At 68.2% G+C, this 47169-nt stretch carries 34 protein-coding genes, 2 tRNA genes and 4 pseudogenes (1 of these 40 cut by a window edge); 21 read left to right on the top strand and 19 right to left on the bottom strand.

What is annotated here, in order from left to right:
- Window positions 1-1006 (top strand): annotated as a pseudogene (locus tag NI1_RS38615) (Fe-S oxidoreductase); the annotation flags it as partial.
- A gap of 194 nt (window positions 1007-1200) precedes the next feature.
- Window positions 1201-1962 (top strand): copper homeostasis protein CutC, encoded by a 762-nt coding sequence (locus tag NI1_RS36550; RefSeq protein ID WP_067830926.1) that lies wholly within the window; start codon window positions 1201-1203, stop codon window positions 1960-1962.
- 707 nt (window positions 1963-2669) lie between these two features.
- Here NI1_RS36550 and NI1_RS36545 read toward each other — a convergent pair.
- The 3 genes and pseudogenes from NI1_RS36545 to NI1_RS36535 form a co-directional block, all read right to left on the bottom strand.
- Window positions 2670-3932: pseudogene (locus tag NI1_RS36545) on the bottom strand (YibE/F family protein); the annotation flags it as partial.
- A gap of 494 nt (window positions 3933-4426) precedes the next feature.
- Entirely contained in the window at window positions 4427-5683 is a 1257-nt protein-coding gene (locus NI1_RS36540) for a pyridoxal phosphate-dependent aminotransferase (RefSeq protein WP_157535541.1), read from the bottom strand.
- Between the two features lie 28 nt (window positions 5684-5711).
- Window positions 5712-7130 carry a helix-turn-helix domain-containing protein gene (locus tag NI1_RS36535; protein WP_067830921.1) on the bottom strand — a complete coding sequence of 473 codons (1419 nt, stop codon included), beginning with the start codon at window positions 7128-7130 and terminating at the stop codon, window positions 5712-5714.
- A gap of 201 nt (window positions 7131-7331) precedes the next feature.
- On the opposite strand from NI1_RS36535, the gene NI1_RS36530 reads away from it, so the two are divergent.
- Entirely contained in the window at window positions 7332-7781 is a 450-nt protein-coding gene (locus NI1_RS36530) for a hypothetical protein (RefSeq protein ID WP_067830919.1), read from the top strand.
- An 85-nt stretch (window positions 7782-7866) separates the two neighbouring features.
- On the opposite strand, the gene NI1_RS36525 is transcribed toward NI1_RS36530, so the two are convergent.
- From NI1_RS36525 to ctaD, 3 genes are all read right to left on the bottom strand, one after another.
- Complete coding sequence (locus tag NI1_RS36525) at window positions 7867-9270, bottom strand: Hsp70 family protein (protein WP_067830917.1); 1404 nt, start codon at window positions 9268-9270, stop codon at window positions 7867-7869.
- 245 nt (window positions 9271-9515) lie between these two features.
- Window positions 9516-10094, bottom strand: a complete 579-nt coding sequence (dcd, locus tag NI1_RS36520) for a dCTP deaminase (protein WP_067830914.1) — start codon at window positions 10092-10094, stop codon at window positions 9516-9518.
- 59 nt (window positions 10095-10153) lie between these two features.
- Complete coding sequence (ctaD, locus tag NI1_RS36515) at window positions 10154-11899, bottom strand: aa3-type cytochrome oxidase subunit I (protein ID WP_067830911.1); 1746 nt, start codon at window positions 11897-11899, stop codon at window positions 10154-10156.
- A 223-nt stretch (window positions 11900-12122) separates the two neighbouring features.
- On the opposite strand from ctaD, the gene NI1_RS36510 reads away from it, so the two are divergent.
- Window positions 12123-12196 (top strand) — tRNA-Gly (locus NI1_RS36510).
- 37 nt (window positions 12197-12233) lie between these two features.
- On the opposite strand, the gene NI1_RS36505 is transcribed toward NI1_RS36510, so the two are convergent.
- From NI1_RS36505 to NI1_RS36495, 3 genes are read right to left on the bottom strand one after another with little or no spacing between them, the layout of a single operon-like run.
- Complete coding sequence (locus NI1_RS36505) at window positions 12234-12578, bottom strand: hypothetical protein (protein ID WP_067830905.1); 345 nt, start codon at window positions 12576-12578, stop codon at window positions 12234-12236.
- A gap of 48 nt (window positions 12579-12626) precedes the next feature.
- Window positions 12627-12923, bottom strand: coding sequence for a hypothetical protein (locus NI1_RS36500; RefSeq protein WP_067830904.1), 297 nt, complete (start codon window positions 12921-12923; stop codon window positions 12627-12629).
- Window positions 12910-13134: a hypothetical protein gene (locus tag NI1_RS36495; RefSeq protein WP_067830901.1), complete on the bottom strand. Its 225-nt coding sequence runs from the start codon at window positions 13132-13134 to the stop codon at window positions 12910-12912. The genes NI1_RS36500 and NI1_RS36495 overlap by 14 nt, the downstream gene beginning before the upstream one ends.
- Window positions 13135-13232: 98 nt before the next feature.
- Between NI1_RS36495 and NI1_RS36490 the strand changes: the two genes are divergently transcribed.
- From NI1_RS36490 to NI1_RS36475, 4 genes are all read left to right on the top strand, one after another.
- Window positions 13233-14015 carry an alpha/beta fold hydrolase gene (locus NI1_RS36490; protein ID WP_067830898.1) on the top strand — a complete coding sequence of 261 codons (783 nt, stop codon included), beginning with the start codon at window positions 13233-13235 and terminating at the stop codon, window positions 14013-14015.
- A gap of 3 nt (window positions 14016-14018) precedes the next feature.
- On the top strand, window positions 14019-14780 hold the full coding sequence (locus NI1_RS36485; protein WP_067830895.1) for a crotonase/enoyl-CoA hydratase family protein: 762 nt from the start codon (window positions 14019-14021) through the stop codon (window positions 14778-14780).
- Window positions 14781-14938: 158 nt separating this feature from the next.
- A complete protein-coding gene (locus NI1_RS36480) occupies window positions 14939-16048 on the top strand; it encodes a glycoside hydrolase family 183 protein (protein WP_067830891.1) in 1110 nt (369 codons plus the stop codon).
- A gap of 75 nt (window positions 16049-16123) precedes the next feature.
- Window positions 16124-16864, top strand: a complete 741-nt coding sequence (locus NI1_RS36475; RefSeq protein WP_067830888.1) for a class I SAM-dependent methyltransferase — start codon at window positions 16124-16126, stop codon at window positions 16862-16864.
- Here the strand turns inward: NI1_RS36475 and NI1_RS36470 are convergent.
- Complete coding sequence (locus tag NI1_RS36470; RefSeq protein ID WP_067830881.1) at window positions 16861-17463, bottom strand: alpha/beta hydrolase family protein; 603 nt, start codon at window positions 17461-17463, stop codon at window positions 16861-16863. The two genes, NI1_RS36475 and NI1_RS36470, sit on opposite strands and share 4 nt — an antisense overlap.
- A 290-nt stretch (window positions 17464-17753) precedes the next feature.
- Between NI1_RS36470 and NI1_RS36465 the strand changes: the two genes are divergently transcribed.
- Window positions 17754-19580, top strand: coding sequence for an acyl-CoA dehydrogenase (locus NI1_RS36465; protein ID WP_067830880.1), 1827 nt, complete (start codon window positions 17754-17756; stop codon window positions 19578-19580).
- A 206-nt stretch (window positions 19581-19786) separates the two neighbouring features.
- On the opposite strand, the gene NI1_RS36460 is transcribed toward NI1_RS36465, so the two are convergent.
- Both NI1_RS36460 and NI1_RS36455 read right to left on the bottom strand, forming a co-directional pair.
- A complete protein-coding gene (locus tag NI1_RS36460) occupies window positions 19787-20917 on the bottom strand; it encodes a GGDEF domain-containing protein (protein ID WP_084524251.1) in 1131 nt (376 codons plus the stop codon).
- A 370-nt stretch (window positions 20918-21287) separates the two neighbouring features.
- Entirely contained in the window at window positions 21288-23033 is a 1746-nt protein-coding gene (locus NI1_RS36455) for a VanW family protein (RefSeq protein WP_245663587.1), read from the bottom strand.
- A 470-nt stretch (window positions 23034-23503) separates the two neighbouring features.
- Here NI1_RS36455 and gnd point away from each other — a divergent pair, with 470 nt between their 5' ends.
- Complete coding sequence (gene gnd / locus NI1_RS36450; protein WP_067830959.1) at window positions 23504-24532, top strand: phosphogluconate dehydrogenase (NAD(+)-dependent, decarboxylating); 1029 nt, start codon at window positions 23504-23506, stop codon at window positions 24530-24532.
- Between the two features lie 9 nt (window positions 24533-24541).
- Here gnd and NI1_RS36445 read toward each other — a convergent pair whose 3' ends face one another.
- A complete protein-coding gene (locus tag NI1_RS36445) occupies window positions 24542-25864 on the bottom strand; it encodes a lipase family protein (protein WP_067830876.1) in 1323 nt (440 codons plus the stop codon).
- On the bottom strand, window positions 25864-27123 hold the full coding sequence (locus NI1_RS36440; RefSeq protein WP_067830873.1) for a hypothetical protein: 1260 nt from the start codon (window positions 27121-27123) through the stop codon (window positions 25864-25866). Before NI1_RS36440 ends, NI1_RS36445 begins: the two co-directional genes overlap by 1 nt.
- Before the next feature lie 348 nt (window positions 27124-27471).
- Between NI1_RS36440 and NI1_RS36435 the strand changes: the two genes are divergently transcribed.
- From NI1_RS36435 to NI1_RS36425, 3 genes are all read left to right on the top strand, one after another.
- Window positions 27472-28638: a glycoside hydrolase family 3 N-terminal domain-containing protein gene (locus NI1_RS36435; protein ID WP_067830956.1), complete on the top strand. Its 1167-nt coding sequence runs from the start codon at window positions 27472-27474 to the stop codon at window positions 28636-28638.
- Window positions 28639-28771: 133 nt separating this feature from the next.
- On the top strand, window positions 28772-29389 hold the full coding sequence (locus tag NI1_RS36430) for a TetR/AcrR family transcriptional regulator (RefSeq protein WP_067830870.1): 618 nt from the start codon (window positions 28772-28774) through the stop codon (window positions 29387-29389).
- Between the two features lie 99 nt (window positions 29390-29488).
- A complete protein-coding gene (locus NI1_RS36425; RefSeq protein ID WP_067830869.1) occupies window positions 29489-30844 on the top strand; it encodes a DUF5685 family protein in 1356 nt (451 codons plus the stop codon).
- A gap of 172 nt (window positions 30845-31016) precedes the next feature.
- Here the strand turns inward: NI1_RS36425 and NI1_RS36420 are convergent, their stop codons facing one another.
- Together NI1_RS36420 and NI1_RS36415 are read right to left on the bottom strand one after the other, a co-directional pair.
- Window positions 31017-31883, bottom strand: a complete 867-nt coding sequence (locus tag NI1_RS36420; RefSeq protein WP_084524250.1) for a MaoC family dehydratase — start codon at window positions 31881-31883, stop codon at window positions 31017-31019.
- Window positions 31883-33238, bottom strand: a complete 1356-nt coding sequence (locus NI1_RS36415) for a 3-oxoacyl-ACP reductase (protein ID WP_067830863.1) — start codon at window positions 33236-33238, stop codon at window positions 31883-31885. Before NI1_RS36415 ends, NI1_RS36420 begins: the two co-directional genes overlap by 1 nt.
- 228 nt (window positions 33239-33466) lie before the next feature.
- Between NI1_RS36415 and NI1_RS36410 the strand changes: the two genes are divergently transcribed.
- Window positions 33467-34789: an acetyl-CoA C-acetyltransferase gene (locus NI1_RS36410; protein WP_067830860.1), complete on the top strand. Its 1323-nt coding sequence runs from the start codon at window positions 33467-33469 to the stop codon at window positions 34787-34789.
- Between the two features lie 142 nt (window positions 34790-34931).
- Window positions 34932-35004 (top strand) — tRNA-Ala (locus NI1_RS36405).
- A gap of 82 nt (window positions 35005-35086) precedes the next feature.
- On the opposite strand, the pseudogene NI1_RS40215 reads toward NI1_RS36405, so the two are convergent.
- Together NI1_RS40215 and NI1_RS39730 are read right to left on the bottom strand one after the other, a co-directional pair.
- Window positions 35087-36448, bottom strand: a pseudogene (locus NI1_RS40215) (ADP-ribosylglycohydrolase family protein); the annotation flags it as partial.
- Complete coding sequence (locus tag NI1_RS39730) at window positions 36357-36803, bottom strand: hypothetical protein (RefSeq protein ID WP_157535538.1); 447 nt, start codon at window positions 36801-36803, stop codon at window positions 36357-36359. The gene NI1_RS39730 and the pseudogene NI1_RS40215, both read right to left, overlap by 92 nt.
- Window positions 36804-37048: 245 nt before the next feature.
- Here NI1_RS39730 and NI1_RS36390 point away from each other — a divergent pair, with 245 nt between their 5' ends.
- The 4 genes and pseudogenes from NI1_RS36390 to NI1_RS36380 all read left to right on the top strand — a co-directional run bounded on the left by NI1_RS36390 (window position 37049) and on the right by NI1_RS36380 (window position 43733).
- Window positions 37049-37534, top strand: a complete 486-nt coding sequence (locus tag NI1_RS36390; RefSeq protein WP_067830856.1) for a universal stress protein — start codon at window positions 37049-37051, stop codon at window positions 37532-37534.
- A 121-nt stretch (window positions 37535-37655) separates the two neighbouring features.
- Window positions 37656-38744: an isochorismate synthase gene (locus tag NI1_RS36385; RefSeq protein ID WP_067830854.1), complete on the top strand. Its 1089-nt coding sequence runs from the start codon at window positions 37656-37658 to the stop codon at window positions 38742-38744.
- Window positions 38745-39155: 411 nt separating this feature from the next.
- A complete protein-coding gene (locus NI1_RS37660; RefSeq protein WP_084524249.1) occupies window positions 39156-39326 on the top strand; it encodes a DUF2613 domain-containing protein in 171 nt (56 codons plus the stop codon).
- Window positions 39327-39330: 4 nt separating this feature from the next.
- A pseudogene (locus NI1_RS36380) lies at window positions 39331-43733 on the top strand (alpha-(1->3)-arabinofuranosyltransferase domain-containing protein).
- On the opposite strand, the gene NI1_RS36375 reads toward NI1_RS36380, so the two are convergent.
- Window positions 43634-44878 carry an acyltransferase family protein gene (locus NI1_RS36375; protein WP_084524248.1) on the bottom strand — a complete coding sequence of 415 codons (1245 nt, stop codon included), beginning with the start codon at window positions 44876-44878 and terminating at the stop codon, window positions 43634-43636. The pseudogene NI1_RS36380 and the gene NI1_RS36375 overlap by 100 nt on opposite strands.
- Before the next feature lie 189 nt (window positions 44879-45067).
- Here NI1_RS36375 and pgfA point away from each other — a divergent pair, with 189 nt between their 5' ends.
- Window positions 45068-46243: a cell envelope lipid trafficking protein PgfA gene (gene pgfA / locus NI1_RS36370; protein WP_067830853.1), complete on the top strand. Its 1176-nt coding sequence runs from the start codon at window positions 45068-45070 to the stop codon at window positions 46241-46243.
- Between the two features lie 114 nt (window positions 46244-46357).
- On the top strand, window positions 46358-47169 hold the 5' portion of the coding sequence (locus NI1_RS36365) for a polysaccharide biosynthesis protein (protein ID WP_067830850.1). It continues 610 nt past the right edge of the window; only the first 812 of its 1422 coding nucleotides appear in the window; it begins with the start codon at window positions 46358-46360; the stop codon falls past the right edge of the window.

Below are 47169 nucleotides of genomic sequence, written 5' to 3'. Positions count from 1 at the left end.
CACCGAGAACCTGAAGGTCATCCAGCAGCCGAAGATCGAAGAGCCCGAACCGGTTTCCGAGCCGGAGCCGGCCAAGGCCGAAGCCGCTGTCGCCGAGGCTCCGGCCCCGGCGGCCGAGCCGAAGGCCGCTCCGGCCGGTGGCGGTCTGGGCATGAAGGGTGGCTTGAAGCCGCCGGGTGGCGGCAAGGGCCTGGGTATGAAGGGCGGCCTGAAAGCCCCCGGTGCCAAGCCCGCTGCCGCGCCTGCGGAATCCGCTGCCGCCGCTCCGGCTGCCGCCGAAGCTCCGGCTGCCGCCGAAGCTCCGGCCGAAGGCACTCCGGCTCCGGCCAAGGGTCTGGCCATGAAGGGCGGGCTCAAGGCTCCCGGCGCCAAGCCGGGCGGCCTGGCCATGAAGGGCGGCTTGAAGACTCCGGGCGCGAAGGCTGCCCCGGCCGCCGAGCCCACCGCCGCCGAGCCCTCCACGGCTCCGGCCGAGGCCGCGTCCGAAGACACGGCTCCGGCGACCCCGGCCGCCAAGCCGGGCGGGCTCGCCATGAAGGGCGGACTCAAGGCCCCGGGCGCCAAGCCCGGCGGTCTCGCGATGAAGGGCGCCGGCAAGGCCCCGGGTGCCAAGGCCGCTCCGGCCGAGGCCGCCGCGGCTCCGGCGGAATCCGCGCCGGCGCCGGCCGCCGCCCCGGAAACCGCTGCGGCGCCCGCTGATTCGGCTCCGGCCGCATCGGCTCCGGCCGAAGCCAAGCCGACCATCGCGGCCAAGGGTCTGGCCATGAAGTCCGGTCTCAAGCGCCCCGGCCCGAAGGCTCCGGGCGCCAAGGCTCCGGCCACCGAAGCGCCGGCAACCGCAGCCCCCGCGGCCCCGGCCGCCGAGGCTCCCGCCGAGTCGGCTCCGGCCGCATCGGAGACCAACGGCACGTCGGAGGGCAACGGCAGCACCCCGCCGCCGCCCGCCGCCAAGCCGGGTGGCCTGGGCTTCAAGTCCAACGCCAAGTCCCCGGGGCGCAAGAGCTAGCCGGTCCCTCGGATCGAAAGATCGGAAAACCGAGTACGACGAAGGGCGGCGCTACCACCAGGTAGCGCCGCCCTTCTCGTTCGCCCGGAACGATGCGGATCTCCTGCACCGGCCGCCCGCCTCCCGACCTGGTCAGAGCGATTCCGCTAATCCCAGGCAAACGAAGTGCGGAAGTTTCGCCCATACTGCAAGGTATGACGGATGCGCAGCCGGTAAGGGTCGAGATCGCCGTGGAGAACCTCGCCGGGGTCCGGATCGCGGACGCAGCGGGGGCGACCCGCGTCGAACTCGGCACCGGGCTCTCCGGCGGCGGCCTCACCCCCTCCCCCGCGCTCATCGAGGCGGCCGTGGGCGCGGTCTCGAATACCGAGGTGCACGTGCTGATTCGGCCGCGCACCGGTGACTTCCGCTATTCGCCCGAGGAGGTCGCGCTGATCCGCTCGGATATCGAGTGGTCGCGACGGCTGGGCGCGCACGGCGTGGTCTTCGGCGTGCTGGACGCGGAGGGCAATGTGGATCGCGCCGCCAATACCGAACTGCTGGCCGCCGCCGAGGGCATGCAGGCCACCTTCCATCGGGCCTTCGATATCTGCACCGATCCTTACAGCGGCTTCGACACCCTGCTCGACCTCGGGTTCACCCGCCTGCTCACCTCCGGCCGGCAGCTGTCGGTGCTGGACGGCGCGCCCCTGATCGCGCGCCTGGTGAACCTGGCCGCGGGCCGCATCGACGTGATGGCCTGCGGGGGCCTGCGCGCCGACAATGCCCGCCGGGTCCTGGAATTGACCGGCGTGCGGGATCTGCATGCGGCCGTGCGACTTCCGGTCCCGGGACTGCCGCCGCAACCGGAGAACGAGGTGTCGTTCGCCGAATCGAGCGTGCCGAGCGGCTTCGATCATTTCGCCACCGATCCGACGGGTGTCGCGGCCTTGCTCGAGGCCGCCGCCGCGAGCTGAAGCCCACTCGAAATCGGTTACCCGCCAGTCGATGCCCCGGCGCGATATCGCTACTCGGGCCGGGAGTGCCTGCCGCGCGGCGGATCGGGCGGCGTCTCCGGCCAGTCGGCCGGGTCCTCCCACTCCGGCTCCCGCGGCCGCCCGGCTTCTTGCTGCCACTCTGATTCACCTTGCCACCCGGACGGTTCCGGCTGCCCCGGGTCGCCCTGCCAAGCGGACTGCTGCGGGTCGGCGCCGAACCAGTCCCGCTGCGGCTCTGCCGGTTGTCCCCAAGCACCTTCTGCCGCACCGGAATACGGCGCAGGGTAATCACCCGTCCGCGGCGGCAAAGGCATTTCACCGGTGCGCGGCTGGAACGGCATTCCGCCGGGGCGTGGTTGGCTGGGCGGCTCGCCGGTTTGCGGTTGGCTCGGCATCTCACCGGTGTGCGGCCGGAAGGGCGACTCACCGGAATACGGCTGGATCGGAACCTCACCCGTGTGCGGGGTGTAGGGGCTCGACTCGCCACGGGGGAGGTTGGGCTGCAAGGTGATTCGCGGGCCGGGCGGCGCGACGGTGGCGGTGCGGGGCACGGTGGGCGATTCCGGAGTGCCTCGGTCGGCCAGGCTCAGGTCCGTGTCGGTATCGGTTCCGGTCCCGCGGGTGGCGGGCCGGGCACCGGGACGGCCGCCGGTCGCGCGGGCACCGGTGCGCGCACCGGCCTTGGCGGCCGGGCGTTTCCGGGGGGCCGCGGGTGCGGGGCGGGAGCCGAAGGGCCGGGCCAGCATGACGGCGATGATGGTGGTCAGCGGCACCGACATGGCCAGAGCGATACCGCCGACCGCCGACCGCGCGATCTCGATGCCGACCGCGTCACCGGTGAGCACATCGCGAATGGACCGCCCGGCCACGCTGAACAGCAGCAGCAGCGGCAGCGCGCCACCCGCGTAGGCGAGCACCAGGGTGTACACCGTACTGGCGATGTGGTCGCGCCCGACGCGCATGGCAGCCGCGAAAATGCTTCGGCGCGTAGCCTTCTCGTCCAGCGCCGCCAGCTCGAACGCGGCCGACGCCTGCGTGATGGTCACGTCGTTGAGCACGCCCAGCGAACCGATGATGAAGCCCGCCAACAGCAATCCGGTAATGCTGACATGCTGGAGGTAGGTCGCGACATTGGTGTTCTGCTCCTCCGAGAGCCCCGTCAGATGCGTCATCTTCAAGGTCACCCAGGACAGCACCGCCGCCAGCACCATCGAGGTCAGGGTGCCGAGCAGGGCCGAGCTGGTGCGCAGATTCACCCCGTGCGCGAGGTACAACACCGCGTAGAGGATCAGCGCTCCCGACACCAGCGCGACCGGTATGGCCGGCTTGCCGTCCAGCAGCGCCGGCAGCAGGAAGACCACCAGCACGCCGAAGGCGAACACCAGCCCGAGCAGCGCCCGCAACCCGCGCCAGCGCGCCACCACGATGATCACCACCGCGAACACGATCGCGATGACGGTCAGCGGGAACCCGCGCGCGTAATCCTCGAACGAATACATCGGCGTCCCATTGGGATCCGCTTGCCGCACGATGCGGATCTTGTCGCCCTGGTGCAGCTCGGGCTGCCCCGGCCCCTTGGCGATCTCGAGCAGCGTCTTGTTGCCCTGGTGCGGCCCGGATTCGATGGCCACGATGCTGCGATCGCAGCTGTAGGAGTTGTTGCGCGGCGCCTGCGGTTCGTCCGGGAACACCTTCCCGATCGACGGGCTGCCGCACGCCCCGAAGTCCTCGCTGATCACCGTGCCCGCTTCGGTCTGCACCGCGCCACCGCCCGCGTTCTGCATCGGCAACGGGATATCGACATGCTGCGCACTCGGCCACAGCCACACCGCCCCGGCCAGCACGAGCACGCCGATGGCGACCAGCAACCCGACCACCACGCGCGCGGCGGTAGCGCCGATGGCGATGGGTCCGGAGTGGTCGTGGTGGTGATGATGGTGATCGCTCACCCGAACGAGCCTAAACGAAAACCGTTCCCTACTCCGCGCAGGTTCCCTACTCCGCGCAGGTCAGTGCACAAAGGTGACAACTGATTTCGCAAGGTTCCGGGTACCTCACCGGGTACGCCCAGAATTGTTTCGGCTCCCGACCGCCGGCACGCATCGCCGGCGGTGAACGGCTCTCTGCCGCGCACAGAAGTCGCGGAGAGGCGGGGAAGTTTGAGGGGCGGCGGAGAGCAGGGGGATGTCTCCGCCGCCCGGGGGCTGGCGGCCCAGGGGGGGTAGGCCACGCAACCCGGGGCTGGACGGACCAGGGGGGGTAGTCGGTCCAGCCGGGGCACTCTAGGTGCCGAGAACTACTGTACACAAAAGTGGGTTCTTTGCGCTAGCTAAGTCTCTAAAAACCCAACTTTTTCGTACTAGCGGTTTGTTTTAGCCATTGACACAAGGGGGACATCAAGTCCCCTGTACGGCAGGGTACAGGGGAAATACCCGAAAATCCCCTATTGCCGGTAGCTCGAGAGGAAGTTTCCGAAGCGCTCGATGGCCACCGAGAGGTCGCGCGCCCACGGCAGCGTCACGATCCGCAAGTGGTCGTGGTGCGGCCAGTTGAAGCCGGTCCCCTGCACCATCAGGATCTTCTCCTGGAGCAACAGGTCGAGCACGAGCTTCGAATCATCGCGGATCTCGTGAACCTCCGGATCCAGCCGCGGGAACGCGTACAGCGCACCCTTCGGCTTCACACACGAGACACCCGGGATGGTGTTGAGCTTCTCCCACGCCACATCCCGCTGCTCGAGTAGCCGCCCGCCCGGCAACACCAGATCGTCGATGCTCTGATGCCCGCCCAAAGCCACCTGAATCGCATGCTGCGCAGGCACATTCGGGCACAGCCGGGTGGAGGCCAGCAGATCGATGCCCTCGATGAACCCGGCCGCATGATCCTTCGGCCCGGTGATCACCAGCCAGCCCGAGCGATACCCCGCCACCCGGTAAGCCTTCGACAACCCGTTGAACGTCAAGCACAGCAAATCCGGCGCGAGCGTGGCCAGCGAGGTGTGCTTGGCATCGTCGTAGAGGATCTTGTCGTAGATCTCGTCCGCGAGCAGCAGCAGCTGATGCTTACGCGCCAAGTCGACGACCTGCTGCAACACCTCCGCCGAATACACCGCCCCGGTCGGGTTGTTCGGGTTGATCACGACAATCGCCTTGGTCTTGTCCGTGATCTTCGATTCCATATCGGCGATATCCGGCTGCCAGTCGTTCGACTCGTCGCACAGATAGTGCACCGGCGTCCCGCCCGCGAGCGAGGTCATGGCCGTCCACAGCGGATAGTCCGGCGCCGGGATCAGCACCTCGTCACCATTGTCGAGCAGCGCCTGCATGGTGATGGTGATCAGCTCGGACACGCCGTTGCCCAGGTACACGTCGTCGACGTCGAACTCCGGGAAGCCGGGCACCAGCTCGTACCGGGTGAAGATGGCCCGCCGCGCCGGCAGGATGCCCTTCGACTCCGAGTACCCCTGCGCGTACGGCAGCGCCGCGATCATGTCGCGCATGATCACGTCGGGCGCGTCGAAACCGAACGGTGCCGGATTGCCGATATTCAGCTTGAGGATGCGATGCCCCTCGGCCTCCAGCCGTGCCGCATGCGCGTGTACCGGCCCACGGATCTCGTAGAGCACGTTCTGCAACTTGGTGGATTGCTCCAGAACGCGTGGGGATCGATGCGGTAGGTGACCAGTGCTCACCCGTCCTATGGTGCCATCCGCCCGCAACCAGGAATTTTCAGTGCGGGGCGTCCAGCGACAGCATGCCCTTGGCGGCGCTGGTTCCGCAGAACTCCTCGATCCGCTCGTCCAGGTGACGAGCCTCGACCGCGTCGCGGAAGTCCGGGGAGGCCAGCCGCTGCCGCAGGGTGCTCAGCCGCTCACCCAATTGCGCGATCCGCTTGTCCTCCTCCAATTGCAGCACCGGCTCCAGCGCTTCGGCCGCGCCGTCGAGACTGCCGTTGATCAGGTGCGCGGTCGCGCAATCCACCCGGGCGAGCGATTCCGCGCCGTAGGACCGCTCCTCGGTCGGGCCGTTGGCATACAGGTCGATGGCCCGGCGGGTGGCGTCCAGCGCCAGCTCCGCCTGACCGAGATGGATATAGGTGGCGCCCGCGTAGTAGTGACTCTTGGGCTGGTTGAACCCGAACACGCCGCCCACCTCGTCGTGCAGGGTGTCGCTGCTGCCGCCGCCTTCACGCGCGTCGTCGGCGGCGCGGATGCAGCGTTCGGTATCGGCGGCGCTGCCCAGCCGGGACCAGATGCGGGCCTCGATATTGAGCAGCCGCACCCGCGCGGTCACCGACTCCGCGTACTGCTGCCCGCTCTGCGCCAGCACCACCGCGCGCCGCGGCTGATCCGAGCGGTATTCGATCAACGCCTGCATGCCGCGGGTCCAGGCACGTAATCCATTGTGCCCGCAGAGTTCCGCGTAAGCCCAAGCGGCCCTGGCCTGTTCGCCGGCCGCATCGACATAACCGAGATCGGTCGAGGCATTGGCCAGCAGACCGGAGAGAATCCCGGCGAGTTGATATAGGTGACTGGTATCGGCCGGACGTTGATGGCCTTCCAGCAACCGGTACACGCGACGCCGCACCCGCAACATCTCCACCATCATCGGCACCGGGGGCACATGCACGTAGTCGTTCGCGATGCGCGTGACATCCGCATCGAACTGCTCCAATGCGGTGGCACCCACATTGCTGCTCTCCGCCCTACCGGCGTGCTCACTTGCTTCATGGGCAGCCGCCATGATCAGATCCCTCTCCGAAATCGCCGCTAACGCATCGCCTCTCATCGCACCCGTATCGACGAGTGCCAGCAGTTCCGCGTCGCTGGAATAACTGGCTTGCGCCGGGTTGCCGGACCGCACCTCGGAACCGGCTTGGCGCACATCGAAACCGGGAACGGCGGGGCGGTCGATCAAGGGTTGATCGATCAAAGCCGCGAACCGTGCCCGCACCACATCGTCGGACCTGGCAAGGGAAGTATCGAGAGCGGCCTGATTCACCGGGCGCGGATGCACCCGGTCACCTCCGGCCTCCCATTTCGAAACCAGGCGTTCGTGCACACCCAGATGTGCGGCGAACTCCCGGATACTCATGCGCTTGGCATCGCGGAGGGCGCGGGCCTCTTTGCCTGACCAGTGCCGGACCACGATGTCATCCCTTCCGAACGAACTCCGACATCCAGGGTATGCGCGCAGCGGGAGCGCGGCCACGTCCGAAACCTACCTGGTACCAGGGGATATACGGATCGGTAATAAGGGCAGCGAAAGGGCAGCGAAAGGCGGGTGCGCGGGCATTCTCACAGTGCCCGCGGGCCGGGGACCCTGGTAGCAAGACGAAGGAGTCGGGCGGTGAACGCGGACAAGTTGAGAACGGTCGAGGACTGGGTGACCTACTACCGGCACGAGTTCGGGCTCCCGGTCACCGAAAGAGGCGGATACGTCATGCTTCCCGTCACCGGCCGCGTCGGGATAATCCATCTACCGGTCGCCCGGGCCGAAAAGGTCCGCGCCGCACTGCAATCCCAGCATCGCACGGGACCCATGCTGGCGCGGCAGATTCGCTGGAGCTTCCTCGCCGAACCCGATTCCCGGCCCGGAGATCAAGTCCTGGAAGCGCTGAACCGCCTGGACATCGGCATTCCCGCGGTCGGCAGCGCCGTCATGCTGCCCACCGGGCTGGGTCGCTGGACCCGCGAAGGATGTCACTGGGTGGTCGCGCCCACCCGCGATCAGAAACTCCCACCCCTGTCGGTATTGATCACGACAGCTCTGGCGGTGGGAACCGAGAGCGAGGACTGAACGCAGCCGGTCCTCGCCTGTCCGGCGTCCACGCCGGGCCCACCGAGTCCGCCCCCTTCTGGCAGTCGACGGGGCGGACTCGGTTTTACTGTTGCGGCTGTGGGGTTTCGGCGGCGGCGGGGGCCGGGAAGAGCGGGGGAATCGTGGGCACGATCACCGGGGGGAGGCCGGGGATGATCGTGATGGTGTTCGGGCCGGCGGTGGGGGCCGGGGCCTCGGTGGTGGTGGGTTCGCGGCGGGGAGCCGGGACCGCGAGGGATTCGTTGGTGGCCTCGGTGGTGGTCGGGGCCGCGGTGGTGGGGGCCGCCACCGAGCGGGTGGTGGTGGCCTGGACCGAGGTGCTGGCGTCGGAGCTCTGCGAATCGTGTTCCAGCACAGTGGGTCCCCAGCCGAGGGAGACGCCGATGGCGGCCACCACGACGAGCGCGCCCACTGCCACGCCGGCGATGCTGATCTCGCGGCGGCGGGTCGGCTTCTCTGCGGCGGAGGTGGTGGACAACCAGTCCGCGACCGGATCCAGCGGGGGCAGCGAAGAGGCGTCGTCCGGTACGGACGGGAACGGGGCCGGCGCGGGACGCTGGCGGACCGGGCGGGCCAGCAGCGCCGCGCCGCGGCTGGCGATGCTCTCCGGACCGGGCGCCACGATCACCGGCACCCCGAGCCAGCGGCGCAGAACCTTTGCGACCAAGGGGATCTGGGCGCCACCGCCGATCAGGGCGACGGCCTGCACCTGCTGTTCGGAGCGCAGGATGACATCGCGGGTCATGCGGGCCGAGGACTCCACGGCCAGCATGATCAGCGCTTCGAAGTTCTCCTGGGACAGCAGCACCAGGCCCTCCGGCGAGGGCAGGGCGACGGCGCTGCTGGTGGAGAGCTGCTCTTTCGCGGTGCGGCACAACGCATCCAGCGCGGCCAGGCCCGCCTGATCCGGCGGATGGGCGATGCGGCCGGAGGCGATCTGCTGTTCGCGGATCAGCGAATCCAGGTAGTCGCCACTGATATCGCTGGTGCGTTCGCTGAAACAGACCTGGCGCGAAGCGATATCGACGACGGTCACCGACAATCCGGACGCGCCGAGATCGTAGAGCGCGAGGGTGCCGTAATCCGGGGACGGCAGATGCGCGCGGAGTTCCCCGGAGGATTCCAGGAATTCCAGCGCCGCGATCACATCCGGCACCAGTTCGTAATTGGTCAGCTGCCGCCGGGCCAGCTCCGCGCGAATGGCGCGCGCGTGCTGCTCGTCTCGGTAGGCGATGGCGGTCGCGGCGATCTGCGGGTCGGCCGCGAGCAGGGCGCTGACGGCATCGGCGGCCAGTTCCTCCACGCGGCGTTCACCGACCGGAACCGCCTGCACATCGAATTGGCCGGGTGCGTTCGGTGATCCGGGGAACTCCGGCGCGGCGAACGCGGGCCCGGCGGAACTCCCGGCGTGCGGACGTGCGACGCGCACCGCGCCCGTCCCCACCGAAACTCCCAAGACCGAACTCATCCGCTGCCCATCTCGTTGCCACACCCACTCGACCGGCGCCCGGTTCACCCGCCCGCGCAGTCGCCGGAATCGCCAGGCGGCGCGGGGTGGAACCGTACATTACGGTGTGGTCACTGTACCTGTCGCCGCCACCTTACGACGTGCCGAGCAATACGTACACCCACAGTTCCACCAACTCGGCTGCCCCGCAGGGGCTTCGACTCCGAATCCCCGAAGTGCAAGGCTCGCCGCGACCCGCGCGGGCCTCAATTGCTGTTGGCCACCGGGAAGTTCAGGTACGCCTTCGACGGGGTGGGGCCGCGCTGGCCCTGGTACTTGGAGCCCACCGCGGCACTGCCGTACGGGTGCTCGGCCGGGCTGGACAGCCGGATCAAGCACAGCTGGCCGATCTTCATGCCCGGCCACAGCGTGATGGGCAGGTTCGCCACATTCGACAGTTCCAGGGTGATGTGGCCGCTGAAGCCCGGATCGATGAATCCGGCGGTCGAGTGGGTGAGCAGCCCGAGGCGGCCCAGACTGGACTTGCCCTCCAGCCGCCCGGCCAGATCGTCCGGCAGCGTGCACACCTCGAGGGTGGAGCCGAGCACGAACTCACCCGGATGCAGCACGAACGGCTCGCCGGGCGCGGGCTCGACCAGGGTGGTCAGCTCGTCCTGGCGCTGGGCCGGATCGATATGGGTGTAGCGGGTGTTGTTGAACACCCGGAACAGGCTGTCCAACCGCACGTCGACGCTCGACGGCTGGACGAGCGCTTGGTCGAAGGGCTCGAGCGCGAGACGCCCAGCGGCGATCTCCGCACGGATATCGCGATCGGAAAGCAGCACTGTGACATTCTGCCCTCCGCTCCGCTCCGGGCAAGCCGCAGGGTGGTGGAGGCGGTCGTCTACTCGATGTCGGCCGGCGCATCAGCAGGCGGTTTGACCTGGCGTTTCTGCCGCCCCCAACTGACGTGCGCCTCGGAGCGCATGCGGTCCACCATGTGCGGATAGTGCAATTCGAAGGCGGGGCGTTCGGAGCGGACGCGGGGTAGCTCGTAGAAGTTGTGCCGGGGTGGCGGGCAGCTGGTGGCCCATTCCAGGGAGTTGCCGTAACCCCACGGGTCGTCGACCGTCACCACTTCGCCGTAGCGGTAGCTCTTGAAGACGTTCCAGACGAAGGTGATCATCGAGAACCCGAGCACGAAGGAGCCGACGGTCGAGATCGTGTTCAGGGTGGTGAACCCGTCGCCGGGCAGATAGTCGGCGTAGCGGCGCGGCATGCCCTCGTTGCCCAGCCAGTGCTGCACCAGGAACGTGAGGTGGAAGCCGAAGAACGTGGTCCAGAAGTGCAGCTTGCCCAGGCGCTCGTCGAGCAGCCGGCCCGTCATCTTCGGGAACCAGAAGTAGATGCCGGCGAAGGTGGCGAAGACGATGGTGCCGAACAGCACGTAATGGAAGTGCGCCACCACGAAATACGAGTCCGAGACGTGGAAGTCCAGCGGCGGGCTGGCCAGGATGACGCCCGACAGGCCGCCGAACAGGAAGGTCACCAGGAATCCGACCGACCACAGCATGGGCGTCTCGAAGGTGAGCTGCCCGCGCCACATGGTGCCGATCCAGTTGAAGAACTTCACGCCCGTCGGCACCGCGATGAGGAAGGTCATCAGCGAGAAGAACGGCAGCAGAACGGCTCCCGTGGCGTACATGTGATGCGCCCACACCGCCACCGACAGCGCCGCGATGGAGAGCGTGGCGTACACCAGCGTGCTGTACCCGAACAGCGGTTTGCGGCTGAACACCGGGAAGATCTCGGTCACGATGCCGAAGAAGGGCAGCGCGACGATGTACACCTCGGGATGTCCGAAGAACCAGAACAGGTGCTGCCACAGCAGCGCGCCGCCGTTCGACGAGTCATAGATGTGCGCGCCCAGGTGCCGGTCCACGGCCAGCGCCATCAGCGCGGCGGTGAGAATCGGAAACGCCAGCAGCACAAGCACACTCGTCACCAGAATGTTCCAGGTGAAGATGGGCATCCGGAACATGGTCATGCCCGGGCAGCGCAGGCAGACCACCGTGGTGATCATATTGACGCCGCCCAGAATGGTGCCGACGCCGGAGACGGCCAGGCCCATGATCCACAGATCCGCTCCCACGCCGGGCGCGTGGGTGATATCGCTCAACGGCGTATAGGCGGTCCAGCCGAAGTCGGCCGCCCCGCCCGGGGTGATGAACCCGGCCGTCGCCATGGTCGCCCCGAACAGATACAGCCAGTAACTGAGGGCGTTGAGCCGCGGGAACGCCACATCGGGCGCCCCGATCTGAAGCGGCAGCACCGCATTGGCAAATCCGAAAACGATCGGTGTCGCATAGAACAGCAACATGATCGTCCCGTGCATGGTGAACAGCTGATTGAACTGCTCCGCCGACAGGAACTGCAACCCCGGCCGCGCCAGCTCAGCCCGCATCAACAGCGCCAAAACGCCGCCGATCAGGAAAAACGACATAGCCGAGAACAAATACATGTTCCCCAGCATCTTGGGATCGGTGGTGGTGATGGCCTTCCACAAATAGGACCCCTTGGGCCCCATCCGGCGCGGAAAAGGCCGCGCAGCCTCGATCTGCGGGACATCCCGCGCGGGCACCGCGGTCATAAGTCCTCCTCGGCCGCCGACCAGGACACGCGCGAACCAGCGCCAGCTAACTCTCAGCGCATCCAAAGTCCCTGTGGTGGACGGGTTTTCGACCCGAAGCCAAGTTTACGACCGCCCCCGACCCCCCACCCCACCTTTGATCGAATCCCCCGATCTTCCCCTCACCCCCAATGAACTTGCGCCCCCACACACCCCGTCTGATAGAGTCGCGAACGCACCAGATGCCGATGTAGTTCAATGGTAGAACTTCTGCTTCCCAAGCAGATGGCGCGGGTTCGATTCCCGTCATCGGCTCCACAAGGCCCCTGATCCCAGATCAGGGGCCTTTTTCGTGCTACTTGGTCTTGTTCACGCACTCGTCCATGATGCGGGTGGTGGCGGTGCCGACCTTGGCCTGGTCGTCGGCGGTCAGGCCGGATTTGGCGGCGGCGTCGGGGTCTACGGCGGCGGACTTGGCGTCGGAGTTGATCATGACGCGCAGGCCGTCTTGTGAGATGCCTTGGGTGTAATAGATTTTGGCGGCGCAGTTGGCGAGGTCTTCGGGGAGGTTGGTGCTCTTGAAGTACTTGGCGAGTTCTTCCTGAGTGACGTTCGGCTTGGCGTCGGCCTTGTCATTGCCGCCGCAGGCGGTCAGCAGCGGCAGCGCCACCAGGGCGGCGGCGATCAGGGAAATACGCACGGAAGTCTCGACTCTCGACGTGGGACGGTGAATGCGGGAGGAACGATCTCACAGATCCATGGCCGCGCGCAGGGCTGTGTCGATACGGTCCACGATTTCGCCGTCGACGGCGTCGATGCGGTCGGCGAGCCAGCCGCGGTAGATGCGGCCCAGGTTGCCGGCGTGCACCCAGCCGTGGCCGGGGATGGGGACGGCCAGAATGTCCTGGGGGTCTTCGGATTCCACCTCGGCGGCGATCAGCCACGGGCGCGGGGATTCGTTGATGCCGTCACTGCTGATGAGGATGATATTGCGGCGCCTCTCGGTGCCATGCGGGTGATAAACCCAGAGCTCACCCTTGCGCACGCAGCTCCTTCTCGGCAGCCTTCCGCTCGGCTTCGTCATCGGCGGCCAGTTGCACCGGGTCGGGGCCGGGGGCGCAGCCGGTGCGCACGGCTTCGCGCCGGGCGGCCCGGGAGATCCATGCCGAGGGGGACATTCCCGCACGGGCGGCGGCCTGCTCGGCATACGACCAGGCCGCCTCGTCCAGTGACAGCGTCACTTTCCTGGTTGCCATACCTTTTATCGTACCGGTGAGCTGGGCCGAAAAGCTCAATTGGCGATACGTCAACGACTGTTAGGGTCGGTCCACAGGACCAGGTCTGGGGAGTCGGTATGACCAAGTTGAACCATCACCGCGAAGGCAGCGGGGACCCGCTCGTGCTCGTGCACGGCGTGGGCAGCCATTGGCAGGTGTGGGAGCCGATCATCGGCACGCTCGCCGAGAAGTTCGAGGTGATCGCGGTGGATCTGCCCGGATTCGGCGGGAGCGAGCCGCTCTCGAACACCACGGTCTCGACGCTCGCCGACGCGCTGGTCGGCTTCCTCGCGGCGGAGGGCATCCAGAAACCCCATCTCGCAGGCAATTCCATGGGCGGCGGCATCATCCTCGACCTCGCCGCCCGCGGACTCGCGCGCTCGGTCACCGCCTACTCCCCCATCGGATTCTGGGACACCCCCGGCCGCGTCTGGTGCCAGCAGGCCCTGGGCCGCGCCGAGCAGCTCACCAAATTGCTGCGCCCGGCCGTCCCCTCGATCTTCGGCACCGCCACCGGCCGCTCCACCTTCCTCGGCCTGGTCTTCGGCAAACCGTGGGCGCTGACCCCGCAGGTCTCGGTGGACACCGTCGAGAACCTGCTGGCCTCCCCCGGATTCCGCCCCGCCCTGGACTCCTTCACCGAATTCCGGCTCCCGGACGCCACCCGCCTCGACGACATCCCGCTCACCATCGCGTGGGGCAATCGCGACATCCTGCTCACCTACGCCACCCAGTCCCGGCGCGCCCGTGCCGTACTTCCCGGCGCCCGGCATGTCACCCTGCACGGCAGCGGTCACACGCCGTTCTACGATGACCCGGCCGGTTGCGCCCGGCTGCTGCTGGACCTGCTGGAGGAATGACCGATGAGCAACAACGTCGCGCTGAGCTTCGAGGGCGATCGCGCCTACGTGACCCTCGACCGCCCGGACAAGCACAACGGCCTCACCCTCGAAATGCTGAACGAGCTGGTGAAGGTGGCCGGAGTCATCGAGCGCCGCAAGGACATTCGCGCGGTCATCCTCTCCGGCAACGGCCCCAGCTTCTCCTCCGGCCTGGATATCGCCAAGGCGCTCGGCGATCCGCTCGCCATCATCCGCAATTTCGTGCCGCTGCCGTGGAAGGGCACCAATGCCTTCCAGGAAGCCTGCTGGGCGTGGCGCCGGCTGCCGCAGCCGGTGATCGCGGTGGTGCACGGCCGTTGCTACGGCGGCGGGCTGCAATTGGCGCTGGCGGCCGACTTCCGTTTCGTCACACCGGATTCCGAGTTCTCGGTGATGGAGGCCAAGCACGGCCTGATCCCGGATATGACCGGCGCCGCCACCCTGTCGCGCTTGATCGGCGTGGATCAGGCGCTGCTGCTGACCATGACCGCCGACCCGGTGGATGCCGCCTACGCCGAGCGGATCGGCCTGGTTACCGAGGTGTCGGCGGATCCGCGGGCCGCGGCGGAGAAGCTGGCCGACCGCATCGCCACCCGCTCCCCGCATGCGGTGGCGAGCGCGAAACGGCTGTTCGATCGCACCTGGACGGCGTCGGTGCGCCGTACCCTGGCCGTGGAACGCGCGGTGCAGCTGCCGCTGATCCTCCGCAAGGCCCTTACCCGAGATACCAATTCGCAAACGTAAGCCAATTCACGGCAAACAATCCGGTTTGGAACCCCCATCGTGAGGGTAACGCTGTTAGCATTTTCACACTTTGCCAGCGAGTCGAACGTAATGTGCGGCCCGTCACATACTGTGCGGTCCGTTTATATTCGGCGACAACCGGAAGAGGACCCACCGCATTGACCAAGACCGCCCCCCTGCTGCTGTCGGCTCTAGCAGGTGCCACGGCCTTGCTCCTTACCGTGACCGGCCCGGCCGCAGCCAACCCCAACGCGATCAATCCGATTCCGGTGCTCAACGGCACCAATGGCCTGCCCCAGCTCCCAGGGCGCACCAAAGCGGTCTTCCAGGTCACCGGCATGGCCAGCCCCAACAACACCCAGAACTACAACGTGCTCGGCACCGACCTAGGCATCATGTGGGACAACGGGCACGGCGAAATGCTCACCACCTTCGGTGACACCGCCGGTCTCGGCTTCCCGAACCTGCTGGTCGGCAGTACTTGGGCGTGGCGCTCCAACATCCTGGTGCGCTCGCACACCACCAACCCGGCCAACGGCATCTACTTCGATTCCGTGGTCCGCGACGTGTTCGGGCAGGCCCGGGATCTCATCCCCAGCCCGAAGATCCCGTTCCTGGAGATCAGCCGCATTCCGACGGCGGCCATCTCGGTCGGCGGGGTGCAGTACATGAGCCTGATGTCGGTGAAGAGCTGGGACGACGTCGGCCAGTGGACCACCAACTACTCGGGTCTGGCCATCTCCGGCGACAACGGCGAGACCTGGGGTGAGCTGCCCGCGACTCGCCGTCCCGACGAGGGCGGCAACTCGAACTTCCAGATGAACGCGTTCGTCAAGGGCGGCGGGTTCGTCTACGAGTACGGGACGCAGTCCGGGCGCAACAACGCCGTGTACGTGGCGCGGGTGCCGGAGGCGGCCATCGCGGATCTCGGTGCGTACGAGTACTGGGACGGCGGCGCCTGGAAGAAGGGCGACGTGAACGCGGCCCAGCCGGTGATCGGCGGCGGCGTGTCGGAGATGTCGGTGCAGTGGAACGACTATCTCGGGCAATACATCATGCTGACCACAGATCCGTGGAACTCGGTGGTCATGTACCGCTCGCCGAGTCCGGAGGGACCGTGGGGCGGACCCGAAGTCCTGATCGACACCAGGGAACTGCCGACCGCGTACGCGCCGTACATCTTCCCGTACCAGACCGGCCGTGACCTGTACTTCCTCACGACCGTGCACAGCCAGTACAACGTGATCCTGATGCACACCACCCTGTGAGCACCGCATAAACGATCGGCCGCGAACGAAAGTTCGCGGCCGATCGTCGTTTCGAGGGCTCCTAGACTCGCAGCCATGGATGCCGTGGCATGGGACGAGCACTACGCCCGAACCGAATTGGTCTGGGGTGCACCGCCGAGCGACACCGTCGTGGAACAGGTCTTCGGACTGGAACGACGACTGCCGCTCGGCGGTTTCGGTATCGGGGAGCCCCGGCCGGAGTTGCCACGAGCCCTGGACCTCGGGTGCGGAGAGGGCCGCAATGCCCTCTGGCTCGCCACGCACGGCTGGCAGGTCGATGCCGTCGACTATTCACAGGTGGGGATCGACAAGGGCCGGACCGTCGCCTCCCGGTTGTCGAGGTCGGTCCGGTCCCGGATCAACTGGCAGACCGCCGACGTGACCCAGCTCGAAGCGGCCGGGATCACGGGCCCGTACGAGCTCATCCTGATGGCCTACGTGCACCTCCCCGCGGCCGATCGCCGCGCCCTGCTGCTGCGCGCCGCGGACATGCTCTCCCCCGAGGGGACCTTGCTCGTGCTCGGCAACGACACCTCGAATCTCACCGAAGGTTATGGCGGCGAACAGGATCCGGCGCTGCTGTTCACTCCGGACGACATTGTCACCGATCTCGGACCGGCCGGGCACGAGCTCCGGATTCGCACCGCCGACCGGCTGCGCCGGCCGACCGAGGACCGCGATGCCATCGACGCGCTGGTGGTGGCGCACAAGCCGGCGCCCGAGGAACCGGCGGAACCCGCGCTCGGCGGCGCTCCGGGGCTGCCGGAACTGCCGACCGGTCCGGAATCCGCCTAGGCGGTCCAGCGTTCGAGCCAGCCGGCCGCGGTCTCGGCGATCTCGTCGAAGCCCGCCCGGTAGGAATGGGCCTGACCTGGGATGATCCGGACCTCCGCGGCATCGGCGGCGTCCGGGATGCCGAACGGGTCGCGCGCGCCGTTGATCACCACGACCTCGATGTCGCCGGGCGCGAGCAGTTCCTCGCGCCGCGATTTCTCCGGCTTACCCGGGGGACGCAGCGGGAACGACAGCGCCAGCACGCCGCGCGCGCCGACCTCCCGGGCCGTGCGGCAAGCCACCCGCGCACCATTGCTGCGCCCGCCCTGAATGACCGGCTTGCCGCGGAATTTCTTGCGCAAAGCGGCGACGATCTCCAGCCAGGCCGCGTCCTGCACGTCGGCCTTACCGGGCGCCCGCCGTCCCGACACCCGATACGGCTGGGTCACCAGCGCTACCGCGCCACCCAGCGCCACCGCCGAATCCCGCACGGCGAGTAGATCTTTCGCGTCCGTACCGCCCCCGGACCCGTGAGTCAAGATCAATAAGAACCGCGGGCTCCGCCGCCCGGGCCGATCGATCTCCACCTCCGCCGGTCCGGCACTCGTGTCGATGCGCACCGTCCCACGGTATCCACCGGTGCGAACCCTCATCGCCCCAGGTCCGCCCCGGTGCGGCCGGACCGCCGGAATCCCCCGGCCCGCAACGGAAACGCGCGCGGCGACTACGGTTCGTGCCGTTGCTCACATTCGGCCCCGATCATCTTGGCCACGGTTCTACCGGTCGGTAACATGGCGAATAAGTTACCCGCCAGTAGCGTTGCTTTACGGCGTCTACCCGGTGGAGACCTAACGGGCGGGAACGGCACCACACCGAACCGCACCCATCTCAATGGAGAGTGAGTACGACCATGGGTCACTACAAGGCAAACGTCCGCGACCTCGAATTCAACCTCTTCGAGGTGCTCGGGCTCGGTTCCCTGCTCGATAGCGGCGCGTACGGCGATCTCGACGCCGACACCGTGAAGGAAATGCTCAGCGAGGTTCGCCGCCTGGCCGAAGGCCCGCTGGCGGAATCCTTCGAAGACGGCGACCGTAACCCGCCGGTCTTCGACCCGGAGACCCACACCGTCAAGCTTCCCGAATCCTTCAAGAAGTCCTACAAGGCGCTCGAAGACGGCGAGTGGTCCAAGGTGCCCGTGCGCGAGGAGCTCGGTGGCCTCGGCGCCCCCTCCGTCGTCGGCTGGGCCCTGGGCGAAATGATCCTCGGCGCCAACCCGCCGGCCCAGATGTACGCCGCCGGCGCCGGATTCGCGCAGGTCTTCTACAACAACGGCACCGATGAGCAGAAGAAGTGGGCTCAGAAGATCGCCGACCGCAACTGGGGCGCCACCATGGTGCTGACCGAGCCCGACGCGGGCTCCGACGTCGGCGCCGGCCGCACCAAGGCCATCCAGCAGGAAGACGGCACCTGGCACATCGAGGGTGTGAAGCGCTTCATCACCTCGGGTGACTCCGACGACCTGTTCGAGAACATCATGCACCTGGTGCTGGCTCGCCCCGAGGGCGCCGGACCGGGCACCAAGGGCCTGTCGCTGTTCTACGTTCCGAAGTGGCACTTCGACTTCGAGACCGACACCCTGGGTGAGCGCAACGGCGTGTTCGTCACCAATGTCGAGCACAAGATGGGCATCAAGGTCTCGGCCACCTGTGAGGTCACCTTCGGCGGCCACGGCATCCCGGCCAAGGGCTGGCTGGTGGGCGAGGTCCACAACGGCATCGCGCAGATGTTCGACGTCATCGAGAACGCTCGCATGATGGTGGGCACCAAGGCCATCGCCACCCTGTCGACCGGTTACCTGAACGCGCTGGAGTACGCCAAGATCCGCGTGCAGGGTGCCGACCTGACCCAGATGACCGACAAGGCCGCGCCCCGCGTGACCATCACCCACCACCCGGACGTGCGCCGCTCGCTGGCCATGCAGAAGGCGTACGCCGAGGGCCTGCGCGCCATCTACCTGTACACCGCCGCGCACCAGAACGCCGATGTGGCGGAGCTGGTTTCGGGTGCGGACAAGGACCTGGCGTTCCGCGTCAACGACCTGCTGCTGCCGATCGTCAAGGGTGTCGGCTCCGAGCGCGCCTACCAGTACCTGACCGATTCGCTGCAAACCTTCGGTGGCTCCGGCTTCCTGCAGGACTACCCGATCGAGCAGTACATCCGCGACGCCAAGATCGACAGCCTCTACGAGGGCACCACCGCCATCCAGGCGCAGGACTTCTTCTTCCGCAAGATCGCCCGCGATCGCGGTGTGGCGCTGGCCCACGTGGCCGGCCAGGTGCAGAAGTTCATCGACCGTGAGGGCGGCAACGGTCGCCTGAAGGCCGAGCGCAAGCTGCTCGCCACCGCGCTGGAGGACGTGCAGGGCATGGCGGCCACCCTGACCGGGCACCTGATGGGCGCCCAGCAGGACCCGAAGGAGCTCTACAAGGTCGGCCTGGGTTCGGTCCGCTTCCTGATGGCCGTCGGTGACCTGCTCATCGGCTGGCAGCTGCTGGTGCAGGCCGAGGTCGCCATCAAGGCGCTCGACAACGGCTCGACCGAGCCGTTCTACCAGGGCAAGATCGCGTCCGCGCAGTTCTTCGCCCGCAACGTGCTCCCCGAGCTGACCGCGACCCGCACCATCCTGTCGAACCTCGACAACGACATCATGGAGCTGGACGAGGCAGCCTTCTGATCCGCCTCTCCGCGACTTCAGCGCGCGGCCCGGGTGCCGTCAACCGCCGTGCATGCGTGCCGGCGGTTGGGTGCCCACCCCATTTCGGGGGTACCCGACGAGTTACCCTCGCCGCGCGAAATCAGTTGTCGCCCTGAGCAACCAAGAATTCCATACCGGAAACACTCTGCGGCCCGGCTCTACCGGGCCGCAGTGTTGTGTCCGGGTCAGGTGGGTTCGGCGAGGACTACGGTGTTGCCGCCCATGCCTTTTGCGCGGTACATGGCGGCGTCCGCGAAGGCCAGTAGGTATTCGGCGTGGCGGGCGGTGGAATCGGCTTCGATGACGGCGACTCCGACGCTGGCGGTGATCGGGGTGCTGGCGGCGCAGCCGGCGATGGCGTGGCGGACGCGTTCCGCTTCGGAAGCTGCCTCATTCACGCTGGTCAGGCGCTCGACCACGACGAATTCCTCACCGCCGCTGCGGGCCACGATGGATCCCGGGCGGGCGGCGGCGCGCAGGCAGGTGGCGGCGCGGATGAGCACCTGATCGCCTTCGGAGTGGCCGAAGGTGTCGTTGACGGCCTTGAAGCGATCCAGGTCGATGGTCATGACGCAGATCGGCGTGGCATCGCCGGAGGCGAACCAGCCGGACAGGTAATAGTCGAGACCGCGGCGGTCGAGCAGACCGGTGAGCGGATCCGAGAGCGCGTCCACGCGCAGCAGCCAGTAGCAGAAGTGCAGGGCGGGCAGCACCACGACGGTCGCGGTGGCCATGGTCAGCACGATGGCGAGGGCCAGTGCCGCGTCGCCGGTGTGATGCGACCAGACGCGTCCGGCGAGCAGCAGCACCGTCAGCACCGACCAGGCGGTGTGCAGGGCCAGCATGCGCGGGCCGTGGAAGAAGGTGAAATAGCTGCCGGTCACCACCAGCAGCACCGCGTTCAGCGCGCCGGACATGCGATTGGACTCGGCCAGGGAAGTGGCCGTGATCAGCACATCCGCACCCGCCATGAACAGCAGTGATCCGCGCTCGGTCGGCCACGGGGCCAACCACCAGTACACCGCCCACAGGGCCGCGAAGACGGCGGTCACCACGACGATCGCATCCCCGACCGCGGTGTCGGGCCCCGCGCCGGAGACGAAAACGAGCACGGTGATCACGAACATGACCGCGCCGGCCGCCGCGATGATCAACTTGATCGGCCCGAGCGCCCCCCGCGACTCGAATGTCCGCACCAACCAGCGATAGTCGACCGGATCACGCCACCAGGCCCGCACCATGGTGCGCTGGTCGCATCCGTGATCATCACCGGCAGTCGACAACGTGAGACCTTCTTCCCCAGTTGCTTCGATCATCGAAAAATCCGGGAGGTTTGCTGTCCGCAAGCCAAGTCTAGGCAACCGGCGCGATTCCGGCAGGCCCTGATTCCCCCGGTCGGCAGGCTATCGCCGGATCGGCGGGCCCGCCACCCCGGGTGCCACGGATTCGCCGAAGGCAATGCGCGCATCCGCGCGAATCGCATCTCGCGAGATATCCACAACCGTCCCAAGACTTGTCCACGGGCTGTGGATAACCTTGGGAGAAGTCACGATGATCGGAATCGTCAGCGGCCCAGCACTTCTCGCACCAGTCGAGCAGCGTCGGACAGTTCCGTCCGGACCTCGGCAGCGGTGGGGAAATGCCCGCCGGTGGCGGCCGGCCATATCGACCGCCTGCTCGCAGGACTCACTCGCACTTGACGACCGGCACCGCGTCGTACTTGACGGTGCGGGTCTTGCGCGAGATCTCCTTGCCGGTCTTGGCATCCCGGATGACGCGGGTGTCGGAGGTGGTGAAACCCGGTGCGCCGTCGGAGGCGATGCAGTTCTTGCCCTTGGGCAGGGTCACCGTGGTCGGTTCGGTCGGCTTGGTGCGCTCGCCGCTGATCGACTCCACCTCAACGGTTTTGGTGCTCCACAGCCGCACGGTGACCTCGGAGTCGGTGGTCGAGGTCTCGATGACGACGCCGTAGGGGGTGTTGTTGCGGAACTTGAGATCGATCGCGCCGTCGAAGACGGTGGCCTCGCGGGCGGCCGGGTAGCGGGAGATGTAGTAGCTGTGCTCGGTGTGCCCGGCATCCTCCATGCCCGCGAAATAGGAGGCGTTGTAGAGGGTGGTGGCGAACTGGCTGATGCCGCCGCCGACCGCGACGCCGGGGCGGCCGTGGTCGATGATGCCGGACTCGACATAGCCCTGTTCGACCCCGCGCGGACCGGTGAAGTCGTTGAGCGAGAAGGTGTCTCCGGGTTTCACCACCGCGCCGTCCACCTTCTTGGCCACCACCCGGATGTTCACGCCGGACGGGCCGCTGAAACCGGAGGTGGTGAAGGAACCGATGGGCTGCACCACGCCCAGCTTCTCGGCTTCCTCGGTGGCGAGCTTGGGCTTCACCTGTTCGTAGACGACGGCCCGGGTGCGCTCACCGGGTGAAACCAGCAGGGCGGCAAGCCCTTCGAAGGTCTTCTCCCAATTGATGGTGTCGCCGGTGATCGCCGGGACCACGGTGGCGCGACCGCCGGAGAGGGCGAAGGAGGCGTCCTTGGGCTCCACCTCGGTGCGCTTCAACTGCGGATCCAGCGCGGCGATCAACGCCTCGGTGTTGTACGAAAGCACCAGTGCGCCTTGTCCGTCCGGCTTGAAGGACAGCGCCCCGGCGATCTGCTCGGGCTCCAGCACGCCGTTGCCGCCCTTACCGGTGAAGGTGATCGCGGAACGCACCGCGGGCTGCGCGGACTCCCGGATCGCCCGGTCCACGGCCTCGGCCCGCACCTGCGGCTGCTTCTCCACGGCCGGCAGGTCCAGCAGCTTCCCATCGGCCCAATGTTCGGCCAGCACAGCGCGGGCGGCGGTCACATCGAGCACTCGACCGGGCACCGGCTGTACCGGCACGGGTCTGGCCTGTTCGAATACCACTCCGCCCTCGACGGGCTGGCGGTCGTGCACGGTGAGCGCCTGGAGCTGTTTGTCCATGGCGGCGGCGTCGACGGTGGCGGCGGGTTCCACATCCCGGGTGCCGAAGAACGACCACAGCCGGGTGAACGGATTCACCGGCTGCCCGCCGACCCGGTCCCAGGTACCGTCCCAATCCACGCCCAGCCCCGCATCCCGCGGCACCAGGGTGGTCTTCACATCGCCGATCTCGACCGTCAGCGGTTGCGCCACACGCTGATTCAGCTCGCTTTCCAACCGCGATTGCGCGACGGCGCGATCCAGCCCGCCGATCTCGATGCCCGCGACCCGCACCCCCCGCGCGACCTCGCCCGACGATAGCGACCAATCCAGCGCGTAAGCGACCCCGCCTACGGCCATCAGCACACCCACCGCGACCCCCACTCGGCGGGCCGTGCTGGAGCTCAGGAACTGCCGTCCGGGCGTCGGTTCCTCGACGGGCCGGCGCGCTTGTGCGTGACGTCCGGGACTACCGCTGGTCACGAACCATCCTCCCAATGGTCGACTGGCGAACCCGCGGTGCGCGAATTCCCCGCCCACCATAGTGGCCGCCACCGACAATCCGCAGCTCGGCACGGAAGCAGCGAATATTCAGCAACCACTGTCGACATGCAAAGGTGCCAGCTGATTTCGCCGCGATCCGGGTAACTCACCGGGTACGCCCAGAATTGTTTCGGCTGCCTACCGCCGGAACGCATACGCGACTGTCAACGGATCCCAGCCGGACGCGAAAGTCGCGGAGAGACGGAAAAGAGCTCCGTGCGGTTGCCGGGTCGGGGGTCTGGCAACAGCACGGAGCCAACCCGTCTATCGGAGTGCACTCAGGGGCGTTACACACCTGCCCGGCAAACCCGGAAAATTCACGGGATCGGTCAGACTGGGACAATGGGGGCAATTGCCGCCAGGCAGTGCTCGGGACATGCCGCGGCTCCGGACGACTCGAGGAGATGAGTATGCAGCTCGGAATGATCGGGCTCGGCCGTATGGGCGCGAATATCGTGCGGCGGATCATCGGTGACGGGCATACCGCCGTCGGTTACGAACGCAAGCAACCGCACATCGACGAGCTCAGCGCCGAGCTGGGCGACAGTTTCGCCGGGACCACGGACCTGCCGAAGTTCGTGGCGCTGCTGGAGAAGCCGCGAGTGGTCTGGGTGATGATCCCGGCCGGTGCGACCGGTGCGGTCATCGACGAATTGGCCGAACTGCTGGAGCCCGGCGACATCATCATCGATGGCGGCAACAGCCGATACCACGAGGACATCAAGCGCGCTGCGATGTTGCTGCCCAAGGGAATTCACTACGTCGATATCGGCACCTCGGGCGGGGTGTTCGGTTTGCGGCGCGGCTTCTGCTTGATGATCGGCGGCGAAGCGGACACCGTCTCGTATCTGGAGCCGCTGCTGAAATCCATCGCGCCCGGAGTGGATGCCGCACCGCGCACGCCCGGCCGCACGGGCGCGCCCTCCACGGCCGAAGAGGGTTATCTGCACTGCGGTCCGGCGGGTGCGGGGCACTTCGTGAAGATGGTGCACAACGGCATCGAATACGGCGCGATGGCCGCCTATGCCGAGGGCATGAACATCCTGCACCACGCCAATGTCGGGAAGCAGTCCGACGCCGAGCATTCCGCCGAGGTCACCCCGCTCGAGCATCCCGAGTACTACCGATACGACATCGACCTACCCGAGGTCACCGAAGTGTGGCGGCGCGGTTCGGTGGTGGCGTCCTGGCTGCTCGATCTCACCGCCGCCGAGCTGTACGCCGACCCCAACCTCGATTCCTTCGGCGGCCGCGTCTCCGATTCGGGCGAGGGCCGCTGGACCGTCGACGCCGCCATCGACGAAGGTGTTCCGGCCCCGGTGCTTTCGGCCGCTCTGTTCCAGCGCTTCGCCTCGCGCGGTGAATCGCTGTACGCGGACAAGGTGCTCTCGGCCATGCGCCAGGCCTTCGGCGGCCATCACGAGCTGCCGAAGACCTGAGGCCCCGGCTCAGTCGAAGACGCTGTCCAGCCAGCCGACGGTCTGCATGCCGAACAGGTCGGTGCCCCAGCCGTACATGTCGGTCAACTGCTTTACCATGCTGCAATCGGTCGGCTGGTAGGTGACATCGACTCCGCGCGAACGGTATTCATCGGCCAGCGACCGCGAGTCCTGCGCCGGTACCAGCGACATGAACGAGTCGTCGGCCGCGCACGAGGTGATCAGCACCTTGGCGCGCGGCGTGCCGGTCCCGAGCCGGTTGTCGTCGTAGACGTGCTGGAAGGCCGGTTCGTCGGCCGGGTTCAGCCCGGAGGTGAACAGCGTGTTCAGGGGCACGAACGGCAGGCCGAAATAGACGGTCTGGCATTGGGTCCGGAACAGGTCCGCGAGCTGGCGGCCGGCGGGCGTCAGCTTGGCGTTCAGATCCATCTCCGGATACTTCGGCTCCAGGCCGAGCAGGGTCGCGAACGCGAATCCGGAGCCGATCGAGCCGTCGGCCTTGCGCATGAAGTTGCGCTGATCGACCACCATGCCTTCCAGCACAGCCGATTTCACGTTCAGCTCGGGCGCGTACTCGGGCTGGAGTTCGGCGGAGAAGCCCGCGCCGACGCCGCCGCCCGCGATACCGAACAGCGCGATCTGCGCCTGCGGATTCAGTCCCGCCGGAGCGTGATTGAGTGCCGCGCGGACGCCGTCGAGCTGGGTGTGGGCGGCGTATTTGCCGGCGAAGACGCCGTGCGGATCCGGGTCGGCGTCATTGCCGACATCGGAGATCATGACCGCGTAACCCTTGTCGAACATGAGCGCCAGCGGCCCCAGCGCCGAGAAGGACGCGCCGTCCATCGGGTCGCCGCCGGTCCATTGGGTGCTGGGATGGCAAGCGGCGCCGACACTGTCATTGGCCTCCTGATAGGAGACGATCTTGCGATCGGCGTCGGCGCGCCCGTCGACCGGGATCATCAGGATGCCGGTGCTGATCTCCGGGGTGACGCCGTCGCGGCCGGTGGTGACGTACATGAGCTTGTACGCGTCCAGGTTCGCGGGCTTCACGCCGGTGAACAGCACGTCGACCTTTTTGGCCTTCAGCACTGTCCCGGGCTGCTCGTCTCCGCCCAGCGCCGGTTCCCGGTACCACGGGTCATCGGCGCGCAAGCCGCGGAACACCTCTTCGGGCGAGGCCAGGGTGCCCTCGGTCAGCGCGCCGATCACATAGCCGTTGAACACCTGCCCGAGGTCGGGGGTGCTCGGCGGAACCGGTTGCGCCGCGGCGGTTCCGGCGGCGAGTCCGAGGGCGGCCAGCGCCGCCAGGGCATTGGTGGTCCAGCGGCGCATCAGAGTCCTCCGGCGTCGGTCACCCGCAGCGCCTGCGCGGCGGAGAGCAGCGTCTCCGGGGCGGTCAGCAGCGGACGATGGGTTTCGAGTTGGATCTCGTAGGGGGTGTTCATGACCGCCGCCAGCGCGGGCCAGTTGTGCTCGACCTGATCGCGGTACTTGGGCAGCAGTTCGGTGGTGATGTAGGCCCAGCGCTCGTCCAGGACCGACCAGTTCCAATCCGGCAGCGGCAGTACCAGTTCCATCGCGCGGCCATCGGCTGCGGTGAAAGGCATTCGCGCGGAATCGAATTCGCGTGGCGGGCGTACACCGGCGACGGACGGGGTGCCGGCCGCACCGCTCAGATAGGTGATGGCCTCGCCCACCGGCCCGCGGTAGCCGCGCACCTGATCCCATTGCGCGCCGACCGCCCACTGCTGTTCGCGGCGCAGCAGCACGACGTTTCCGGCCGCGATGCGGTCCTGGTCGCCGGAGGCGATATCGCGCCAGGCCCCGAGCACATCGTCGCCGATCAGCCCGGCCGCCCGGAACTCCGCGACGGCGGGCACGCCGCCGCTGACGTAGGCGTCGTGCATGGGGATGAGATCGGTGAAGATGTTCTTCTGCATCACCAGGATCATCCCGAGGATGTAGTCCAGGTCCGCGGGCGTGATCTTGTCGCCCGCCTGGGCCAGCGCGGCCAGACCGCGCGGCAACAGCGTCACCGCCTGCTCCCCCGCCGCATCGCGGACCGCGCCCAGCACGGTGCGGGCGGCATCGGCGATTCCCGGCAGCTGGTAGATGGTCTTGCCGAGGTCGAAATCGACCAGCCCGCCGCCGAAGTCGGCCCCCACCTGCCCGGCCATCCCGGCCCATTGCAGTTCGCGATGCGCGAGCTGGAGGTTCTCGTAATAGCGGTAGGAGGCGATCAGATTGCCGCGGTTGGCGCCGATCCCGGCCCGCGGATCCCAGCTGCTCAGGTCGATTCCGGCCTGTCCGGTGGCGTCGACCAGCCAATACTGTTCCAGCAGTGCGGCATAACGCGTGGCCGGGATGCCGCGGCCACGCGCCTCGTCGAGCAGCCGGCCCAGTTCGGCACGGTCGTAGGGCAGCTCGGGGTGGATGCCGCCGGGCCCGGCCGCGGCGTCGCGATTGACCAGCGGCAGGTCCAGCACGCGGTCGAGCGGGTCGGCCGCGACGGCCGGGGTGGCGGCGAGGCCGACGGCGAGCGCGGCGGCCAGCGCCAGGCCGGTCGCACGCAGGGCGGTACGGATACGCATGTGTTCGAAGCCTTTCGGGGCGCGGGGTCGGAGACGCGCCACAGTCGGCCGCCCAGGCAGCCGAGTCAATTAGCTGAATACTTGCTGTATACGAACTTAAAATCTGATATATGACAACTCTCGCGATCGACGTGTCGCTTTGTCATAAAGTCGTAAAGTAACGCACAGGTTGCCTGATAGGCGGTGTGTTTCATCCGACTACGCCGGATCGAATTCGGAAAATCGCGGGCACAACTCGGATGACATATTTCACAGCGAAGCCTCGAAACGAGTGCTCGCCACGCGACACGGCCGCCACGGCGGTGTCGAACTGGGCCGTCGCCCGCCCGGCGGCTACCGTCAGTGGACATGCGCCTCTTACCCGGGATCGTGCTCGCGGCCACCGCGGTCGTCCTCACCGCCTGCTCCAGCGGCAGCGGCCCGACGAACGAATCGGCCACCAGCAGTAAGGAATCCGCGAGCGCCACCACCGCGCCACCCACCACTACGGGCGGGCAACAGGATTGCGCCGCAGGGTATCTGGCGCAGTTCACGCCGCGGCAGAAGCTGGCACAGCTGCTCACCGTGGGCGTCACCGGCACCGCCGACGCGGAGAACGTGATCAAGACCGAACAGGTCGGCGGCATCTTCGTGGGCGGCTGGACCGACAAGTCGATCCTGACCGACCGATCCGCGATGGCCAAGGTCAAGGCCGCGGCCCGGACCCCCGTCATGGTGACGATCGACGAGGAGGGCGGGCGCGTCTCGCGGGTCAAGGACCTGATCGGGCCCGCACCCGCGGCCCGGGTCGTCGCCCAGACCATGAGCCCGGAGGAGTTCTACACCTTCAGCCTGGACCGGGCGCAGAAGCTGAAGGCGCTGGGCGTCACGGTGGATTTCGCACCGGACGTGGATGTCAGTGCGCAGCCGGATGATTCGGTGATCGGCGACCGTTCCTTCTCCGATGATCCGGACGTGGTGGTGCAGTACGCGGACGCGCTGATCCGGGCCTATCACGAGGCGGGCATCGGCACGGTCATGAAGCATTTCCCCGGCCACGGCTCCGGCTCGGGCGATTCGCACACCGGCGCGGTGCGCACGCCGCCGCTGGCCGAGCTCCAGACCAAGGATCTGGTCCCGTATCGCAAACTGATCGACTCCGGGTCCGCGGTCATGGTCGGCCACCTGGACGTCCCCGGTCTCACCCAGCCGAACGTTCCGGCCAGCATCAGCCCGCAGGCCATGGCACTGCTGCGACAGGGCGCTGGCTACGATTCAGCACCCTTCGACGGTGTGATCTTCACCGATGATCTCGGCGGCATGGCGGCCATCACGGCGCGCATGAGCATCGCCGACGCGGTGGAAGCCGCCCTGGTCGCGGGGGCCGACAATGCCCTGTGGATCACCACCGACGCGGTGCCGCAGGTGCTGGATCGGCTCGAGCAGGCGGTGCGTGAGGGCCGCCTACCGGGAAGCCAGGTGGATGCCTCGGTACTTCGCATGGCAAAGTTCAAGGGCACCGCGCCGCATTGCTGAGGGCCGCTCGAGCGCTCTCCGTCGTTTCGATCCGGCACGGCTTCAGCGCCTGATCGGCGAATCACCGGCAATTCGGGGTCGCGGAACTTACCATGGAGTAAGATAAGGGCTTCGATATGTCCTAGGAGAGTGCATGGCTGGCGGAACGAAAAGGCTTCCTCGCGCGGTGCGCGAGCAGCAGATGCTCGACGCCGCCGTGGAGGTCTTCTCGCGCAAGGGATATCACGACACCTCCATGGACGCGATCGCCGCCGAGGCGAAGATCTCCAAGCCCATGCTGTACCTCTACTACGGCTCCAAGGACGAGCTCTTCCGGGCCTGCATCCACCGGGAGAGCATCCGGTTCATCGAAGCCGTCGCGGTAGCGGGCAACCCCAAACTGACGCCGCACGAGCAGTTGCGCGCGGGCCTGGAAGCCTTCCTGTCCTACGTCGACAACAACCGGCTCTCCTGGCAGGTGCTGTACCGGCAGGCGCTGGGTCAAGCCCCCTTCGCCTCCGAGATCGCCAACAGCCGGGACCGGATCATCGAGCTGACGGCCAAGCTGCTGGAGTCCAGCGCCAAGTACGCCGAGCCCGGCACCAATTTCGAGGTGGTGTCGGTGGCGGTGATCGGTGCGGGCGAGGCCATCGCCGATCGGGTGGCGGCCGGGCAGATCGAAATGGCCGAGGCCGTGAACCTGCTCGACGATCTGGCCTGGCGCGGCCTGTCCGGCAAGAAGAAGGCCGACTCGGTCGCCGAATCGGTCTGAACCCACCGCTTGCCCGCCGCCCCGAACCCTGCGACAGTTTCGCTCTGATCATGTCGCTGGACGTCCGGGCCGGTCCGGGCGGGGAATGGGGAACGGGCTTTGTTCGGGCTGCTCAAACCGTGTACGCACAATGCCGGGAAGTACGGGCTCGCCGCCTCGGACTTCCAGGCCCAGATGTGCGGCCTGTGCCTGGGATTGCGTGACGGGCACGGACAGGTCGCCCGCGCGGCCACCAACACCGATGCCATCCTGCTCGGAATGCTCACCGAGGCACAGCAATCGGAGCCGGCCGGCCGGCGCACGGCCGGCCCCTGCCCCGCGCGTGGCATGCGCCGGGCGAACGTCGCGGCCCCCGGCTCCCCCGGGGTTCAGCTCGCCGCCACCGCCTCACTCCTGTTGGGCGCGACCAAGATTCGTGACCACATCGACGACGGCGATACCGGCCGCCTGGCGAGCCGCCCACTCGGCCGGATCTCCGATCGCTGGCAGGCACGGGCGCAAGCCGCGGCCGACCGGATCGGCCTGGACGCGGCCCCGCTGATCGTGGCCGTCGAAGCCCAGCCGGAGCTGGAGCTGGCGGCGATGCGCCGCACGGCCGCCCGGAACGGTGGTCCGCGACCGGATCTCGTCGCCGCCCAGCCTGATTCGCGCCCGGCGGGCCCCTTTTCCGACCTGATTGCCACCGCGGGTGATTCATCCGTGCCCGATCTGGAGGTGCTGGCGGCTCTGACCCGGCCGACGCAAATATGTGCCGCGGAGCTGTTCCGGCACACCGCGATACTGGCTGGGCGGCCCGAGAATGCCGACGCGCTAAGGGAAGTCGGGTGGCAGTTCGGGCGGATCGCGCATCTGGCGGACGCGATCGAGGATCTGGAGGCGGATCGCGAGCACGGGCGGTTCAATCCGCTGACCGCCACCGGGACCTCCACCACCGAGGCGTATGCGCTGCTGCGGGAATCGGATTCGCTGCTGCGCGCGGCATTGCTGCGGACCGGGCTGGAGCGCGCGGCCACGGTGCGCTGGATGCTGCTGGATCCGCTGCACAGCGTGGTACGGCGGATCGGCCGGGCGACGGGGGCGCTGCGAACGTGCGCGACGAATTCGTGCGATCGGCACGGCACCGCGACGTCCGAAAGCGTCGGCGCGCCGCATGCCCAGTACGGCGTCGAACCGCCGCGAACTCCGTTCAGCCGCCCGGGATTCTGGGAGGGCATCGGAATCGGCTTCACCCAGTACTGCACCGGTTACGCCTGCTGTGCCGAGCACACCAATCCGTGCACCGGCGAGCACAAGAAATCCTGGCTCGAGCGCAACCTGCACGAGCTCTGCGATTGCGGGTGCGACGGCTGCTCGAACTGCTGTAGCTGCGACTGCGGCGGCAACGGTGACGGCGGTTGCTGCGATTGCGATTGCTGCGACTGCGATTGCTGCGGCGGCTGCGACTGCGGCTGCTGAATCCGGCGCACCCGGAACGCGAAAACCGCGCACCGATTCGTGATCCGGATGTCGAAACCCCTGCGAGACGACATACGGTTCGCGAATCGGTGCGCGGCCGGCACTCCTGCGAGTGCGAACTCCCGGTGTTCGAGACGAGCTCTTGACGAACCCCGGGAGTTGGTCCTCTACCTTAGCGCAGGGTCGCGGTGAGGTGCGGGAAACCCTTCTTCGGGTTGCGCAGGGCCAGGTCCCAGCCACCCGCGACGCGATCGGCGTACACGTTCACCGTGGACGGCAGGAAGATCGGCTTGCCGAACTTCACCTCGTAGGTGGCCTGGCCGGGAACGCGGCCCTCGATATTGGACAGGATGTTGGCCGCGGACCACATACCGTGCGCGATCGGCTTCGGGAACCCGAATGCCTTGGCGCCCAGGGCGGAGGTGTGGATCGGGTTGTGGTCCCCGGACGCGGTGGCATAGCGGTTGATCATCTGCTGATCGACCCGGGTCTGCCGCATCGGCGCGGGTGCTTCCTCTTCCGGCTTGGGCTCCGGCTTGGGCCCGCCCGACAGCGAGGTGCGCTGCTGGTGCAGGAAGGTGGTGACCTGCCGCCACACCAGCTCACGACCGACGTTCACCTCGGTGACGGCGTCGACCAGCAGGCCCTTGGGGTGCTCGCGCAGGTTCTCGATGTGCGTCTCGAAATCGAGCGGTTCGGACACCGAGATCTCACGGGTGCGTTCGATGGTGTTCTGCGCGTGCACCGCGCCGACCGCCACGAACGGGAAGTCCCGCGCCACCACCAGCTGCATGGCCAGCGGGAAGCTGAGCACGAACGGGTAGGTCAGCGGCAGCGCGTCGTCGAAGCGCAGCCCGGTGGCCCGGCAGTAGGCGGCCAGATGGTCGGGATCGACCTTCAGCCCCGCCAGCTTGATGACCCGGTCGGGCAGCTTGTCCGGCCGCGCCGAGAGTCCCGGCACCGGAACGGCGCCCAGCGCCGCCTTGACGAAAAGGCTGCTGTTCTTGGGGATTTCGCTGAGCGTGATGGTCTGCGACATCATGCTCCGATCAGGGCCTGGCCGCAGACGCGAACGATATTGCCGGAGACCGCGTTCGAGGCCGGGGAGGCGAAGTAGGCGATGGTCTCGGCGACGTCGACGGTCTGGCCGCCCTGCAACAGCGAGGAGAGCAGGCGGCCGGCCTCGCGGGTGCCGAGCGGGATGGCGGCGGTCATGGCGGTCTCGATGAAGCCGGGGGCCACCGCGTTGATGGTGATGCCCTTCTCGGCCAGCTTCGGCGATTCCGCGTTCACCATGCCGATGACGCCGGCCTTGGAGGCGCCGTAGTTGGTCTGGCCGCGGTTACCGGCGATACCGGCGATGGAGGACACGTCGATGACGCGGCCGCCTTCCTTGAGCGCGCCGGCGGCGACGAGACCCTCGGTAATGCGGTGCGGCGCAGCCAGGTTCACGTTGATGACCGAGTTCCAGCGACCCTCGTCCATGTTGGCGAGCAGCTTGTCGCGGGTGATGCCGGCGTTGTGCACGACGATGTCGATGCCGCCGAAGCGCTCGGTGGCGAAGGCGGCCAGCTTCTCGGCGGCGTCGGGGGCGGTGACGTCCAGGGCCAGGGCGGTCGCGCCGACCTTGTTGGCGGTCTCGGAGAGCGCCTCACCGGCGGCCGGGATATCGGCGACGATGACGGTCGCGCCGTCGCGGGCGAAGACCTCGGCGATGGTGGCGCCGATGCCGCGGGCGGCACCTGTCACCACGGCGACCTTGCCTTCGAGCGGCTTGTCCCACGAGGCGGGGGCGGTGGAGTCGTCCTTGCCCACCCGGAAGACCTGGCCGTCGACGAAGGCCGACTTGCCGGAGAGGATGAAGCGCAGGGTGGATTCGAGGCCGGTGGCGGTGGCGGCGGCTTCGGGGTGCAGGTACACCAGGTTGGCGGTGGCGCCGCGCAACAGTTCCTTGCCGACCGAGCGCGAGAAGCCTTCGAGCGCGCGCTGGGCGATCTGCTCGTCAACGGTGGCGGACAGTTCCGGGGTGGTGCCGATGACGAGCACGCGGCCGGAGGCGGCGATGCTGCGCATGGCGGGCTGGAAGAACTGGTACAGCTGCTCGAGCTCTTCGATGGTCTTGATGCCGGTGGCGTCGAAGACCAGCGCGCCGAACTTCACGCCGGGGGTCACGCCATCGACGAAGGTGTAGTCGCCCAGCAGGTTTCGCACCGCGTCGGCGGCCCGGCCCTTGCCGCCGACCAGTACCGGGCCGGGCAGCGCGGGCTCACCGGCCTTGTACCGACGCAGGGTTTCCGGCTGCGGCAGGCCCAGCTTGGAGGCCAGGAACGCGCCGGGGGCGGAGTGGATGAACGATCCGTACAGATTGGGAGCGCCCTTGCTCTTGGCAGCCACTGGTTCCTACCTTCTTCTCGTCTCGGGGGTCAACGCCTCGATTGTCCGTGTCTTACATGCCGTTCACCCTCGTGCGCGCGCACAGTCCGAAGCGGTCTTGCGCACATCAAGAGGGTCCGGTGTCGACAAATGAACTTACTCCAGAGTAAGTTTAATGTAAACCGACAGCAGCGGGTCCCGCGGGATCGCGCGCAGGGGAAATCCACCGACGAGACACTGGAGACTCGAGTGACCACCAAAGCCCGTTCGGCGAAGACCGCGGCCAAGAACACCAAGCAGGCCCGCCCGGTAGCCATCCTCGGCGGTAACCGCATTCCGTTCGCTCGCTCCGACGGCAAGTACGCCCACGCCTCCAACCAGGACATGTTCACCGCCGCGCTGAACGGCCTCGTCAGCCGCTTCGGTCTGCAAGGCGAGCGCCTGGGCATGGTCGTCGGTGGCGCGGTGCTCAAGCGGGTCGGCGAGCACGGCATGATCCGCGAGTCCGTCCTCGGCTCCACCCTGTCGCCCTACACCCCGGCCCACGACCTCCAGCTGGCCTGCGGCACCGGTTTGCAGTCCATCGTGACCGTAGCCGACGGAATCGCGCTGGGCCGCTTGGAGAACGGCATCGGCGGCGGCACCGACACCACCTCCGACGCGCCGATCGGCGTCAGCGAGGGCATGCGCGAGTGGATGCTCGACGCCAACCGCGCCAAGAAGAACTCCGACTACGTGAAGCTGGTCGGCCGCCTGCGCCCCTCCATGGTCGGCATCGAGATCCCGCGCAATGCCGAACCGCGCACCGGTCTTTCGATGGGTGAGCACGCCGCCATCACCGCCAAGGAGTTCGGTGTCTCCCGCGAGGCGCAGGACGAGCTGGCCTACCTGTCGCACAAGAACATGGCCGCCGCCTACGACCGCGGCTTCATGGACGACCTGATCACCCCCTTCCTGGGCCTGACCCGCGACGACAACCTGCGTCCCGGTTCGACCATCGAGAAGCTGTCGACCCTGAAGCCGGTCTTCGGCACCAAGCTCGGCGATGCCACCATGACCGCCGGCAACTCCACCCCGCTCACCGACGGCGCCTCCGCGGTGCTGCTGGGCTCCGAGGAGTGGGCGGCCTCGCGCAACCTGTCGCCGCTGGCCTACCTGGTCGACTCCGAGGTCGCCGCGGTGGATTACATCCACGGTCCGGACGGCCTGCTGATGGCCCCCACCTACGCGGTGCCGCGCATGCTGGCCCGGAACGGCCTGACCCTCCAGGACTTCGACTACTACGAGATCCACGAGGCGTTCGCCTCCGTCGTGCTCGCCACCCTCCAGGCGTGGGAGTCCGACCAGTACTGCAAGGAGCGCCTGGGCCTGGACGGCGCGCTCGGCTCGATCGACCGGTCGAAGCTGAACGTGAACGGCTCCTCGCTCGCCGCGGGCCACCCGTTCGCCGCCACCGGCGGGCGCATCATCGCCCAGACCGCCAAGCAGCTGGCCGAGAAGGGTGGGGGCCGTGCGCTCGTCTCCATCTGTGCCGCGGGCGGCCAGGGCGTCGTCGCCATCGTCGAGCGGTAGTTCGACGCGGAGATAGGAATTCGGGGCTGCGGCCCCGGGCACTCAATGAGGGTGGCGGCCGGTCCGGTCGCCACCCTCATTTCGTTCCGCGCCGAAAATCGGGTGCGCGCAATCGATCACGGCCGCTACGCTTCCGGCGGCTCGCGGAGTGGATCAGTTGGTAGATCACCTTTCTGGCAGAGAGGGAGTCGCGGGTTCGAGCCCCGCCTCCGCGGCCCCCTGATCGGCTAGTCGCAGCGTGCGCCGGGCCAGCTCGGAGATGGCGCTGTTGTCGTATCCGGCGACGGCGCTGCGCAATCGGTCGTGCAGGGGTTCGGTCCAATGCGATGGGATGCCCGCGGCTCCGGTGAGGATGCCCGCGACCGATCCGGCGGTCGCGCCGTTGGAGTCGGTATCCCAGCCCGCTTGCACGGTGAGACCGACCGTTCGGGTGAAATCACCTTCACCCCAGAGCAATCCGGCGGCGATGCACGCCGCGTTCCCGACGGCGTGCACCCAGTTGTAGTGGCCGTGGCGGGCGCGCACCGCCGCGATGGCGTGATCCCAGGGAAAGCCGCGCCGGAAATCCTCGGCAACCTCCGCCAGCGCCACCGCGAGGCGGGAGCGGGCCGGCAGTACCTCTTGCGCGGCGGTCAGCGCGGACTCCGGATCGCCGGCGGTGAAAGCGGCCGCCACCAGGGCGGCTCCCCAGCCGGCGGCCCATAATCCATTGCCCACGTGGGAGATAGCGGCGTCGCGGGCGGCCAGGGCGGCGGCGCGATGCGGATCGCCGGGGCTGACGTAACCGTAGATGTCGGCGCGGATCAGCGCACCTATCCACTCGCGGTAGGGATTTCGGTAGGACGCGGTGTCGGGCGGGAGGTAACCGTCGATGAGATTGCGGTAGGCGACGCGTTCGGCGGTATACGTCTGCAAGAACGGGAGCCGCTCCAGCCAGAGCGCGGAAACATCCTCCGCCGTGAAACCGGGGCCGTGCTGTTCGAGCAGGTGCAGGCCCAGCAGGGTGTAGTCGAGATCGTCGTCGCGGGGAGCGCCGTCGACGCGGCCGAGCGTGGATTCCGTCCAGGTCCAATGCAATCGGAGATCCTCCGGCATCGGATCGCGGGCGGGGACGTAATCGCGGAGGGGGTAGGCGGCGACGGGCTCCAGGTACTCGCGGATGCGGTCCGGGGTCCAGAGGAAACCGTTCTCCAGCGGCTTGCCGAGCGTGCAGCCGACGCAACGGCCCAGCCAGCCGCCGTGAATGCGATCGAACAGCTCCGAATGCCGCAGCGCTGACGGCGGTTTCGCAGCCGCGGGCGCGTCTCGCGCCCGGGGCGGGCCGATATCGGCCCATTCGTCGTAGGGCCAGCCGGGTAGTCGCGGAGCCGCCTCCACCCGATCCAGCAGCCGCCAGCAGGAACCCGGCTGCGGCTGCGCGGTATGGGTGAGATCGCGGACCTCCTCCGCGAAATCGTCCACCGCGTAACCGGATTCCCGCCGCTGACACCATTCGTAGTACAACAGGGCACGCGGATCGGCCTCGTGATGGCCGAAGAACGCCGTCTCTATCGAATCCACCGGATCCTCACAGGACCGCCTGCGCGGCGGCCACCACCTCGGACAGCAGGGGCATTGATTCGTCGCGCTGGGGTGCGCGCGCCCACCACCGGCCCTCATGGGTGTGGCGGCCGAATCCGGTGGGCAGGATGACATTACTGCGATGCGGGCCGATATCCACGCTGTTGCGTTCGAGAACCTCGATACATTCGTCGGCGGGGTAGCCGTCGAACACGGCGAGAAACGTGCGCCGCGGCGGCCGCTCCCGCACCAGCACCGGGCCGGGAATCCCGCGCCGCTCGAGTTCGCCGAGTATCAAGCCCCCCAACGGTTCCGGGGTGTTCAAAGCCGCGATGGTGTCGATCAGCGGTAGCACCACGAAACCCGGCGTGGTCACGTGCACATACGGCAATCCGAACAGGGAGCGGTACACGCGCGCCCATTCCTGCGGAGTCGTCAGCTCGTCCAACCGCACAATCCACCCCTCGTTCGGGCCTAGCTCCAACGACGGCGATGTCGATCGTCGGCTGAGCCGACATTCCTCAATTCTCAGTGAAAACCCCGCCTCGCGCGCGCACTACGGATATTGGTGAATCGTTCGCAAACTGTGGACAACCTGTGGCTGATTCGGTCTGCATCCCGCGCGGCGGGTGCCGCCCGGCGAAGCCTCGGAGGGGTAATCTCGGAGTCGAGTCGGACGTACCCACCAGGAGGTTCGTCATGCCCTGCGATTTGATGCTCATCGCCTACGACGGCTCCGAGAACGCGCGGCGCGCCGTCGAATACGCCGGACGGTTCCTGGCGGCGAACAGAGCCGTGGTGCTCACCGCCTGGGAGCCGATGCTGCGGCAGGCGGCGCGGCTGTCCGGGATATCCGGGGTGATGCAGCCGGACTGGGTGACCGACGAGGAGATCGAGGACATCGCCTTCACCGATGCCAAGACCGTCAATGCCGAGGGTGTGAAGCTGGCCAAGCTGGCCGGGTTGAACGCCGAGGCGCGGACCGTGGAGTGCACCACCACCATCTGGACCGCCATCGTCGAAGTCGCCGACGAACTGGATGTGGACATCATCGTGGCGGGGACGCGCGGGGCCACCGGCATCCGGGCTCTCATGCACTCCAGCGTTGCCGACGCGGTGCTCAAACACTGTCACCGGCCGGTGCTGATGGTGCCGCCCGGGCGCGAACCGGGGCCGAAAGACTGACGGCGCAACGACACTGGAAGATCGCTGGTCGGCGGGTGCGCGGGCGGGCGGAATCCGGGGTTGAGAGATGCGTCGCTCCCCCGGCTCCGGGCGCCCGGGACCGGACTAGGGTCGAGAAATCATGGACGGTTTTCTACTCGCCACACCCGAGGGCGTCGTTCGCGCCGGCGGCTCTCGGATCGCGTTCGACAGCGCGGCGGCGGCGAGTGCGGCATTGCGCGACGGAACCGCCGAGCTGATCGTCGGCGCGCTGCCGTTCGATCCCGCTCGCCCCGCCGCATTGTGCGCGCCGGCCGACGCCGTGCACACCGCCGGTCCGTGGCGGCCCGCCGCCCTCCCGGAATTGCCGGAGGTCCGCGTGGTCTCCGAAATGCCCAGTGCGGCAGAGCATGTCGCGCGGGTAGCGAAGTTGGTCGAGCAGCTCGCCGATCCGGGACAGCCGCTGCGCAAGGTGGTGGCGGCCCGATCACTGCTGGCCACCGCCGCCGCGCCCCTGGATCCCGAGTTGATCGCCGCGCACCTGATCACCCGTCATCCGCGCGCCAACGTCTTCGCCGTCGACCTCACCCCCGCGGGCCGCCCCGGCGAGACCCTGGTGGGCGCGACCCCCGAAGTCCTGGTCGCCCGCCGCGGCAACGCCGTCACCCTGCGCCCGCTGGCCGGCACCCTGCCCCGCCTCGCCGACCCGGACGCCGATGCCGCACAGGCGCGAGAACTGCTGGCCAGCACCAAGAATCAGGACGAACACGCCTACGTGATCGACTGGATCCGCGAGCAGCTCGCCCCCGTCGCGGACCTGGTCATCCCCGACGGCCCCGAACTCCTGCAAACCCCCGAGGTCTGGCACCTCGCCACCCCGATCACCGGCACCCTGCGCGATTCTTCGATCACCGCCCTCGACCTGGCTGTACTCCTGCACCCCACCCCCGCGATCTGCGGCACCCCCACCCCGCTCGCCCTCGAGTTGATCAACGACCAGGAGGGCGACCGCGGCTTCTACAGCGGTGCGGTCGGCTGGTGCGACAACCACGGCGACGGCGAATGGGTGGTGGCCATCCGCTGCGCCGAACTCTCCGCCGACGGCCTGTCCCTGCGCGCCTTCGGCGGCGGCGGCATCGTCGCGGCCTCGGACCCGCACACCGAATTGGTCGAGACCACAGCCAAATTCCGCACCTTCTTCAACGGCCTGAACTGCACCATCCCCGACTAGCCGCGCCCGAACATTCGGCCGCCGCACCGGGACACGGGCGGTCCGCCGCATCGAACTCCTCCACGGTCGCGGCGATCCACCTGCGACCGGACACGGAGTTCGACGCCGGCTACCTGCCCATCCGAGTCCGGTTCGAGGCTCGCCCGACAGCGAGGCCCCCGCGGGTCGGCGTCCGGGGCCGAGTGCCGCCCCGGCGTCCGCCGGCGATTACGCGGAGTTCCTACCCGGGGCAGTGGTGAAACCCGCAGTTCAGGCCCCCTCATTCGGGGGTTTGGGGGCTTGCCCCCAAGACTTCGCCAGGGGGTCCGGGGCCGCAGCCCCGGAGCATTCGAGAGTTGGAATCTCCCGATCGGTGATCGACCTGCTAGGTTGGCTCGAGTTACGCATCTGTCCGATGTTGGGAGTACCGCGATGAAGTTTGCCGTTCCTGGTGCAGCGAGTGCTGTCGGTGGAGCCCTGGTCGGGCTGGCGGCGGTCCTGGTCATCACGATGGCGGCCTCGCAGGACTCGCGCCCCGACATCGATCGCAGTGGCGACTCTTCCTCGTCGCTGCTGAACAACGTTGAGTACGGCGCCCGCTGACCGGCTGACTTCGAGCGACACCGCGACCGGTCCCGACGCGGACCGGTCCTCGGAGATCGCACCGCTGGGCCGTCGCTGGCTGTACGGGACCGTCGTCACCGCGTTCCTGCTGACCTTCTCGCAGGCGCCCGGACGCACGGTCGCCGACACCAAATACGACCTGGCACAGAATCCGCTCGGATTCCTCACCCGCGCCTCGCACCTGTGGAGTAGCCAGGCCCCGATGGGCCAGGTGCAGAACCAGGCTTACGGATACTTCTTCCCGCACGGCGCGTTCTTCTCCCTCGGACACGTAGTGGGCTTGCCCGCCTGGGCGACTCAGCGCATCTGGTGGGCGCTGCTGCTGCTCGCCGGATTCTGGGGCATCGTCCGGCTGGCCGAAACCCTCGGCATCGGCAGCCGCGGCTCGCGGGTCATCGCCGCCGCCGCGTTCGCACTCTCCCCGCGCGTGCTCACCACCCTGGGCTCGATCTCGTCGGAAACCCTGCCGATGATGCTCGCCCCCTGGGTGCTGCTGGCCCCCGCCGCACTCGGCGTCGCCATCCGCAACGGTGACGGACATGCCCGGCGCGGTGCCGCTTCACCCGCCGGCAGCGCCCTCGCGCTGGCCCTGATGGGGTCGGTGAACGCGGTCGCGACCGCGGCGGCGTTCTTGCCCGCGGCGCTGTGGTGGCTGTCGTACCAGCCGAATCGGGCCTGGTGGCGGTTCACCCGGGCGTGGATTCCGCTGCTGGTGCTGGCCACCTGCTGGTGGGTGGTGCCATTGCTGTTGCTGGGCAAGGTGAGTCCGCCGTTCCTGGACTACATCGAATCGTCCGGGGTGACCACGCAGTGGGCGTCGCTGGGCGAGGTGCTGCGCGGGACCGACAGCTGGACGCCGTTCGTCTCGCCGGAGCGGATCGCGGGAGCGGTGCTGGTCACCCAGCCCGCCGCGGTACTGGCCACCGGCATGCTGGCCGCCGCGGGCATGGCCGGACTCGCCATGCGCGCCATGCCCGGACGCGGGCGGCTGGTGCTGATCCTGTGCGTGGGCCTGGTCGGCATCTGCGCCGGATACGTGGGGCAGCTGGGCGGGCCGTTCGCGGAATCGGTGCGCATGTTCCTCGACTCCGGGGGCGCGCCGCTGCGCAATGTGCACAAGCTGGAACCTCTGATTCGACTACCGCTGGTGCTGGGCCTGGCGCATCTGCTGGCCCGGGTACCGCTACCCGCCTCCGTGCCGATGCCGGTGTGGCGCAGGGCTTTCGCGCATCCCGAACGGGATCGGATGGTGGCGCTGGGGGCGCTCATCCTGACCGCGCTCGCCCTCTCCACCTCGCTGGCCTGGACCGGGAAGCTCGCGCCGCGCGGGGATTACGACAAGGTGCCCGGGTACTGGCAGCAGACGGCGGATTGGCTGGCGCACAACGCATCCGACACACGCGCGCTGGTGGTGCCGGGGGCGCCGTTCGGCAGCCAGATCTGGGGACTCACCCGGGACGAACCCTTGCAAGCGCTCGCGAGTACTCCGTGGGCCGTGCGTGATTCGATCCCGCTCAACCCGCCCGGAGCCATTCGCGCCATGGATTCGGTACAGCGATCGATCGCCGACGGGCGGCCTTCGACCGGTCTCGCGCCGACCCTCGCGGCTCAGGGCATCGGAATCCTGGTGCTGCGCAACGACCTCGACCCGGACACCGCCCGCTCGACCCGGCCACTGCTGGCGCATCGCGCGATCGAGGGATCGCCCGGCCTGGTCAAGGTCACCGAATTCGGCGAACCGGCGGAAACGCGGCGGGTGGACGGCCTGGTCGCCGACGGCGACCTGCGCCCCGAATACCCCGCGATCGAGATCTACCGGGTGACGGCGGCGACGCCGGACGAGACCGCCGCGCGGGCCGATGGCGGTAGCGCTGTCGAGGTGCGCGGCGGAACCGGTGCGCCCGAGTCGTTCCCGGGCGCCTACACGGTGCCGCTGGGCGGGGTGCCCGTCGTCCAGGGCGGCCCGGAAGTGCTGGAACGATTGCGGCGCAACGGGTCCGGTGATCCGATGCTGCTGGCGGCGGATGCCGCGCGGGCCGGGCTGCCGGTGCGGGATGTGACGCTCACCGATACGCCGATGGATCGCGAAACCGACTTCGGGCGGGTGGACAACCACAGCTCGGCGCTGCGGGCGCCCACCGATCCGCGGCGAACCCACAATCTGGTACCCGATTACGCGGTGCCGGGCACGCCGCTGGTGGAGGGCGAATGGTCGGGTGCGACCGTGACGGTCTCCGGTGCGGCCGGAGATGCCACCCAGATCGGCGGGGCCGCCCCCGGCAGTTCGACCGCGGCGGCCTTCGACGGTGATCCCAGTACGGCGTGGATCAGCAACGGCGCCGAACACGCGGTGGGGCAATGGCTTCGGCTCGATCTGGATCGGCCGGTGAACAGTGCCGCGCTCCGGGTGACGACCAGTGCGGCGGCCATCGGGAGTCCGGTGAAGTGGCTGGAGGTGGAGTCCTCCAAGGGAACCGTATCGGCGCGCGTCACCGAACCCGGTGTGCCGGTCAATATCTCACTGCCGCCGGGACGGACCGAGTGGATCAAGATCACCGCCGCGCGCACCGAGAACGGCAGCGCCGGTGGGCAGTTCGGGATCAGCGAGCTGACCCTGGACGACTACGCCGATCGTGAGCATCCGGTGCGCGTCGATATCCGGCATCGCACCGTGCTGCCCGCGCCGGCCGCCGATACGCAGGTCGACGGCTGGGCCCTGGGGCAGGAATTCCCCGGGCGCAGTTCCTGTTTCGACGCGCCCGACCGGGTGCGATGCAGTAAAGCCCTGGCCCTGTCGGCGGAGGAGCCGGGTGTTTTCCAGCGCACCCTGTCCGTCCCGCAACCGGTCACCGTCGGCGCGAACCTGACGGTCCACACCCGGCCCGGTCCCGCACTGGCGAACCTGCTCGCCGACCGGAGCCGTCCCGTCGCCCGTGGTCAGGCCGATGTCGCCGATCCGCGTGGTTCGGCCTTCGCCGCCACCGACGGTGATCCGCGCACCAGCTGGATCGCGCCCGAGACCGCGGTGCGCAATCCGGCCGGCGCGAAACCGACCCTGGTCATCGAGCTGCCCGAGCCGACGCTCGTCACCGGGCTGGAAGTGCTGGCCTCCCGGGGTGACCTGCCCGCGCACCCGACCGCGGTCGCGGTGAATCTCGGCAACGGCCCGCAGGTCCGGGCGGTCGATCCGGAAGCCACCGGCGTCACGCGGCTGGAACTGGAGCCGTTCGTCACCGATCGCATCGAGCTCAGCATCAATTCGTGGCGGCCCGTACTCGACCAGACCGCACTGGGATTCGCGGCCGAGCAACCGCCGGGGCTGGCCGAAGTGAACGTGCTCGGCCCCGACTATCCGGCCCCGGCCGATCCCGATCGGCTGCTCACCGTGGATTGCGAGCAGGGGCCGACCATCGCGGCGGCGGGTCGCACGCTGCACACCACGGTCACCGGCACCGCCGCCGAATTCCGCTCCGGCGCACCGCTGTCCGCCACGGTCTGCGCGGTCACCGACGATTCCGGTTCGGCCGCAACCGATCCCGAGCAGGCCATCCGCACCGTCGGCGATCCCGCCGAGGCCGGCTTCGACATGCTCGGCGGCCGAGTCGATGTCACGGTCGCCCCCACCGATCTGTTCACCGTCGACACGCTGTCCCTCGATCGGACCGGCGCGGCGCCCGCCGGAGGAACGACAGCGGTCGGCGCCCCGGCCGGGACTCGATTGCTGGTGCTGCCGTTGAGCACCAATGTGGGCTGGCAGGCGCGCACGGCCGACGGGAAGGAATTGCGGCCGGTGGTGATCGACGGCTGGCAGCAGGCGTGGCTGCTCCCGGCGGATACGACCGGTCCGGTCACGGTGTCGTTCCCCGCCGATCGCTGGTACCGGCTATCCATCTTCGGCGGTCTGCTGCTGCTGATTCCGCTGTGCGTGATCGCGTTCCGCGCGGCGCGGCAGCCTCGCCGCGACGACGGGCCCGCCCCGCGCACCTGGCACAGCCGCACCCTCGGCGCGGCCGGGCTGGCCGCCGCCACCGGCATCATCTGCGGCCCGGCCGGAATCGTGCTCACCGCACTGGGTTTGATAGCCGATCGCTATCTGACTCGGCGTTATCCGACCCTGCTGGTGTGGGTCGCGGGCCTGGGCACGGCCGTCTGCGCGGCCGCCCTGTCCACCGGCCCGTGGCGCTCGATCGATGGTTATCTCGGCGGTTCGCTGTGGGTGCAGTTCCCGGCGCTGGTGGCGATCGTCGCCGTCGGTATCGCCGCCCTGCCGTCTCGCCAGCGCTGATTCAGCCGAAGCGGCGCCGGGTCCAAACCCGCACCGGCTCTTCGACCAAGGCGAAGGAAGCCGCGGCCAGCGGCAGCGTGAAGGCCACCGTCAGCAGATAGACGATCACGAAATTCCCCCGGAACGGGACGATGCCGAAGACCGGGAAAATAATCGACAGCACCACCAGATGCCAGATGAAAATGCCGTACGACCAGCGCCCCATGGTCGCCGCCACCCGGCTCTCCAGCCAGCGATGCCGGATCTCGGGCCGCAGCACCAGCGGCGCGAGCAGGCTGAACCCGATGACCACGCCGAGCGCCATCTTGGTGACGTACTGCCAGGGCTGACCGTGGGTGAGCCCGCGCGGACCGGCCAGTTCGGTGGTGGCGAAGACCATGGCCAGCACCGCCGTCGACCACATGAGCCGGCGCTTGCCCGCGATCCGCCGCCAGCGCGGGGCCTCCAGCAGCGAGAGTTCGGCCAGCAGCATGCCGACCGCGAACCAGGGCAGATAGCCGGGCAGCCAATTGTCGGCGTGGATGCCCTCCTGGGTCGGGATGGGCAGGAAGTTCCAGGCCAGGAAGATCAGTCCGAAGGCCAGCACCGCCGGGACGCGGAAGCGGGCCCGCGCTCCGCGCAGCCAGGCGAACGCGAAGGCCAGCAGCGGCAGCAAAAGATAGAAGGCCACCTCCACCGACAGACTCCACATCTGGGTGAGCCCGTCGGTGAGCGTGTAGGGCACGAAGACTTGCAGCAGACCGAGATTCGATACCCAGACCCGCAGGCCGGCGGTGTGCGCCGCGCTCGGCAACATGATCAGGACCGTGCCCACCACCAGCCAGTACGCGGGCAGGATGCGGGCGGCGCGATGCAGCAGGTAGCGCCCGGCGCGAGGCGCGGCGCCGCGTCCCCAGGCGGCGCTCGCGTGCGGCCGCCACAGCAGGAAGCCGGAGAGCGAGAAGAACACCGCGACAGCCATATCGAAGCGCTCCCACACCGGACCGAGGATCGGTTGCGCGGTCGCGCCGGTCTGGAAGGCCACGTGGGTGAGCACGACACCGAGGGCGGCCATGGCGCGCATGCCTTCCAGCGCGGGCAGGAAACCACCAGACCGGTTCGGCGCAACGGCACCGGATGTCGTCGCCGGGGCGGATCGCTGGGTCGTTGCGTGCGCGCTCGTTCCGGCGGCCCCCGCGATCGGGGCGGCCGGCACCGGCTCGACCGGCGAGGCCGGGTCGGAATCGGGGCGGGCGGTGGTCGTCATCGCGGTCCAGTTTGCCCTGTGGCCCCCAACCGTGAGCATTCCGTGTTTGACTAACGACCGTTTCGCGATGTTTTCCTGCCTCGGCGAGTGGCATGACGGCCCTGGACTGTTAGTGTCGGGGCTCACGAGTGCTGTGCGGCGACCGCAGTGCTCATCGGAACGACCTGTTCGACGACGAGGAGAACTTGCATGGCACTGAGTGCCGGTACCAGAAGGACGGTGGCCTGCCTGCTCGTAGGGCTGGGTGCGATGCTGCTCGTCGCCGCGATCATGATCCCCACCTATACGGTGAGTCGGCTCGCGAAGACCCCCCTCGACCTGGAGATCACCACGGTCGCGACCAATGTCGAGGGTAAGCCCAGCGAGGTGCTGGACTCCAAGTCGCTCACCGGTCCCGGGTCGGCGAAGGTGGATCAGAACGTCTCGCTCGTCTCGCAGCGGTTCCTCACCGTCGAAAACCCGTCCGACGCCAGCGAAATGACGGTGCAGGCCGGTCAGACGCTGCGCCGCATCGACAAGCAGGGCGACACCGGCCTGCTGACCGCGAGCATCGACCGGGTGACCATCGACCGGAAGACCGGTATGCCGGTGGATTCGGTGGACGGCGGCCCCAACGGCTCCGTCGCGGTCACCGTCGACAAGCAGGGCCAGTCGGTGATGGACGCCGTGCAGCACACCGGTCTCCAGTACCGCTTCCCGATCGACACCGAGAAGCAGACGTACCCGTACTTCGATCTGAACGTGCGCAAGACCTTCGACATCAACTTCGTCGAAGAGACCGAGATCAACAGCACCAAGGTCTACCACTTCCAGCAGACCGTGCCGGTCACCGATCTCTCCACCGTCGCAAACTCGCCCACCAACAAGATGGCGCTGCCGGCCGAGAAGTGGGGCGTCGAAGGCGGCGAAACCCCGGTCACCATGACCCGCTTCTACAGCAACACCCGTGACCTGTGGGTGGAGCCCAAGACCGGCACCGTGATCAAGGGCCAGGAGCAGCTGAGCCAGTTCTACGCGCGCAGCGCCGACAAGCCCGAGGTCACCGTCCTCAAGACGACCCTCGCGTTCGACGAGAACACCATCGAATCGCAGATCTCGGTCGCCAAGGAGAACATCGACAAGCTGTCGATCTACGGCCGCACCCTGCCGATCGTCCTCGGCGTCCTCGGCGCGATCCTGCTCATCGCCGGCCTGGTCTTCGGCTTCCTCGGCGGCTCCGGCTCCGGCCCGGCCACCGTCCGCCGCGCCCCCGCGCGCGGCCCGGCCCCGACCCCGGCCCCCGCGCCGACCCGGACCGACAACCTGGCCGACGCCCCGACCCAGCAGATCGACATCAGCGGCATCGACCTCGACAAGAAGTCCTAGCCCGCTTCGAAACACCCAGCGGCCCCGCACCTCCCGGTGCGGGGCCGCTGTCGTTCCGGGCGGTCATGGGGTGCGCTGCGGGAACGCTCGACGGCGGGTGGGAGCATTGCGGGCGTGTCTGTTGTACGCCGTCTGCCCGTGGTCGCGGACCTGACCCTGGTGACGGCGGGGGCTATGACGGCGAATGTGGCTGGTTATCTGCTGCAATTGCTGGCCAGCCGGTGGCTGGGGGTTTCGGGGTACAGCCCGTTCGCCAGTCTGCTGGCGGTGCAGTTGCTGTGTGCGGTGCCGGCGTTGGCTTTGCAGAATGTGGTCGCGCGCGAGATCGTGCTGGGCGCGCCCGTCGCGGCGGCCCGGCGGCTGGCGTGGCGGTGCGCGGGGCTGGTGGCGGTGATCGCCTTGCCGCTGATTCCTTTGGTGAGCGCGGTCCTGAAGGTCAGCGTGGCGGCCGCTGCCGGAGCTTTGATCGCTGCCCCCGTCCTGGTCCTGCTCTCCGGCGAACAGGGAATCCTGCAAGGCCACAGCCGATTCCGCGGCTTGGCCTGGGTGCTCGGCGGTGCCGGAATCGCACGCGTCACCCCGGCGATCGCCGTGCTGGCGGCGGGCGGTGGCACCACCGCCGCCTTGTGGGCTGCCGCGATCGGCATTGCCGTGGCCGCGGCCGGGGCGCGGCGTATCGACGACCTCGCGGAAAGCGCGAATCCTGTTCGGAGGGCGGGTGATCCCGGTTCCGGGGTGCACGACCTCGGCGAACAAACTGACTCAGCCGGTATCGGACAGGACCATGTTTTTCCAGTCGCAGGCGGGGCCGGCCGGCCCGCCGGCGGGTGGTGGCGCGCCCGAAACCAGCGCGGCGACGCAATCCAGCCCGGTGCAAGCACGGCGCGTGCGGGCGCGAGAACCTATGCCGCCGAGGTGCTGCCGGT

This window comes from Nocardia inohanensis NBRC 100128 (assembly GCF_001612945.1).
Lineage (GTDB): Bacteria > Actinomycetota > Actinomycetes > Mycobacteriales > Mycobacteriaceae > Nocardia > Nocardia inohanensis.
This window is presented reverse-complemented; position numbering and strand designations above follow the sequence as displayed.

Bases quoted from the DNA above. Each gene is read 5' to 3' on its own strand.
- NI1_RS36440 (WP_067830873.1), bottom strand. From the start codon at position 27,123: ATGCGTATCCGTACCGCCCTGCGTGCGACCGGCCTGGCGCTGGCCGCC.
- NI1_RS36385 (WP_067830854.1), top strand. From the start codon at position 37,656: ATGGACGGTTTTCTACTCGCCACACCCGAGGGCGTCGTTCGCGCCGGC.
- NI1_RS36525 (WP_067830917.1), bottom strand. From the start codon at position 9,270: ATGAGTTCGGTCTTGGGAGTTTCGGTGGGGACGGGCGCGGTGCGCGTC.
- pgfA (WP_067830853.1), top strand. From the start codon at position 45,068: ATGGCACTGAGTGCCGGTACCAGAAGGACGGTGGCCTGCCTGCTCGTA.
- NI1_RS37660 (WP_084524249.1), top strand. From the start codon at position 39,156: ATGAAGTTTGCCGTTCCTGGTGCAGCGAGTGCTGTCGGTGGAGCCCTG.
- NI1_RS36460 (WP_084524251.1), bottom strand. From the start codon at position 20,917: ATGATCGAAGCAACTGGGGAAGAAGGTCTCACGTTGTCGACTGCCGGT.
- NI1_RS36435 (WP_067830956.1), top strand. From the start codon at position 27,472: ATGCGCCTCTTACCCGGGATCGTGCTCGCGGCCACCGCGGTCGTCCTC.
- NI1_RS36485 (WP_067830895.1), top strand. From the start codon at position 14,019: ATGAGCAACAACGTCGCGCTGAGCTTCGAGGGCGATCGCGCCTACGTG.
- NI1_RS36475 (WP_067830888.1), top strand. From the start codon at position 16,124: ATGGATGCCGTGGCATGGGACGAGCACTACGCCCGAACCGAATTGGTC.
- NI1_RS36445 (WP_067830876.1), bottom strand. From the start codon at position 25,864: ATGCGCCGCTGGACCACCAATGCCCTGGCGGCGCTGGCCGCCCTCGGA.
- NI1_RS36375 (WP_084524248.1), bottom strand. From the start codon at position 44,878: ATGACGACCACCGCCCGCCCCGATTCCGACCCGGCCTCGCCGGTCGAG.
- gnd (WP_067830959.1), top strand. From the start codon at position 23,504: ATGCAGCTCGGAATGATCGGGCTCGGCCGTATGGGCGCGAATATCGTG.
- NI1_RS36495 (WP_067830901.1), bottom strand. From the start codon at position 13,134: ATGGCAACCAGGAAAGTGACGCTGTCACTGGACGAGGCGGCCTGGTCG.
- ctaD (WP_067830911.1), bottom strand. From the start codon at position 11,899: ATGACCGCGGTGCCCGCGCGGGATGTCCCGCAGATCGAGGCTGCGCGG.
- NI1_RS36490 (WP_067830898.1), top strand. From the start codon at position 13,233: ATGACCAAGTTGAACCATCACCGCGAAGGCAGCGGGGACCCGCTCGTG.
- NI1_RS36420 (WP_084524250.1), bottom strand. From the start codon at position 31,883: ATGTCGCAGACCATCACGCTCAGCGAAATCCCCAAGAACAGCAGCCTT.
- NI1_RS36465 (WP_067830880.1), top strand. From the start codon at position 17,754: ATGGGTCACTACAAGGCAAACGTCCGCGACCTCGAATTCAACCTCTTC.
- NI1_RS36390 (WP_067830856.1), top strand. From the start codon at position 37,049: ATGCCCTGCGATTTGATGCTCATCGCCTACGACGGCTCCGAGAACGCG.
- NI1_RS36550 (WP_067830926.1), top strand. From the start codon at position 1,201: ATGACGGATGCGCAGCCGGTAAGGGTCGAGATCGCCGTGGAGAACCTC.
- NI1_RS36430 (WP_067830870.1), top strand. From the start codon at position 28,772: ATGGCTGGCGGAACGAAAAGGCTTCCTCGCGCGGTGCGCGAGCAGCAG.